The sequence below is a fragment of the Pseudarthrobacter sp. NPDC055928 genome, assembly GCF_042270935.1.
Lineage (GTDB): Bacteria > Actinomycetota > Actinomycetes > Actinomycetales > Micrococcaceae > Arthrobacter.
In genome coordinates, this window is the sequence record NZ_JBHJZH010000007.1 from 114,378 (window position 1) to 171,057 (window position 56,680).

The 56,680-nt window shown below is 62.8% G+C and carries 55 protein-coding genes (2 of these 55 only partly in view); 26 read left to right on the forward strand and 29 right to left on the reverse strand.

Going from position 1 to position 56,680, the window contains the following annotated elements; genetic code table 11:
• On the forward strand, positions 1 to 1,040 hold the 3' portion of the coding sequence (locus ACFC25_RS11090; RefSeq protein WP_376045196.1) for a flavin monoamine oxidase family protein. 310 nt of this gene lie to the left of the window's left edge; the window shows 1,040 of its 1,350 coding nt (coding positions 311–1,350); its start codon lies off the left edge, out of view; the stop codon is at positions 1,038 to 1,040.
• Between the two features lie 118 nt (positions 1,041 to 1,158).
• Positions 1,159 to 2,034 (forward strand): NmrA/HSCARG family protein, encoded by an 876-nt coding sequence (locus ACFC25_RS11095; protein ID WP_376045197.1) that lies wholly within the window; start codon positions 1,159 to 1,161, stop codon positions 2,032 to 2,034.
• Positions 2,035 to 2,062: 28 nt separating this feature from the next.
• Here the strand turns inward: ACFC25_RS11095 and ACFC25_RS11100 are convergent, their stop codons facing one another.
• The gene (locus tag ACFC25_RS11100) at positions 2,063 to 3,811 is read right to left on the reverse strand and encodes a sensor histidine kinase (protein WP_376045198.1); all 1,749 of its coding nucleotides are present in this window, start codon (positions 3,809 to 3,811) and stop codon (positions 2,063 to 2,065) included.
• Complete coding sequence (locus tag ACFC25_RS11105) at positions 3,808 to 4,449, reverse strand: response regulator transcription factor (RefSeq protein ID WP_337348387.1); 642 nt, start codon at positions 4,447 to 4,449, stop codon at positions 3,808 to 3,810. The genes ACFC25_RS11100 and ACFC25_RS11105 overlap by 4 nt, the downstream gene beginning before the upstream one ends.
• A gap of 161 nt (positions 4,450 to 4,610) precedes the next feature.
• Between ACFC25_RS11105 and ACFC25_RS11110 the strand changes: the two genes are divergently transcribed.
• On the forward strand, positions 4,611 to 4,985 hold the full coding sequence (locus ACFC25_RS11110) for a hypothetical protein (RefSeq protein ID WP_376045199.1): 375 nt from the start codon (positions 4,611 to 4,613) through the stop codon (positions 4,983 to 4,985).
• A gap of 106 nt (positions 4,986 to 5,091) precedes the next feature.
• On the opposite strand, the gene ACFC25_RS11115 is transcribed toward ACFC25_RS11110, so the two are convergent.
• Positions 5,092 to 5,670 carry a TetR/AcrR family transcriptional regulator gene (locus ACFC25_RS11115; protein ID WP_376045200.1) on the reverse strand — a complete coding sequence of 193 codons (579 nt, stop codon included), beginning with the start codon at positions 5,668 to 5,670 and terminating at the stop codon, positions 5,092 to 5,094.
• A 95-nt stretch (positions 5,671 to 5,765) separates the two neighbouring features.
• On the opposite strand from ACFC25_RS11115, the gene ACFC25_RS11120 reads away from it, so the two are divergent.
• Positions 5,766 to 6,599 (forward strand): alpha/beta fold hydrolase, encoded by an 834-nt coding sequence (locus tag ACFC25_RS11120; protein ID WP_376045201.1) that lies wholly within the window; start codon positions 5,766 to 5,768, stop codon positions 6,597 to 6,599.
• Positions 6,600 to 6,962: 363 nt separating this feature from the next.
• Positions 6,963 to 8,204 carry a S8 family peptidase gene (locus ACFC25_RS11125; RefSeq protein ID WP_376045202.1) on the forward strand — a complete coding sequence of 414 codons (1,242 nt, stop codon included), beginning with the start codon at positions 6,963 to 6,965 and terminating at the stop codon, positions 8,202 to 8,204.
• A gap of 134 nt (positions 8,205 to 8,338) precedes the next feature.
• On the opposite strand, the gene ACFC25_RS11130 is transcribed toward ACFC25_RS11125, so the two are convergent.
• Positions 8,339 to 9,928, reverse strand: coding sequence for an alkaline phosphatase D family protein (locus tag ACFC25_RS11130; RefSeq protein WP_376045203.1), 1,590 nt, complete (start codon positions 9,926 to 9,928; stop codon positions 8,339 to 8,341).
• A gap of 167 nt (positions 9,929 to 10,095) precedes the next feature.
• Between ACFC25_RS11130 and ACFC25_RS11135 the strand changes: the two genes are divergently transcribed.
• Together ACFC25_RS11135 and ACFC25_RS11140 are read left to right on the forward strand one after the other, a co-directional pair.
• On the forward strand, positions 10,096 to 10,623 hold the full coding sequence (locus ACFC25_RS11135) for an RNA polymerase sigma factor (RefSeq protein ID WP_376045204.1): 528 nt from the start codon (positions 10,096 to 10,098) through the stop codon (positions 10,621 to 10,623).
• Complete coding sequence (locus ACFC25_RS11140; RefSeq protein ID WP_376045205.1) at positions 10,620 to 11,816, forward strand: hypothetical protein; 1,197 nt, start codon at positions 10,620 to 10,622, stop codon at positions 11,814 to 11,816. Before ACFC25_RS11135 ends, ACFC25_RS11140 begins: the two co-directional genes overlap by 4 nt.
• Positions 11,817 to 11,879: 63 nt before the next feature.
• Here ACFC25_RS11140 and ACFC25_RS11145 read toward each other — a convergent pair whose 3' ends face one another.
• A complete protein-coding gene (locus ACFC25_RS11145) occupies positions 11,880 to 12,398 on the reverse strand; it encodes an ATP-binding protein (protein ID WP_376045206.1) in 519 nt (172 codons plus the stop codon).
• 140 nt (positions 12,399 to 12,538) lie between these two features.
• Here ACFC25_RS11145 and ACFC25_RS11150 point away from each other — a divergent pair, with 140 nt between their 5' ends.
• A complete protein-coding gene (locus tag ACFC25_RS11150) occupies positions 12,539 to 13,195 on the forward strand; it encodes a hypothetical protein (protein ID WP_337350140.1) in 657 nt (218 codons plus the stop codon).
• A 57-nt stretch (positions 13,196 to 13,252) separates the two neighbouring features.
• Here ACFC25_RS11150 and ACFC25_RS11155 read toward each other — a convergent pair whose 3' ends face one another.
• The 4 genes from ACFC25_RS11155 to ACFC25_RS11170 form a co-directional block, all read right to left on the reverse strand.
• Complete coding sequence (locus ACFC25_RS11155) at positions 13,253 to 13,657, reverse strand: type II toxin-antitoxin system VapC family toxin (RefSeq protein WP_376045207.1); 405 nt, start codon at positions 13,655 to 13,657, stop codon at positions 13,253 to 13,255.
• Complete coding sequence (locus ACFC25_RS11160; RefSeq protein ID WP_337348376.1) at positions 13,654 to 13,917, reverse strand: type II toxin-antitoxin system prevent-host-death family antitoxin; 264 nt, start codon at positions 13,915 to 13,917, stop codon at positions 13,654 to 13,656. Before ACFC25_RS11160 ends, ACFC25_RS11155 begins: the two co-directional genes overlap by 4 nt.
• Positions 13,918 to 13,985: 68 nt before the next feature.
• Positions 13,986 to 14,765, reverse strand: a complete 780-nt coding sequence (locus tag ACFC25_RS11165; protein ID WP_376045208.1) for an alpha/beta fold hydrolase — start codon at positions 14,763 to 14,765, stop codon at positions 13,986 to 13,988.
• A 5-nt stretch (positions 14,766 to 14,770) separates the two neighbouring features.
• On the reverse strand, positions 14,771 to 15,157 hold the full coding sequence (locus tag ACFC25_RS11170; protein ID WP_376045209.1) for a TfoX/Sxy family protein: 387 nt from the start codon (positions 15,155 to 15,157) through the stop codon (positions 14,771 to 14,773).
• Between the two features lie 314 nt (positions 15,158 to 15,471).
• On the opposite strand from ACFC25_RS11170, the gene ACFC25_RS11175 reads away from it, so the two are divergent.
• The 13 genes from ACFC25_RS11175 (at position 15,472) to ACFC25_RS11235 (ending at position 30,807) form a co-directional block, all read left to right on the forward strand.
• Positions 15,472 to 15,675 carry a cold-shock protein gene (locus ACFC25_RS11175; RefSeq protein WP_066274236.1) on the forward strand — a complete coding sequence of 68 codons (204 nt, stop codon included), beginning with the start codon at positions 15,472 to 15,474 and terminating at the stop codon, positions 15,673 to 15,675.
• Between the two features lie 576 nt (positions 15,676 to 16,251).
• Entirely contained in the window at positions 16,252 to 18,816 is a 2,565-nt protein-coding gene (locus tag ACFC25_RS11180; RefSeq protein WP_376045210.1) for a LuxR C-terminal-related transcriptional regulator, read from the forward strand.
• A 238-nt stretch (positions 18,817 to 19,054) separates the two neighbouring features.
• Positions 19,055 to 19,672, forward strand: coding sequence for a hypothetical protein (locus ACFC25_RS11185; protein ID WP_376045211.1), 618 nt, complete (start codon positions 19,055 to 19,057; stop codon positions 19,670 to 19,672).
• Between the two features lie 83 nt (positions 19,673 to 19,755).
• Positions 19,756 to 20,373 carry a hypothetical protein gene (locus tag ACFC25_RS11190; protein ID WP_337348371.1) on the forward strand — a complete coding sequence of 206 codons (618 nt, stop codon included), beginning with the start codon at positions 19,756 to 19,758 and terminating at the stop codon, positions 20,371 to 20,373.
• Positions 20,370 to 20,969 carry a SipW-dependent-type signal peptide-containing protein gene (locus ACFC25_RS11195; RefSeq protein ID WP_337350135.1) on the forward strand — a complete coding sequence of 200 codons (600 nt, stop codon included), beginning with the start codon at positions 20,370 to 20,372 and terminating at the stop codon, positions 20,967 to 20,969. Before ACFC25_RS11190 ends, ACFC25_RS11195 begins: the two co-directional genes overlap by 4 nt.
• 164 nt (positions 20,970 to 21,133) lie before the next feature.
• Positions 21,134 to 21,604, forward strand: coding sequence for a hypothetical protein (locus tag ACFC25_RS11200; protein ID WP_376045212.1), 471 nt, complete (start codon positions 21,134 to 21,136; stop codon positions 21,602 to 21,604).
• On the forward strand, positions 21,597 to 22,886 hold the full coding sequence (locus ACFC25_RS11205; RefSeq protein ID WP_337350133.1) for a hypothetical protein: 1,290 nt from the start codon (positions 21,597 to 21,599) through the stop codon (positions 22,884 to 22,886). Before ACFC25_RS11200 ends, ACFC25_RS11205 begins: the two co-directional genes overlap by 8 nt.
• An 11-nt stretch (positions 22,887 to 22,897) precedes the next feature.
• Complete coding sequence (locus tag ACFC25_RS11210) at positions 22,898 to 23,557, forward strand: hypothetical protein (RefSeq protein ID WP_376045213.1); 660 nt, start codon at positions 22,898 to 22,900, stop codon at positions 23,555 to 23,557.
• The gene (locus tag ACFC25_RS11215; protein ID WP_376045214.1) at positions 23,554 to 24,174 is read left to right on the forward strand and encodes a signal peptidase I; all 621 of its coding nucleotides are present in this window, start codon (positions 23,554 to 23,556) and stop codon (positions 24,172 to 24,174) included. The genes ACFC25_RS11210 and ACFC25_RS11215 overlap by 4 nt, the downstream gene beginning before the upstream one ends.
• A gap of 840 nt (positions 24,175 to 25,014) precedes the next feature.
• A complete protein-coding gene (locus ACFC25_RS11220; RefSeq protein ID WP_376045215.1) occupies positions 25,015 to 27,579 on the forward strand; it encodes a LuxR C-terminal-related transcriptional regulator in 2,565 nt (854 codons plus the stop codon).
• Between the two features lie 335 nt (positions 27,580 to 27,914).
• Positions 27,915 to 28,487 carry an Hpt domain-containing protein gene (locus ACFC25_RS11225; RefSeq protein ID WP_376045216.1) on the forward strand — a complete coding sequence of 191 codons (573 nt, stop codon included), beginning with the start codon at positions 27,915 to 27,917 and terminating at the stop codon, positions 28,485 to 28,487.
• A 100-nt stretch (positions 28,488 to 28,587) separates the two neighbouring features.
• A complete protein-coding gene (locus tag ACFC25_RS11230; RefSeq protein ID WP_376045217.1) occupies positions 28,588 to 29,646 on the forward strand; it encodes a hypothetical protein in 1,059 nt (352 codons plus the stop codon).
• A 345-nt stretch (positions 29,647 to 29,991) separates the two neighbouring features.
• The gene (locus ACFC25_RS11235) at positions 29,992 to 30,807 is read left to right on the forward strand and encodes a hypothetical protein (RefSeq protein WP_376045218.1); all 816 of its coding nucleotides are present in this window, start codon (positions 29,992 to 29,994) and stop codon (positions 30,805 to 30,807) included.
• A gap of 225 nt (positions 30,808 to 31,032) precedes the next feature.
• Here ACFC25_RS11235 and ACFC25_RS11240 read toward each other — a convergent pair whose 3' ends face one another.
• Genes ACFC25_RS11240 through ACFC25_RS11260 form a run of 5 tightly spaced genes read right to left on the reverse strand, consistent with a single transcriptional unit; the run spans position 31,033 to position 37,372 of the window.
• A complete protein-coding gene (locus tag ACFC25_RS11240; RefSeq protein WP_376045219.1) occupies positions 31,033 to 32,922 on the reverse strand; it encodes an ABC transporter permease subunit in 1,890 nt (629 codons plus the stop codon).
• Positions 32,922 to 34,448, reverse strand: a complete 1,527-nt coding sequence (locus tag ACFC25_RS11245) for an ABC transporter substrate-binding protein (RefSeq protein ID WP_376045220.1) — start codon at positions 34,446 to 34,448, stop codon at positions 32,922 to 32,924. Before ACFC25_RS11245 ends, ACFC25_RS11240 begins: the two co-directional genes overlap by 1 nt.
• A 40-nt stretch (positions 34,449 to 34,488) precedes the next feature.
• Positions 34,489 to 35,817 (reverse strand): MFS transporter, encoded by a 1,329-nt coding sequence (locus ACFC25_RS11250; RefSeq protein WP_376045221.1) that lies wholly within the window; start codon positions 35,815 to 35,817, stop codon positions 34,489 to 34,491.
• The gene (locus ACFC25_RS11255; protein WP_376045222.1) at positions 35,814 to 36,608 is read right to left on the reverse strand and encodes an ABC transporter ATP-binding protein; all 795 of its coding nucleotides are present in this window, start codon (positions 36,606 to 36,608) and stop codon (positions 35,814 to 35,816) included. The genes ACFC25_RS11250 and ACFC25_RS11255 overlap by 4 nt, the downstream gene beginning before the upstream one ends.
• A complete protein-coding gene (locus ACFC25_RS11260) occupies positions 36,605 to 37,372 on the reverse strand; it encodes an ATP-binding cassette domain-containing protein (protein WP_376045223.1) in 768 nt (255 codons plus the stop codon). The genes ACFC25_RS11255 and ACFC25_RS11260 overlap by 4 nt, the downstream gene beginning before the upstream one ends.
• A 153-nt stretch (positions 37,373 to 37,525) precedes the next feature.
• Between ACFC25_RS11260 and ACFC25_RS11265 the strand changes: the two genes are divergently transcribed.
• Positions 37,526 to 37,810 (forward strand): hypothetical protein, encoded by a 285-nt coding sequence (locus tag ACFC25_RS11265; RefSeq protein WP_376045224.1) that lies wholly within the window; start codon positions 37,526 to 37,528, stop codon positions 37,808 to 37,810.
• Positions 37,811 to 37,908: 98 nt separating this feature from the next.
• On the opposite strand, the gene ACFC25_RS11270 is transcribed toward ACFC25_RS11265, so the two are convergent.
• From ACFC25_RS11270 to ACFC25_RS11340, 15 genes are all read right to left on the reverse strand, one after another.
• Positions 37,909 to 38,553, reverse strand: a complete 645-nt coding sequence (locus tag ACFC25_RS11270; RefSeq protein ID WP_376045225.1) for an ATP-binding cassette domain-containing protein — start codon at positions 38,551 to 38,553, stop codon at positions 37,909 to 37,911.
• Positions 38,505 to 39,941, reverse strand: coding sequence for a hypothetical protein (locus ACFC25_RS11275; RefSeq protein WP_376045226.1), 1,437 nt, complete (start codon positions 39,939 to 39,941; stop codon positions 38,505 to 38,507). Before ACFC25_RS11275 ends, ACFC25_RS11270 begins: the two co-directional genes overlap by 49 nt.
• Before the next feature lie 99 nt (positions 39,942 to 40,040).
• Positions 40,041 to 40,448 carry a hypothetical protein gene (locus ACFC25_RS11280; protein WP_376045227.1) on the reverse strand — a complete coding sequence of 136 codons (408 nt, stop codon included), beginning with the start codon at positions 40,446 to 40,448 and terminating at the stop codon, positions 40,041 to 40,043.
• 36 nt (positions 40,449 to 40,484) lie between these two features.
• Positions 40,485 to 41,093, reverse strand: a complete 609-nt coding sequence (locus ACFC25_RS11285; protein WP_376045228.1) for a hypothetical protein — start codon at positions 41,091 to 41,093, stop codon at positions 40,485 to 40,487.
• A gap of 9 nt (positions 41,094 to 41,102) precedes the next feature.
• Positions 41,103 to 41,591 (reverse strand): hypothetical protein, encoded by a 489-nt coding sequence (locus tag ACFC25_RS11290; protein ID WP_376045229.1) that lies wholly within the window; start codon positions 41,589 to 41,591, stop codon positions 41,103 to 41,105.
• Positions 41,592 to 41,664: 73 nt separating this feature from the next.
• The gene (locus ACFC25_RS11295; protein WP_337348349.1) at positions 41,665 to 41,943 is read right to left on the reverse strand and encodes an uberolysin/carnocyclin family circular bacteriocin; all 279 of its coding nucleotides are present in this window, start codon (positions 41,941 to 41,943) and stop codon (positions 41,665 to 41,667) included.
• 217 nt (positions 41,944 to 42,160) lie between these two features.
• On the reverse strand, positions 42,161 to 42,640 hold the full coding sequence (locus ACFC25_RS11300) for a hypothetical protein (RefSeq protein ID WP_376045230.1): 480 nt from the start codon (positions 42,638 to 42,640) through the stop codon (positions 42,161 to 42,163).
• Positions 42,641 to 42,703: 63 nt separating this feature from the next.
• Positions 42,704 to 43,981 (reverse strand): MFS transporter, encoded by a 1,278-nt coding sequence (locus ACFC25_RS11305; RefSeq protein WP_376045231.1) that lies wholly within the window; start codon positions 43,979 to 43,981, stop codon positions 42,704 to 42,706.
• On the reverse strand, positions 43,978 to 45,339 hold the full coding sequence (locus ACFC25_RS11310; protein ID WP_376045232.1) for an acetyl-CoA carboxylase biotin carboxylase subunit family protein: 1,362 nt from the start codon (positions 45,337 to 45,339) through the stop codon (positions 43,978 to 43,980). Before ACFC25_RS11310 ends, ACFC25_RS11305 begins: the two co-directional genes overlap by 4 nt.
• Positions 45,336 to 46,205 (reverse strand): branched-chain amino acid transaminase, encoded by an 870-nt coding sequence (locus ACFC25_RS11315; protein ID WP_376045233.1) that lies wholly within the window; start codon positions 46,203 to 46,205, stop codon positions 45,336 to 45,338. Before ACFC25_RS11315 ends, ACFC25_RS11310 begins: the two co-directional genes overlap by 4 nt.
• Positions 46,202 to 47,443, reverse strand: a complete 1,242-nt coding sequence (locus tag ACFC25_RS11320) for an ATP-grasp domain-containing protein (protein WP_376045234.1) — start codon at positions 47,441 to 47,443, stop codon at positions 46,202 to 46,204. The genes ACFC25_RS11315 and ACFC25_RS11320 overlap by 4 nt, the downstream gene beginning before the upstream one ends.
• A gap of 53 nt (positions 47,444 to 47,496) precedes the next feature.
• Positions 47,497 to 48,780: a DUF6421 family protein gene (locus tag ACFC25_RS11325; RefSeq protein WP_376045235.1), complete on the reverse strand. Its 1,284-nt coding sequence runs from the start codon at positions 48,778 to 48,780 to the stop codon at positions 47,497 to 47,499.
• Positions 48,781 to 48,834: 54 nt separating this feature from the next.
• A complete protein-coding gene (locus ACFC25_RS11330) occupies positions 48,835 to 49,347 on the reverse strand; it encodes a hypothetical protein (RefSeq protein ID WP_337350109.1) in 513 nt (170 codons plus the stop codon).
• A 283-nt stretch (positions 49,348 to 49,630) separates the two neighbouring features.
• Positions 49,631 to 51,379, reverse strand: coding sequence for a cytochrome c oxidase subunit I (ctaD, locus tag ACFC25_RS11335; RefSeq protein WP_376045262.1), 1,749 nt, complete (start codon positions 51,377 to 51,379; stop codon positions 49,631 to 49,633).
• 99 nt (positions 51,380 to 51,478) lie between these two features.
• A complete protein-coding gene (locus ACFC25_RS11340; protein WP_376045236.1) occupies positions 51,479 to 52,213 on the reverse strand; it encodes a FadR/GntR family transcriptional regulator in 735 nt (244 codons plus the stop codon).
• 191 nt (positions 52,214 to 52,404) lie between these two features.
• Here ACFC25_RS11340 and ACFC25_RS11345 point away from each other — a divergent pair, with 191 nt between their 5' ends.
• From ACFC25_RS11345 to ACFC25_RS11360, 4 genes are all read left to right on the forward strand, one after another.
• A complete protein-coding gene (locus tag ACFC25_RS11345; RefSeq protein WP_376045237.1) occupies positions 52,405 to 52,944 on the forward strand; it encodes a gluconokinase in 540 nt (179 codons plus the stop codon).
• Between the two features lie 85 nt (positions 52,945 to 53,029).
• Positions 53,030 to 54,433 (forward strand): GntP family permease, encoded by a 1,404-nt coding sequence (locus ACFC25_RS11350; RefSeq protein ID WP_337346740.1) that lies wholly within the window; start codon positions 53,030 to 53,032, stop codon positions 54,431 to 54,433.
• Positions 54,434 to 54,605: 172 nt separating this feature from the next.
• Positions 54,606 to 55,424 carry an SDR family NAD(P)-dependent oxidoreductase gene (locus tag ACFC25_RS11355; RefSeq protein WP_337346739.1) on the forward strand — a complete coding sequence of 273 codons (819 nt, stop codon included), beginning with the start codon at positions 54,606 to 54,608 and terminating at the stop codon, positions 55,422 to 55,424.
• Between the two features lie 188 nt (positions 55,425 to 55,612).
• Positions 55,613 to 56,680 carry the 5' portion of an amino acid permease gene (locus tag ACFC25_RS11360; protein ID WP_376045238.1) on the forward strand. 381 nt of this gene lie beyond the right edge of the window, so only the first 1,068 of its 1,449 coding nucleotides appear in the window; it begins with the start codon at positions 55,613 to 55,615; its stop codon lies off the right edge, out of view.

Consider the following 56,680-nt stretch of genomic DNA (forward strand, 5'->3'; position numbering starts at 1 on the left):
GCCTCCCGCCCGAGTCGGCGATGGAGGTCGGCCGGCTCTGGGAGAACCTGGAGATCCTCGCCTCGACGGTCGCGATTGAGGCACCGTGGGAAACTGATGGCGCCGAGGACCTGGACCGGCAGACGCTGGACGCATGGCTGGTCGCCAACACCGAAGACAGCATTGCGCTGAGGTTCTTCCGCCTGGTGGTGCCTGTCCTGTTCTCCGCCGAGTCTCCGGAGCTTTCACTCCTGCACTTCCTCTTCTACGTCAAGTCCGGCACCAGCCTTGAGGCGCTGATGACGATAACAGGGGGTGCCCAGGAGAGCCGCGTCGTCGGCGGCACGCACCAAATCTCCGAGCGGATGTCCGCCGAACTGGGCGACGCGGTCCGGCTCAATGCCGTGGTCCGGACCATCCGCCAGGATGGGACGGGCGTAGTTGTCGAATACGACGGCGGCAGCGTCACGGCCCAGCGCGTCGTCGTCGCCATACCGCAAACGCTGGCCGGCCGGCTGCGCTACGTCCCGCCGCTGCCCGCGCTGCGCGACGGACTCACCCAGCAGATGCCGGCCGGATCTGTCATCAAGCTCCAGGTCGGTTACGACGCCCCGTTTTGGCGCGAGGACGGACTGAGCGGAACGGTACTCAGCCTTGACGACGCGTTCAACATCGTTCTGGACAACAGCCCGGACGACGGCTCCTGCGGGGTGCTGGTCGGCTTCCTCGAGGGCGCCCACGCCCGCACCGCGAGCCTGATGAGCGCAGCGGAGCGCCGCGAGCTCGTTATCACTGCGCTCGTGAAGTACTTCGGCCCGACGGCGGCGCAACCGTTCGACGTCGTCGAGCAGGACTGGAGCGCTGAAGAGTTCACCCGCGGCTGCTACGGTGGGCGGCTCGGCGCGGGCGCCTGGACCCAGTACGGTCCGGCCCTCGCTGCGCACGTGGGCCGGATCCACTGGGCGGGCTCAGAAACCTCCACGGTCTGGAACGGCTACATGGACGGTGCCATCCGCTCCGGCCGTCGAGCCGCCGACGAGATCCTCAGGGAGCTCTCGTGACCAGCGTCTTCAGCCGTCCGGACAGCTTCTGGCCACACGCCTGATGAGCTGCTGCCCGAGGCGCGGACTACTCCTGCCGTCCCAGGTCAAACCCTCGGCCCAAGTGGGATACTAAGCCATGGCTTCTTCCTCTGGCGGGAGTACTCCCGGTGTGGTTGCGGTGATCGGCGCGACGGGCCGGCAGGGGTCGGCTGTGGTCCGGCATCTCCTCAACGACGGATGGCAGGTGCGTGCCCTGACCAGGACTCCGTCCAGCGACGCTGCGCAGGCGCTGCTCGAGCTCGGGGCCGAGGTCCAGCAGGCGGACACCGAGGATCCAGGTTCTCTACGGCCGGCGTTCCGGGAGGCCTACGGGCTCTTCAACGTCCAGAATCCGCAGACAATCGGAGCTGAGGCTGAAGTGCGGCAGGGGCGCAACGTGGCGGAGGCAGCAGCTAAAGCCGGCGTACGCCACGTGGTCTACGGGGCGGCAGGAGTCAGCGCCCAACCGACAGGCGTTGGCTCCTGGGATTCGAAGCTGGTCATCGCCCAGCGCTTCCGCGAACTCGGGCTGCCGCTCACCGTGCTGCGGCCCATGGCGTTCATGGAACTGATGACGGACAAAGGTTACTATCCGCAGTTTTCCACCTGGCATCTGATGCCAAAGCTGATGGGCCCGTCCCGGCCGGTGGGCTGGCTATGCGTTGACGATCTGGGTGCCATCGCCGCCCGGATGTTCGCCGACCCGGAACGGTGGAGCGGTGCAGTGCTGGGACTGGCATCAGACGTGCGGTCAATAGACGAGTGCCGCAGTATGTGGCAGGAACGGACTGGGCGAAGACCGCGTGGGTTACCGATGCCGGAGAAGCTCTTCGAACGGTTCGTGGGGAAGGACCTCACCACAATGTGGCGGTGGCTGCGGACAGGGCAGTTCGACATGAGCACCGAAGCAACCCGTGAGATCCTGCCCGAAGCCCGGACCATTAGGGAATGGCTGGCGGAACAGGCCAGATAGCAGGGGGGCAGGACGCCGGCCGCATCGGTCACGGCGAGATTGGCAGCACGGCATGCACCCGCCCGCCCCGGGGGGTGCTTTCGGCGGAGAGCGTGCCGCCCAGCTCGGCCGCACGCTCGCCCATGGAGGCAATTCCGACGCCGGCCTGCCAGGGCGCACCGGTGCTCCCGTCATCGGTGACCTCGATCTCCAGGGCCTCCTCGCGGACTGTGAGGCTGACCGTCGCGTTAGTCGACGTGGAGTGCCTGGCCACGTTAGTCAGCGCCTCGACGACGATGCGGTAGACCGCCACCTCGACGGCCGCGGGCAGCGCCTCCAGCCGATCTGCGCGCAGATCGACCTGCAGTGGTGTCCCGTCAGGAGTCCGCAGGGCCAGTGCCTGCTGCCGCAGGGCGGTGACGAGACCGAGCTCGTCGAGCGCCGGTGGACGCATCGCGTAGACCAGCCCCCGGATGTCCTCGAGCGCGGTCACTGTCTCCTGGCGCAGGGTCCGCAGCAGGTCCTCTGCTCCGGAAGGGTCGGTGCGCAGGGTATTGCGCAAGGCGTCTGACGTGAACGCTATCCCGGAGAGCCGGGCGCCGAGGCCGTCGTGGAGGTCGCGGCGCAACCGACGGCGTTCCTCCTCGATTGCGGTGATGGCCTGGCCGCGTGACTCCCTCAGTTCGTCGGCCAGCGCCCGGGCGCGCAGGGTCTGGGCCAGCAGCGGCGCGACCAGGCTGAGCACGTGGCTGTCACCCGCGGACAGCGTCAGGTCACCGGGCCGCAGCCCCACCGCGAGCTCCCCGGACCGGTCCGGGCCCAGGGCCAGCGGGAGGGTCCTGGTGTGGGTGACCTCTGCCCCGGACTCGGCGACAGTTTTCCCGTCCAGGCGGAGCGCAGAGTACGGGAGTACCAATGCCTCGCGAATGGCCCGCAGTGCGAGCACCGGGTCATCGCCGATGTGGCCGACCACCCGGGTAGCCGCCCCCAGCGGGTCCGGCCGCGCCCCGAAGAGGAGCTCGTCGACAACGGCCCGCAGCACCACCTGCAGCGGATGAAACGTTGTCGCCGCGAGGGCGCCGATGATCGCCAGCGTGCCCGGAGGCGGGACGCGGCCGCCCAGGACCTCGACCAGCGACTCGACGGTCATGAAGAGGGCCACGTAGCCCACCACCGCGGTAACGAAAACCACGAATCGCACCATCAGGCCCCTGACATCGACCACCTCGGGCCGGCGGACCCCGATGTACAGCGCGGGCGCGACAGTGCTCATGGCGAGGTAGGCGATCACCTCTCCCACGGTGCCGAGTTGCAGGAACGGGGTGATGAACATGGTTATCACCACCAGCGACCCCGCGAGCGCCATCCACTTGAGGGCCCACCGGTCGCCGTCCGTGGCACGTTCGATCTTCCACCAGGTGTGCGCGATCAGGGCACAGGCGATCACCAGGACCATCGCGGTGCCAACCGCGTCGCTCTCTGCCCAAACCACCGCCAGGACGCCCGAACCTCCGATCACTACCAGCGAGACGAAGTCCACCGGGTGTCGCCAAGTGATGGCCGGGTACGCGGTCAGCGCGAGCGGCGCCAGCAACGCGCCGCCGATGGTGAAGGCCAGGCGCGGCGCGTAGCCTCCCCCCGTCGCTTCCAGAACGGCCCCCGAAATGATGGCGAGTCCTGCGAACACCATGAGTACGGCGCTCGGCCGGACCCGCCGCACGCCGAGCAACGCCAACCCGCTGACGGCCGTGCTCAAACCAAGGGCGGCCAGCGCGAGCAGCGCAGGAGAGGCGGTCACGTGCCGAGGCCGCCTTCACGGGCGCGGATGATCGCGGCGGCCCGGTCAAGCACCTCGAGCTTGGCGAAGATGCTGGTCAGGTGGTTGCTGACCGTCTTGGGGGAGAGGAACAGCGCCTCGGCGATCGCCGTCGTACGCCGTCCTGACGCCAGCAGGTCGAGGATCTCGCGCTCGCGGGCGGTGAGTTCCGGGAAGGGGGTGGCCCTTGGTACGGGTGGTGCAGTGAAGTAGCCCAGTATGCGTGCCGCCACGCCCGGTCCGAAGATCGCCTGCCCGGTGACCACCGCGCGGATGGCGGCCACGATCTCCTCCTGCCCGGCTCCCTTGAGCAGGTAGCCACGGGCTCCAGCCTGCATCGCGGTGAAGACGGTCGCATCGTCGTCGTACATAGTCAGCATGAGCACCGCCGTCTCCGGCACCGCGGCACGGATCCGGCGGGTGGCCTCCACGCCGTCGAGACCGGGCATCCGGACGTCCATGAGTACGACGTCGGGCCGCAGGAGTTGGGCCTCCCGTACGGCGGTCTCGCCGTCGCCTGCCTCGCCGGCCACCTCGAGTCCCTCCAGGGTTTCGATCAGCGCCCGCAGCCCGCCGCGGACGACAGGATGGTCGTCCGCGATCAGCACCCTGAGGTTCATGAACCCATTATGGGCGCGTACGCTCCCGGTTGATCCGGGAACTTCCTCCCTTTCGCCGGGGATCCGCGGGAAAATGGACGGGGAGGCCGTCCCTCGTGGACGGAAGCGGCGCGGGCCGACAGTGGAGTTGTCCGCTTCATCCACCCACCCGAGGAGCAACCATGAAAACCACATCGAAACGGCAGAAGGTCGGCCTCCTGCTGGCCGGCTTCTACAGCGCGCTGAACGTCGTCGGCGTACTTTTTCCCCCTCCGGAAGGCCAGGTTGGCCCGCCGATCGGCATCCTCATCGTCGACTGCGGGCTCGGCCTGGTTGGCCTGGTCGCCGTGATCATCACGTGGCGTACCGGCAACCGCGCCGCGCTCCGCGTCGCGGCCGGCGCGATCATCATCATGACCCTCACCGCACTGCCGGCGTTCTTCGTCGACGTGCCAGCAGTTATCAAGCTGCTGGCTGGCGTAGCCGTGCTGCTCACGATCGCGGCCGTCGTGCTCATGTTCTCGCCGGGGCGCCGCTCGACGCCGGTCCTGGACTGAGTCTGATCGCAGTCGCCATGGTCCTTATCGCCTTCGTGCCCGGCCATTGCTCCGGTCGCGAAGGCGGGATCGGCGCTGTGGTTGCAATTCGCCGGACGGGGGCGCGCTACGCGGCGCTTGGGGTTTCCCCGCCCAACGCTGCGTCGATCAGTACTCCGGCTGCATGTCGCGCCTGTCCGGCAGCATCGGGGGTGCCGGCGATGGCGGCCGTCGTTTGCGCGCCCTCTGCAAGGATTGAGAGTTGGGGCGCCAGGTAGGCTGGCGCACCTGCCTCCTCTGAGAGTTTGCCGACATACTCTTGGAACGATTCCTTATGCTTCCGCGCATAATCGGCGACTTCGGGGCTTATGGCCCCGAGCTCGGCGAAGCTGTTGATGAAACCGCAGCCGCGGAACGAGTCCTGGGCGAACCATTGCGCAAGGTAGTCGAAGATGGCTAGGAGCCGCGCACGCGGAGTGGCGGCCTGGCGGACGGTCGCTTCCAGCCCTTCCGTCCAGGACTGGTGCCGGCGCTCCAGCACAGCCATGACGATACTGCTCTTGGACGGGAATTCCTGGTACAGCCTCTTGAGCGAGACACCCGCCGCAGCACGAAGTTCGTCCATGCCTACAGCCTGGATTCCCTTCGCGTTATAGAGCTCGTCGGCGGTCTTGACGATGCGGGTGCGGACCTCCGAAATATCCATCTACCCATTCTACTTGAAATGAGAACGATCGTTCTATATGATTCTAATCAGCCAGAGAACGACCGTTCTCCGGTTCGAGGAAAGGGAACATGATCATGGGCTTCATCAAAGTCGGCACTGAGAACAGCACGGACATCGAGCTCTACTACGAGGACCACGGCGCGGGCCAGCCTGTCGTCCTGATTCATGGCTATCCCCTTGACGGCGGCTCGTGGGAGAAACAAACCGCTGCCCTCTTGAACGCCGGCTACCGCGTCATCACGTACGACCGCCGGGGGTTCGGCAAATCCAGCAAGCCGACCACGGGCTACGACTACGACACCTTCGCAGCCGACCTCAACACCGTCCTAGAAACCCTGGACCTGCGCGACGCCGTCCTCGTCGGCTTCTCGATGGGCACCGGCGAAGTAGGGCGTTACATCGGTACATACGGGGAGGCGCGCGTAGCCAAGGCAGCGTTCCTTGCATCCCTTGAACCGTTCCTCCTGCAGACCGAAGACAACCCTGCCGGTGTCCCGTCCTCGGTGTTCGACGGCATTCGCAACGCCGCCATTGAGGACCGCTACACCTGGTTCACCAACTTCTACAACGACTTCTTCAACACCGATAACTTCCTCGGGAACCGCCTCAGCGAGGAAGCGCTGCGCAATGCATGGAACGTCGCCGCTGGCTCGTCCTGGTACGCGTCCTTCGCCGTCGTCGACTCATGGCTGACAGACTTCCGCTCCGACATCGAGCAGGTCACCGTGCCGGCCCTGATCGTCCACGGGACGGACGACCGCATCCTGCCGATCGACGCGACCGGCCGTGAATTCGCCAAGCGCCTTCCGTCCGCCGAGTACGTGGAAATCGAAGATGCACCGCACGGCATGCTCTGGACGCACGGCGCCGAAATCAACGAGGTCTTGCTGCGCTTCCTGGCCAAGTAGCAGCTCGCCGTTTTCGAAAATAGGCCATACGGGAAGGCCCGGCCACCCTGCCATAGGGTGGCCGGGCTTCTTGATGCGGGGGCAGTCCGGTCAGGATCCTCGGTGATGGCCACTACGTCGGAGCTGGCGTTTCAGCTTCGATGAGTTCCTTCATCCGGCGGAGGGTGCCTTCGATCATCGTGGGATCCATCGAGGATTCCATCGCCGGGACGTCCAGGTAGATGGTCATTCTGGTGCTCGCCTGCTCCCGGAAAGTTCGACGGCGGCACTCACCCCCGCAGTTCGGTCACCCTTCTGATTAGGTAGGGCGATCTGCCTGTTGCCCCTATCCGGCCGGGCATCTGGTGGAGCAAGATAACCCCCATGAAAAGAACAGTCCTGGCAGGGTTCGCGGCGGCAATGATGGCCTTCGGTGCAATCAACTCGGCGGTAGCTGGTAACGCGGCACCGGCCGACCCGTCACACGTCGTTGGCCAGATCATGGTCAAATTCCGCGACCACCGCGCGGCGGCGGACACCCTGCGGCAGCACGGACTGAGCGAAGGGCCCGGAATCGGCAGCACAGGCGCCCATCTGATCAAGGCTCCCGCCGGCCAAGAGCTTCAACTCATCGAAGCCCTGAACCGCAATCCCGCCGTTGAGTACGCCGAGCCGGACCACGTGGTCACTCCGGCCACAGCTGACCAGTACTTCAGCCGCCAGTACGCCCTGCAAAATACTGGACAGTCCTTCACCAACACCGCCGGCACACTGACCGTAGCCGCAGGCAAGGCAGACGCCGACGTGGACGCCGTCGAAGCCTGGACGTTCACGAAGGGGGCCGGGATAAGGGTCGCCGTGCTCGATTCAGGAGTCGCCAACGACAACCCCGACATCACACCGAAGGTTAGCGCCCGGGCCAACTTCACCACCGGTGAAACCGGCGACGACAACTACGGCCATGGCACCCATGTGGCCGGCATCGTCGCCGCCGCTCACAACACACAGGGCGTGGCCGGTACTTGCCCGGAGTGCACCATCCTGGACGGCAAAGTGTTGAACGACAGCGGGATCGGATCCAGCTCAGGGCTTGCAAGCGGCATCAACTGGGCGGTCAGCAATGGTGCCAAGGTGATCAACATGAGCCTCGGAGTGCGGGCGTCACGCACTCTCGAAACAGCCGTCAACAACGCATGGAGCAAAGGCGTGGTGCTGGTTGCCGCAGCCGGTAACGGAGGCAACCAGACCAAGATCTACCCGGGTGCCTACCCGAACGTCATCGCCGTCGCCGCTACCGACAACAAAGACGCCAAGGCATCCTTCTCAACATATGGCGCCAGTTGGGTGGACATCGCAGCACCTGGCGTCAACGTCTACTCCACGTTCCCCAACCACGAGTTCGTCCTTGAATCGCAATACAACCGGTCACGGGGTTACGACGTCGGCAACGGCACCTCGATGTCCTCACCGATCGTTGCCGCCACTGCCGCCCTTGTGTGGAGCAGGAATTCTGGCGCAACCAGTGAGGCGGTCCGGGGCAAGGTTGAATTAACGGCCGACGCCGTTTCCGGCACCGGAACGTACTGGAAGTATGGCCGCGTGAACGCATACAACGCAGTCAAGTAGTCGCGGGGTGGTGGATGGCCAGCTCGCCTGCCTGATCGCTGGAGCCCGCCATGGCTGACTGAACAATAGCGGCGGGGCGGGAGGCAGATGCTGGCCGCCCCGCCGTCGTCGTTCGCTGTTCCGGGGGGCGGAGCCTACCCTCGTGCCACCAGCCCCGGAACCCCGTCCTGGATGGCGAAAGACGCTTTCGTGCTGACGGGGGATCCCGGGGTCGTGACGTAGTCCAGCACCCGGAAATCAGCAGTCAAAGCGTCCTTAGTGATGCGCGTGTTCACGTATCCGCGGTTGTCGTTGTAGAACTTCAGGTGCGGGTTCCAGGCCATGACCGGGTCGGTGGTGGAGCCAGTGCCGTTGCCGGTGGAGGTGATGGAGGTGCAGACGAGTTCCGAGCCGACCACGGGGGAGGCAGGGTCCTTGTAGTCGACCTTGAGGTCGTTGGCCCAGTTGCGGTGCACGTCGCCGGTGAGAACCACGGTGTTGCGGACGCCCGCGTCCACCCAGCCCTGGGTGATGCGGCGGCGAGATGCGGCGTAGCCGTCCCACCCGTCCATGGAGACGTCGTCGATCTCCGGCGCCTGGGCCCGATCCCGTTCGGCGAAGAACACCTGCTGACCCAGAATGTCCCAGCGCTGGGTCGAATTCTTGAACCCGTCCAGCAGCCACTTCTCCTGCTCCGCGCCGGTGATGGTGCGGTCCTCGGCCAGGCGTTCGGCCACGTTCTTCTGCCAGCCGTCGCCGGCGAGCTGGTCGTCGCGGTACTGCCGGGTGTCCATCATGTGGAAGTTGGCCAGCTGGCCCCACTGGATGGTGCGGTAGATCTTCATGTCGAACCCGGCCGGCACGGACGAGGCTCGCAGCGGCATGTTTTCGTAGTACGCCTGGAACGCGGCGGCGCGGCGCTGCCGGAACCGCTCGGTGGTGTCGTTCAGCTGCGCGGCGTCCGTGTTCTCCGGGATCTCGTCCGCCCAGTTGTTGTCCACCTCGTGGTCATCCCATACCACCAGCCACGGCGCGATCGCGTGCGCGGCCTGCAGGTCGGCGTCGGACTTGTACTGCGCGTGCCGCTGCCGGTAGCCGGCCAGGCTGGAAGTCTCGGGGCCCTGGTGGTCGCGCGGGTTACCGCCGCCGATCACGTAACTGCCCTTCTTGTACTCGTACAGGTAATCGCCCAGGTGCAGCACGAGGTCGGGGTGGTCCTCAGCGAGACGGGTGTAGGCGGTGAAATAGCCGTGCTCGTACTGCGCGCAACTGGCGAACGCCATGGCCAGCGCCGCCGGCGTCTCGTGCGGCGCCGGGCTGGTGAGCGTGCGGCCCACCGCGCTGACGTGACGACCGGTGCGGAACCGATAGAAGTATTCGCGCCCCGGCCGGAGGCCCTTCAGCTCCACGTGCACTGAGTGCGCGCTTTCGATCCTGGCGGTTTCGACGCCGCGGGCTACTACGGTGCGCATGCGCACGTCCTCGGCCACTTCCCATTCGACGGCGACGCTGCGGGACGGCATGCCGCCCAGGCCGTCCTCGGTCAAGGGGTCCAGCGCCAGCCGGGTCCAAATCACAAAGCCGTCCGGCCACGGCTCGCCGGAAGCGATGCCGAGCATGAACGGATCGGTGCGGAGACCGGCGTCGTCCGCTGTTGAAACGGCGACGGCGGCACCCGGCAGGCCGGCGACCAGCCCGGCCCCGAGGCCGGCGGAAATCAGGGATCTGCGTGAAATGTTGTCCATGGCTTCGAACATACGGAGCCCTGTTGGACGGGGTCTGAGGCCTTTGTGAATGGGTGGTGAACTGCGTGACAAGACCTGTCGACTCGCCCATGCGGCATGACGAGCTTCGGACCGAGGAAATCACAGGGCCCCGTTACACTTGCCGGGCTGCCGGACATTAACCGGGTATGAGCTTACAAACGCATTTGGGGGAGCGCGTGGAACTGGAGAGACAAAAGCGGTTCATGGCGGCCCACGCGGCCTGCCATGATCGCATCTACCGCTACTTCCGCCGCCGCACGGAGAGCCCTTCCACCGCTGAGGACCTGTGCGCGGAAGTCTTTAGGATCGCCTGGGAGAAATCGGGCGAGAAGGAAGAACTCTCAGCCATGTTCCTCTTCGGGGTGGCACAGAACGTTCTGCGCAATCACCTAAGGTCCGCCGTCCGATCGGCCAATCTCATGCTGTCGCTCCAGCTGGAACGAACGGAGCAGGCCCGCGACACCGACGGTTCCGTCCGGGATGCGCTGGGTCGCCTCAAACCCGACGAGCGGGAGGTCCTGTTGCTCACGTACTGGGATGGACTTACCTCCAACGAATTGTCCGATCTGCTCAACACCACCGCGACAGCCATCAGGATGCGCCTCCACCGGGCACGGAAAGCACTCGGCCGCCTGCTTCAGGCTGAACGAGAGTCAGAGGAGTACATACGATGAAGGACCTTTCTGCTGCCGACGAGCAGCGCATCCTCTCCGCCGACCCCGCAGCGGACGTCACCGAGCCCGAACTGGCACGCAGCCGTTCCCGAAGCCTGGCGTTCATGGAATCCGACGTGACCCATATCTTCGCCGGAGATTCGGGAAATTACCGCAGGCCGCCCGCAAGGCGTTGGCGGACGGCCGGGGCCTTCCTGGCAGCAGCCGCAGTGGCCGCAGCCGTCCTCACGGCTAACTTCCTGCAAACGGCCCCGGTGGAAACACCGGCCGCCACCGAATCCGTCTCACCTCCCTCGCCGGTTCCCACCAACGCGCCGGAGCCAACGCCTCCTGCGGGACCGTTTCACCGCCTCTTCGTCGCGGCAGACGAAGTGCTTGTCCTGGAGGCACTGCCCAATGCGGCCCGTAAACTCGGGGCAGGGCTCGGCGTCGAACCCGTCAACGTGCGTCAGGTGCTGAAAGGCGATCTGACCCCGGGTGAAACCACAGTTGACGTGGCACCAGCAGAGCGCGCGATCAATGGTTCGCTTCATTGGCGGGATAGCCAGGAGGAAGCACCCTTTACCTATCTGGGGTTCTTCGCCAAGGATGCCGACGGCGGGCTGCATCTGATGGAGGCACCTCATACGCTGCTGCAGATCCAGAACATCAGGACGGCCGCCACTGTGGATCCCGTCACCGACGAGCCGGTGGAGATTGGTGACGACCTGCGGGCGCGTATCAATGTGGCCCCCGTCGGGGACGTGCCCGTGGCCACCCACCCCGGCGGTTCCTGGGCTGCATCTGCCCCCGATACCATCTGGGGCACGCAGGCTGCAGACGGAACGAGGGACGGCGAGGTACGCGGATATGTTTCTCCCTCGGAGGCCTGTTTCACCTTTGCGAACAGTACTCAGAAGGTCTTCCTGCGCTGGCCGGAGGGGTTCACCGCGAAGGTCACACCGCTGATGGTCGACGCTGAGGGCCGCGTTTCCTACTACGGGACAACGCTGGCCAACAAGGCGGTCATCCTCAACGAATGGGGCTTCATCAACATGGCGGACCTTGATACGCGTCCACTGGTTAAAGGGCAGCTGACCGCCGAGACCGCGTCGTGCGGGGGTGAGACCCTTCCCGTTTTCGACGTTTGGCCGGAACGGGAAGGAGGCAGCCCGTTCCAGAAGGGCCGCGGTGTAGCGCTGCCCACGCCCTGATCCCAGGCGCCCCGGATGATGGTGTCAGCACCGAATCTTTGACAGGGCTCGCCATCGAGCTATTCAGTTCCTCAGGGCCTCTGCGATCTGCTGGGCTACCTCGGAGGGCGTGAGGTGGGTGGTGTCGATGACCTCAGCTTCAGCGTGGAGCCAGGTTCGGGCAGCTTCGGCATACGGTTCCAGATAGCCGAGTCGGAATGGGGAAGGGATGGGATGGTCCGCAGCTATCCGGGCGTAAAGGGTGTCCTGGTCGGCATGGATCACGAAATGCCGTACCGGAATGCCATGTTGAGCTAGGCCGCCGCTAATTTCGCGCCAGTACTCTTCTACCAAAACGGTCATGGGCATCACCAACGTGCCGCCAGTGTAGTCAAGTACGCGCTTGGCGGTCTCCACGACGAGGGGTCGCCATGGCGGCCAGTGCTGGAAGTTGTCCGTGGCGGGCAGGCCGGGAGAGATGTCCATGAGAGTTTCACCAACCTTTTCGGCGTCGAACACTCTCGAATCGGGAATGAGCTGCTGAACAAGGGCACTCGTTGTCGTTTTGCCGGCACCGTGGGTGCCGTTGAGCCATACGATCATGGCACCAAACGCTAACACCGAGCAGCCCAACACAAAGGGCTGTTCACTACTCCTGGGTCCCTCACGTCTACCGCCAGGCCTCGCTATGGACTGCCTTATTTGGGAGGCCTAACCTGAGAGAAGCGGACAAAGGAGTCGTCATGAAACGCTTGCTTATCGGACTTGCCACGGCGGCCATGGTGGCCCTGAGTGCAGCACCGGCCGGGGCCGCTCCCAACATTTACCACACCATTTCGTCGACGAATGCCTCTGCGGCGGTGGTCGAAACTGTCGGCTGCGAGCGGACGGAGATCTTCGTCTCCTCCATGTCGGGGATGTTCGCTGCCCAGCCCGGTCCCGTGAACAAGCAGGGCCTGACCAGCGTTTTCGTGCGCATCTCCGACGTCTGCGCGGCACCCGGCCGCGGGGTGGTGCTGTTCCAGGCTGACGGCCAGAACTTCGCACCCCTGGAGGCTGATCCGAGACTGACTAGCGCCTCCATCAACACGCAACTGGCTGGTACCGACGGCGACGGCAACCCCGTCACCATCAGCCTCTCGGCGACGTGGACCGGCACCGGCCCGCTTGAGCACAGCACCCTCAGCTCCCACGAGAACATCCCGGGTCTGGGCAACGTCAACTCTGTGGACAACAACCTCAGGCGCGCCGCCACGGCAACTGTGTCGGTCACGGTCAACGGACTGACGGTTTCGGGTACGGACAGCAACGCAGTGCTGGAACAAGTGAAGGCGCGCTGCATCGAAATCGCCCGGCCTGGTGTGGAGGAGTTCTTCCCCTGCTTTGGGTTCCCGGGGTAGCGGATACCGCACGAAAGCACGGAGCAATCCGTGGAGGGAGAGTGAACTAACTGCCGGTTACGGCCGGGAGCCCGCACCTGGCGACAGGACGTTCAGGCCCGCATCAACAGCGGCGGCCAAGAGTTCTGCATCGTAGGCCACGAGAAGATCAGCCTGCAGGCGGATTGCGCATGCCAGATGAATGGCGTCGGCGCTTCGCAGCCTGCCAGGCAGGGCAGCCGCATACATCAGATCGGACCGTGCGAGGTCAACAAGATTGATGCCGCCGAGTGCCGCATTGACCAGCTCGCCTGGCAAACCACGCCGGTGCGCTGCGCAATGGAGCTCCGTGTAGAGCAGCATTGAAGCCACCAGCCTGTCGTTCCGAGATCCAGCTGCCGATAAGTACTCCGCCGTGGCTGCTGATTCGCTTTCCTCCACCGCCACCTTGAGGACGGCCGAGGTATCCACGTAAATGATCAACGGTCGCCACGAAGGTCGTCTAGAATCTCCGCCGTGCTCGATTCTGAGGTAACGCGCGGCAGGGTGCGGAAGTCGACAGGCCCCATTGCCGGGCGGACCTGGCCTGCCAGGAGCAGACGTTCAAAGGGCGAGGCCGACGGCGGGATCAGCGTTGCAGTGATCTCGCCATTGTTAGTGACATCGATTGTTTCGCCGTTTTTTACGCGTTCGAGGATCTTGCTGCTCTGGTTACGGAGCTCCCGGTGCGGAATGGTTGTCATGATTGCCTCCGTAGCAATCGTAGCAACCGGAGCGGCCGGAATGTAAGTATCAGCATGTCCGCAGCATCTCAAGCCGCAGCCGGGCTCGATCCTTCCGCAGCCCCCCAGTGCCGCCGGAGCAAATCAGCCAGGCGCTCGGGCTCGATCCGGTGGGGTGGGTCGAAGTGGTGGCGCTTGGGGAACACCTCCAGATGGAAGTCCGGAAAGAACACCCTTGCCAGCCGGCTGGCAATCTCGCCGTAGTCGTCCGGGTTGCTCAGGCCGCCCAGGGCGAGGAACACGGGCCGCGGAAAGGCGGCCAAGCGTTCCCTTTCCAAGTCATAGCTCTTGAAGGTCCGCAGGAAGGCCCGGATGCCGGCAGGCCGTTTGGCCATCCACGGCGGCGGGGGACCCTCCGGCGGTGGCGGCAGGACGACGTCGGGCCTGACTCCCAGCCGCATGAAAGCGGACAGGAACTGCTCCGGCGGAAGTGCCTCCAGTTGCTCGTACTTCTTCCAGAGCTCCGCGTGGGCTGGGCTCCAGTCCCAGCTCCCGGCCCAGGCGGGCTCAAGCAGCGCCAGGCTGAGCAGCCTGTCAGCGTGCTTGGCGGCGAACGCCAGCGCCGCCGCGCCGCCACCGGAGTACCCCACCAGATGGAATGTCTCCCACCCGAGGGCATCGGCCTCGCGCAGGACGCCGTTAACCTCTGTGTCCAGGGTCCAATCCGCCGGAGGCTCGTCGCCTGCATAGAGCTCGAGGTCCTTGGCGACAGCCTGGACATCGGGCCCCAGCGCTTTGATCAAGGCGTTGTACGCCGGCTCTGCGGGGATGACAGCACCCGGAAGCAGGATGACCCGGATCGGTTGCATCGCAGTTACTTCCCGGCGGCCTTGGGCTTGCGCGCTTTCGGTTCCTTGGGCGGCAGGGTAGCGACATGGTCGAACGCCTTCCCCACCCAGGCGCGGACCCGCGCGTCGTCGCCGTCGCCCTCTGCATTCCACACTTCCGGCAACCCGCTGTAGCCGGCCATGGGCCGCTCGGCCGGCCCGAACGGGACCGTCCGCTCCGTGCTTTCCAGCTCCACCCTGTCCGCCTCGTCGAGCTTCACGCCGATGACGGGGCCGAACAGCCCGGCGAACATGTTGCCGTTCACGAACGCCCCCAGGTTGCCGAACATCGGCTTCACCACCACGTCCGGATGGTCCGGAACCGCCGCCCGGAACCGTTCCTTGTCGGCATCGGACGCTTTGGGCATCTCCATGATTCTTCTCCCCGGGGTAGTGGTGCGCTGGATCTGTTGGCAGGATATGCCCGCGCTGCCGCTGCGTACAGGGCCCGACGGCGGTGCCTGGCCCGGGTGCCGGAGGCTCGGCACCTGCCGTGGATGGGCGGGTGGTAAATGCTGTCCGGAAACTCCTGTACAGTTGATTTTGTTGTTGTGTTTATGCAGTTGGTAGTTCAGGCAGTACGCGCGGTCGAAAGTCCGCGTTCTTCTGAAGTAGCGGTTTTGAACACCCCACACCGGAGGACCCGAAAGTCGGGACTTTTCCTCCACCTTCACGAAGGACAAAAATAATGGCTACTGGTACCGTCAAATGGTTTAACGCTGAAAAGGGCTTCGGCTTCATTTCCCCCGATGACTCCTCACAGGACGTTTTCGCACACTACTCTGCGATCGCTTCCTCCGGCTTCCGCTCACTCGAAGAGAACCAGAAGGTCTCCTTCGAAACCGAGCAGGGCCCCAAGGGTCCCCAGGCCGTAAACATCCAGTCCCTCTAATTCTTTAGAGAAACTGGGGCCTTAGGGTTTCATATTTCAAAAGCAGGGCCGGTCATTGACCGGCCCTGCTTTTTTGTTCGCCCACCGGCTTTGCGTCTGTGTCCTCCAGGGTGCTCTCACTCACCGCCCCTACGCACCGGCTCGAAGATGTATTCGACCCAATAATACTTTATTCGAATACATATCCACATAAGCACACTTGACTCTGGAGGGCGCCAGCCCACCCCCGTAGCTTGGAAACAACCAGCCGCAACATCCAAGGGGGACATGGACAGACATCCGGCGGGCGCTCTCGACCCAGCCTGATCCGGTACCTAGGGCCCAATACCTAGAAGCCAGGACCCGCCCCCTGGATTCGGCATTTTCGGCCCCAGAAATCGGGTTTTCGCACACAGATTTGGGGGTCAAGCCACCCAAGGCCGACAAACGACACCTAGCCTCCACTTTGGAGGGCAAGCATTTCCCATGCAGGCATGGGCTGGCAGCGAGGTTGGCGGACGCCATTGGGTCATGCACCTATGACGGTGACCTGATCCTTTTCAGCTGGGATGAGGGGACCACAGAAGGTTGGATCACGTGTTCGAACAGGAAGTGCAACGGACGCTGGACTACGTGGCACGCGGCATCGGCGTTCGGATCGACGGTGCACCTGGAAGCGGTCGAACAACCATTCTTCAAGAGGTCGTAAAAAGGCTGGAAAAGACCGGAGGTACGGTCTACATGTTCGCCGGGCTTCGCACCCATCGGAACATCGCTTTCGCGGGCGTCCACGGTCTTGGACTTGATATCCGATTGGGTATCCGGGGCGTGTTGGGGGCCGCAGATGCACTGACCGCATACCTGTCGAAGCCAGGTCAGCACGTCCTCATGGTCGACGACATCGAGTACGTCGATAACGAGTCGCTGGCCGTCATTGAGGCCGTCCTCCTGAGGACGAAAAGGCCCTTGGTGGTCACCGTGGACGATTCCAAACTGTACTCAAAGGCTCAACTGCGGGTCCTGAGCCGTGGCCCAGGAGCCCAAGTACAGCTCAATCCGCTGCGCTATGGGCAAGTCAACGAACTGATCCGTCACACTCTCGGTGCCGCAGCAGATGCGGACGCCACTGCACGGATCCTCACCAAATCAGCCGGAAACCCGAGGCTAGTGGTCCGCATTGCTGAAACCGCCTCGCTGAGCAACCTGATGGCGCTCAGGGACGGTCAGTGGCAACTGACCGGAGATTCCCTGTGGAACGATCATCTGCGCGGCACCGTTGAAGCTCTTCTCGAGGGCCTCAATGCAGCCGAGCTCACGGCACTTCAAACGATGGCGATAGTGGGAACCTCGCCTATCGAGGTCCTGCAGAAAGTGATCCACTCGAATGTCCTGGAGACATTGGAGCGGCGTGGATTCGTCTCAGTCATGGAGGACCATCACGGCTGCACCTCCGCAGCGATCAGCCCGCCCGTGCTTGCAGACTATTTCCGCGCGTCTGGGCTCAGTGGCGGCCGGCAGGTCCTGCGGAACAGAATCGCACGGGCCCTGCGCACCTTGCCTCCACATCCACTCGGCGACCAAAGCGCTGCTGACTCGTTCAGGAGCGCCCTGAACGCATTGCATGGTGAGCGAAGTACCAACGACGCCGCAAGCACGCGTCACTTCCATGAGCAGATCCAGGTCAGGGAGCAGGCCCTATACCGGCTGTGGGAGGCCGAAAAATCCGTTTCGAGCGCGGTTGCCTTCCTGAGGGTGCACTGGGGTGCGCCGATTGACGAACTGCGGATTGAACGCGTCTTCAGCCAAACCAGGACGGCTGACGGAGATCCGGGCGACCTCCTGTTCCTCGCTGTGACCAACGCCTTATGGACGATTTACTCCGGCCAGGGGGTGGCCGCGGCAGTCAGCACGCTAAGGCGCTTCGGGACGGAGCACCCCGGCTGGGAGGCTGACGCGGAAGCGTCGGCGCTCTTCCTCACGGCATCCTATGACCGGATGCCCCGCGACCTCGATGCAGCAATGGCCAGGTTGAAACTCACGCCCGGCGAAGGGGGAGTGGCCAATATTGCGTGGGGAATGCTGGACCTCTACAGATTCAATCCATCGGGGGCACTCGAGGCCATCAACTCAGTGAAGGGATTTGCAGTCTTTCCCCGCATGGAACCGTTCATCCGTGGAACCGCCTTGTTCGTCTCCGGGCGAATCGAGGAAGCTCTCACCTTTGCCTTGGAATGGCGTTCGGAATCACGCCGCAACCTCGACCAATTCGGGGTGGTTGCGAGCAGCTACATTGCTGCCCAGGCTCTCGTCTACTGCGGCTACTTCGACGAGGCTGAGTACCTGATGGGGAGTGTATTCGCTATGGGCCGCCCTGGCTTCCTCGTCGACTCGCTGCACGATGCAATGCTGCGTCTGGCCGGACTGCGTTCGGCAACAACGGCTAATCTCCCGAGGACAACCTTGGCCGCGCAATCGCGACGGCGGGCCCCGCAAGTAGGTCCGCTCCCCGGGATCGGAAGAGGCGTCTATGACCTTATCGCCGAGCGCCCCATCCAACCCGAAGGCTTCGACAGGCGGGCAGCCAGGCTCATAGAGAGGCAACTGGACCATGGCTATGTATTGGAAGCGGCATTCAGCGCGCTCTTCTCCACCTGTCTTCTTCCCGGCCGCAGGGTTCTCGAACTGCTGCGGCGCATAATGCGGGTAAGTGGCACTGCCTCCTATGACCAGTTGGTATCAATAGCCGGCGCCGTAGTCGAGGGAGACCACCAACTACTGGGTCTGCTGTTGAAGCACTATGAACCCGATGCACACACGTATCAAGTGGGAATGCTTCTGCGCGGAGCCTCCAAACGCCACCTCCTGCTTGGTGATAGCCGCGCTGCGGAGGCAATGGACCAGGCGTTCGCAGCATTTACGGCACGCTTTCCCCCTAACAGCGAGATTCTGGCCTTCAACGTTCCCGGTCATTTGCAGCTGACGGTTCGCGAAATTGAGATCTCGGCCTTGGCAGGCCATCGCACGAACACCGAGATCGCCGAGCATCTCGGCATTAGCACCCGGACAGTTGAGAACCACATTTCAAATGCGCTGCGGAAAACAGGGGCCACATCCCGGAGCGCGCTTTTTGACCTTGTGCGAAATTCGTACGCAGCCAAATAGGCCCTCAGGCCATGAAGCGGCGCCCATATGTACGGGACTTTTGAAAGTCACCACCTAATCTGCGCTAAAGACCACTCAAAAAGACCCAAACCGCCACCTAGGGCCCCAAAACCGGCCATAGTCTCCTTTTTGGTTGCACACGGCGCTTGTTTTGGGGGAGCGCTTCCGTCCCTTGCCGATGCACTGCCTTGGACCCAGCCGGCCAACGAACCGGCCCCTCGTGAAAGGAACCTTTCTTATGAAAAAGACCAGCACCGGACGCAAGCGCGCCTTCCTCACTGGAGGCGCCCTGCTGGGCGTGACAGCACTGCTGACTGCCGCTGCGTTCACCGACTTCGCCAACCTCAACATCGGCAACGGCACCGATGACTCCGGTCTTGGCGGCAACAACCGCTTCAACATCCAGGTGATTGGCACCGACGACAAGGGCCTGCCCGTAGCGGGAACGTGGCAGGAGGCCAATACGGCGGCTGGCGTGAACATCAAGGTTCCGGGCGCGGACCTCATCACGCCGGGAGACACCGTCTCGGTGGACATTCCGTTCCGCAACGAAAGCCCGGCCCTTAGCGCAGCGATCAACTTCTCGCTGAAGGATCGTGCGGGCAAAACGTCAAGTCCCGCTTTGGCAGCAGCGCTTCGCTACACCATCACCCTTAACGGTGTTGCGATCGCAACCAATGTGACTCAGTCTGCCGTCTCGGCCCTGAACCTGGGCACTTTCATCCACGGTGCTGACGCCGTCCTCGGCGTCAGCATCAGCCTCCCGGACCAGGGCAGTGCTGAGGCCAACAACGCCCTGCAGGGACAGGTCTCCTATGTACAGGCCCACTTCGACGCCACGTCCGTAAAGCCGTAGTCGATGCGGGGCTGGCGGGATCTTTGGGGGACCCGCCAGCCCCGGTCTCTATCACGGAACACCCGGACCATGAAGGACACAGTATGAGGAATCATCGCCGCGGACGACTGCGGTTATTGCTTGCAACCGGATCCCTGGTTGCGGCGGGGGCCCTGATCACCGCGGCCTCCTTCACCGACTATGCCGATGTTGATGTGGCATTCGACGGTTCCCGCAACACTTTTGACATTGTGACGGCAGGGAAGACCGATCCTTCATGGCTGCCTACGCAGGCGGACTGGGAACAGGCAAATCCCCGTGCGCTGCGTATTGCCCTGACTCAGGACGGGAGCGGCTACACCATGGCTCCAGGAAGCGTCCTGGACCTGAGGATCGCAGCCAAGAACAACAGCCCGCGGCTCTCGGGAATCCTGAGCCTGAACCTGGTGGATCCGCTCCCGCGTGGCGCGGAAACCAACCCGCAGACGGGCACCTACGTCGAGCTATTCGACCAACTCGTGTTCACCGTGGCGGATCAGGGTGTCGTGCTTCTCGACCACGTTCCCGCAGACCGGCTCAGCACGCTCACCTGGCCGAAGCCTTTGGCTGCCGGCGAATACAAGCTTTTGGACGTCCGCATTGAACTGCCCCAGACCGTCGATAACCGTTGGCAGATGGCCTCAACCGATGTCCAGTTCAACTTTGAGGCGGTGACCCCATGAGGCACGGAACACTAAGGGGCAGCGGACGGAAGCGTCTCGCCCTGGCCTCCGGCGCGCTGGTCCTGGCCATCGGCGCGGGGGCAACCGCAGCGGCCTTCACTGACGTTGCCCGGCTTAATCTCGGAACCGGTGCCCCCGGTTCTGGTATCGGCAATCCCCAGCGGTTCGACATCGCAGTGAAGGACAGTACCGGCGTACTGCGAGACGCCGAGACACCGCAAGCCGCAGTTGTACTTCCGCTATCGGCTGGGACCGCCTTCTCCGAGACCACGCCGGTGCAATTCGACGTAACTGTCGCGAACCGGCAACCAGGGATCACCGGAGACTTGGCCGTCTCCCTCTACGATCCCGATCCCGTGAATCAGGATCTTTTCGGCCGGCTGCTGTTCACGGTCTATCTTGACGGAGCGGCCACGCCAGCAGTAGCCAATGCTTCAGCGGACCAAGTCAACCAGGCGGGCTTGGTTTTCCGGGGCGTCGCTCCCGGCCAGGAGCACCGCATCAGCCTGTCGGCAATTCTTCCAGCCAACAGCGGCACCCAAGTGATCGGTAAATCCACGCAGCTCGGCGTCCTCACCAATGGAGAAAGCAAATGATCGCGCTTCGCAGCGGCCGCGCGTTGGTCATCCTCTTGACAGCATTATTCATGGCGCTGGTTCAGGCGGCTGGTGCATCGGCAACACCAGCCGACCTCATCGAATCAACGCCCACTTCCGTGGCGATTGATGCTCCTGCACCAGGGGAGACACAGAGTTGGAATATGTCGGTGAGGAATGTTGTGGACTCACCTTTGCCCCTCGGGCTGGAGATCAGCGGACAGTCTGATGTCCTTTTCTCGGGCCCAACGCCGATCGAGCTCACGGTGAAAACCTCCGACGGCGCCACCGTGGTTGATCGGGTACCGATAGGAGAGGTTCTCGGCCGGTCGCTGGCGTTGCCGGAGCTCCAGGGCGGGGCCTCCTACAACCTCACCGGCACTGTCACCCTGCCGCGGGCGGCCGGCAACGCCTACCAAGGCGCAGGCGGCATCCTGAAGTTCCGATTCGTCTCGATGGCCGATCGGCCTGTCGTCGCTCCCGTCGACCCGGTACCGGAGAAGCCGGCTGCCGGTCCTGGTCTCGCTTACACCGGCCTGAACAACTTGCTTCCTGTGGCTGCCACGGCAGCGGTCCTGCTTGCTGTCGGCGCTGGTTTCCTCCTCATTCGTCGAAAGAACCCCGCTCATGAGTAAGCCACCAATGATTCCGCGCCGGACCTACCTGGCTGCTGCAGGCCTGCTGGGGCTGGCAGCGTCTGTCGGTGCTGCACAGCTGCCAACAGCAACCAGTGCAGCGTACAAAGACCGCACGCATGCCCGTTCCGCGGCAATTCCTGTGAACGCAGGGCCTCCGTTGATGGCAGGTATCGCGAACGCACGCATGGTCGACACCGGGCTGGGCGTCGGAAATGACGGAAATGTGTATGTCTGGGGCCTCACGTACTACGAAATCAACGGTGATGTCCCCACCTCTGGATGGCAGAAACCGCCACAGAAAGTGGCGGGCATCCCGGAAGGCGCCGCGCGTCAGGTGACCGGTCAGATCTACAACGCCAACGCGCTTGATAAGGACGGCACTGTATGGGGCTGGGGATCAATTAACAATCGGGACGGTACAGACGCCGCGAAGCCCAACGGGAACGCCAAGCAAGTCCGTATCAACAGCGCTTGGAACGGTGCGGGCGTGGTTCTGGATAAGATCACCAAGATCTCGTCCACGGAGTACGCCGGCGCCGGCATTCGCAGCGATGGCACCATATGGCACTGGGGCTTTCCAACCGGGTATGGCGGAAACGCCGCGGCCGGCGCAAGCCAACTGATCGGACTTCCCGACCCCTCTGTTCCGGGCAACCGCCCTGCCTACCTGAAGGGCGCCTACACCAACTTCTTCGTGATCCTGGAGAACGGGGACGTGTACTACTGGGGTGGTGGCGGCGGGAATAGCCTGCCGTCACTCATGCCCAACGTCGATGCCAGTCCGCGCCTCGTCAGTGCACTCGCCCCCTGGTTCCGCCGCAACGTCTCGTCAGGTGCGCCGTTTATCGTGGCGGTCGACGGCGGTATCGGCATGGGTGCGGCGCTCCTGTCCAATGGCCAGGTAGTCAGTTGGGGATCGGACTACACACGAACCGGCAGGGGATCGACCCCGACGCCTCGTGAACCCGGGCTGGTCCCGGCTCTCTCCAACATCACATCTATGCAGTTCGGGTTCACTGGCGTTGCCATGATGAACAACGTCGGAGAGCTCTGGGGCTACGGAGCAAGCGATGACTATGGTCGGTTTCCGCAGGCCCCTATCCGAATCGATACCAATGTGGTCCAGTACGGATCGGGCCAGGGCTTCTACCTCTGGCAGAAATCTGACGGGACGTTCTGGGGCAGGGGCTACAACCCGCAGGGATCAATCGGATTGCCCACTGGACAAATCAACACAACCCGCCAGGTCTCGTGGAACCTCGGAATGGTGGCGAAATGAGGAAGCTGACAATGACTCGAATCCAGCAGCGATGGGCCGTTCCGCATACGGGTCGAATCAGGCTGGTCCTCACCGCAGGAGTTCTCCTTGCAGCCACCATGGCCGGCACCAGTGCAGCCATGACTGACTTCGCACGGCTGAACATTATCGGCGACAGCCTGATCGAGTCCCCGGAGTTTGATATCGGGGTCGTGCGGGACAACGGCACTGTGGAACAGGCTGACACCGCTGCTGGCTTTGATTGGGCTGTGGCGGGAGCGGCTGCCCTGGTACCTGGCAAGTCAGTGGCAACCACCATCCCTGTCTTCAACAACACGTCGAACCTCAAAGCGGACACTACTTTCAAGATTGTTCTTCGGAACGGCGACGGGACAGTTGCAGCGGGAATTCCGAACATCCTGCCCTTCCTGCGTTTCACCGCAACGGATGAGGGTGGCAAGGCCATCTTCTCCAATGTCCCGTGGGATCAGGCGAAAGGGGCCCTCGGGGTCCTGGAGCCCCGATGGGGTGCGGTCCTTAACCAGGGCGAGAGATACACTCGCGCGGCAGATGGGGCTGAGAAGAAACTGAACCTGACCATTACGTATCTGGATGCTCCCGGCGTCGAGAACTACAACGGTGGGCAGGCTGCTATCGCGGTGCACTTCGACGCAACATCGGTGGCTCCGTGAGCCTCCCGCCTGAATTCTGGCAGGAGGACTTGGAAGACGATGCTACTGAAAAAGCCAGTCGGCCCCAACTGCATCCTGCGGTGCGGATCTACGCCTTCCTCCGTTCCGGGATCTTGTCCCTGGGTGCCGTGGTCGGCGTCGCATGTATCGCTGCTTTCGCGGTGTCGCTTCTCTTCGGTGTGCGTCCGCTTGTGGTCGTCTCGGGATCGATGGAACCCACAATCCCCGTTGGCTCAGTGGTCTTCTCTGCCCAGGTCCCCGCAGGTGAACTCAAGGAGGGTTCGATTGCGACGGTCGAACGGCCGCGTAACCTTGGGCTGGTTACACACCGCGTGGTCAAGTCCGTCGAGCCAGCGTCCGGGGTCTATGAACTGACACTCAAGGGCGACGCCAACGCCCAGGAAGATCCCGAATCCTACACGGTGCAAACCGCCGGCAAATATGTGTGGCACATCGTCGGCCTCGGCTACCTTGCCAGCTTCCTTCAGTCCCAAGACGGAATGATCTTTGCCCTTGCTGCCGGCTTGCTTGTCCTCGCCCTGTTCGTTCTTGATCCGGTGCGATCGAAGGGTGGACAAAAGGCTCGCGACGGAGCGACCCATGGAAAGCATTCCTGACTGGATTGCCAGATCGCGGAGTTCCCTCGGCCACGGGAGGCGACGCATGGCCACTTCCGTCGCAGATCGGTCTTCGATTGCGTTGGTCCAATACGCGGACAGGTCGTTGGCATCGTGCGGTGACACCATCTTCTTCACGGCGTGGATTCTGAACAACTCGGAAGAGACGCTCGCAGATGTGTCCCTGATGCACGGTTTCCTGACCGACGCAGTCTCGGCGAAACTGTCGTACGCAACTGCGCCGGTCTCCGAGGACTTGCGAATCCCTTCCTTGTCGCCCGGGAAGAGCGCGAAGTTTGGTTTCACCTATGTGGTTACGTATACGGATGTAGCCGAGGGAGGGAAAATTGTGAGTGCCATGCAAGTCAGGGCGAGGTCTAATTCCGGGAATCACCGCGATGAATGCGATGCAACTGTCCGTTTCAAGTTTTGAATAGCCGAAATTTCACTAAGGAATCCTAAGCAACCTTCTAACCGCAAGGAATAATGGCTCGGATCTACGCAGGGAATGACCAGGATTCCCCGGTCCAGCAGCTTGCGAGCACCTAATTGCAGGATTGCACCACTCATTTCCGGTGAAATGACCACTCAGCCGTCTTTTTTGGCCATAGCGTTTTTGCTGAGGACCCCAGTGTCCTTGAAGGAGTGCCCCGCTATTTCCCCCCGGAACGTGGGGCACGGGCTAAACCTGTCGACTGAGACCCGACAGGCATGCGGCCGGTCACCTGCTGGTGGCCGGCCGCACCTTGTCCGGTCACATAGGCATTGCAAACGGCCAGACCCTTGCATCGCCGTGCCTCTGGGCTTCAAGGTGGCATCACGTGAAATGAGGAGTTCCAGGTGTTCAAGGAAGAAACCCGCCGTGCGCTTGAATACGCGGCCCGAGGCATCAGTGTGCGCATCGTAGGGGGAGTAGGAAGCGGCCGCTCCACCGTGGCCCAAACGATCATCACAGAACTTGAAAAGACCGGTGCTGAGGTCTACCCACTCTTCGGCGCACGGCTCCTTCAAAAGAGTCCATTGGCGGGTGTCGGGCACCTTGGATTGGATATGCGCGCCCGGCTCAACGGACCTCTGGGCATAGCGGATGTACTGTCGGAGCGACTTGCCCAGCGGGGCACAAAAGTCATTGTTGTTGACGATATCGATTTGCTCGACAATGAATCACTCGCGATCGTAGACATCGTTCAAAAGCGGACCCAGCGGCCGTTGGTGATGACTATGGGCGACTCCAGCCTTTATTCGCGTTCGGACGTGTTTACTCCCGACCGCTGGCCCGAGGCGCAGATCCGGCTAAACCCCCTGCGCTACGACCAAGTGGACAAACTTGTCACAGATACCCTGGCAGCGCCGCCTGATGTCGATTCCACTGCGCACATCCTGATGAAGTCTGCCGGCAACCCGCGGCTTGTGGTCCGGCTCGTCCAGAGCGCAGTCCTGAGCAGGCTCCTCGTCCTCTCTGATGGAAAATGGCGGATGGCCGGTCATACGCTCTGGAACGAGCATCTCAACAGCACTGTGGAGTCCTTCCTCTACGGCCTCGGACCGGATGAACTTACGGCGTTGCACACCCTGTCACTGTTGGGAACCAGGCCCATGGAGTGCCTGCAGCAGACCATGGACCCTGACGTTCTGGACAGCCTCGAGCGGCGTGGTCTGATTGCGGTCATGGAAAACGCCAACAAAGACGTCTGTGTGGCTGTAAGTCCTCCTGTCATTGTCGATTACTTCTTGGATCACCACGTTCTTTCCTCGCGCAGGGTGCTTGTCGACCGTATTGCGCGGGTGGTGGACTCCCCATTGCAGCGAGCCCCAGCAAGTGGCCAACTAGCCCCACAGCTTGCCGGGATGGTCGATGAGCTGAGACGGGAAGCCGGCACCGGAGGTGCAGCTGCAGCGCAGCATTTCCAGGACCAGCTTCAAGTGCTCGAGGAAGCCCATTATGGGGTGTGGAAGGCCGATAAAACCCTGTCCAACGCAGCTGAGTTCCTTAAGTTCTACTGGGGCGGACCGATAGACCCCGAACGCATCGAGGAAGTATTCAACAACACCGAGACAGTGGGTTCTGACCCGGCTGAGTGCTTCTTCTTCACGATGACACGTGCCCTCTGGGCCATCGCTTCTGGCGCTGGCCTTTCGGCCGCCACTGGAATGATCTGCGAGTTCGGAAGAACACACCCTGATTGGCAGGCTGAAGCAGAAGGGTTCGCAGCGTTTCTGAACGCGTCCTATGACCGTATGCCGCCCAATCTGGACGAGATATTGAGCGGACTGACGAGCAGCCAACATACGAGCGGCGTCTTGCCCGTCATCCGCGGGATGCTGGAGCTCTACCGTTTTGACGCCCAGGCAGCCCTCGTCGCCCTTGATTCGGCGGAAGGATTTGACCTGGTGGCCAACGTTGAGCCGTTCGTTCGCGGACTTGCCCTCCTGGTTGCCGGGCGTTCGGATGAAGCACTGAACTTTTCCCTGGTGCAGCGCGCCACCGCCCAGCAGTCATTGAACCAGTTCGGATTCGTGGCGAGCAGCTACGTCGCCGCGCTCGCACTGACGCGGAGAGGGTTCAGCGTGGAGGCTCATTACATGATGAGCAGCGTTTTCGCGTTGGGACGTCCCGGCTTCTTGGTCAACTCGCTTCATGATGCAATGCTGAGAATCGCCGGGCTTCAGGCGCCAACAGGCGCAGGACGGAAAGTCGTTTCCTTGGGAGCACAGGCACGCAAGGACGTCGCCGACGTCGGGCCTCTGCCCGGAATCGGGAAGGGCGTCTACGAGCTCTTTTCGCAGCAATACGACGACGCTGCCACTTTCGATGAAAAGGCCGTCACCCTTCTCGAACAACAACTTGACCACGGCTACGTCACGGAGGCTGTCTACTCGGCCCTTTTCATGCTGTGCCTGCTTCCCGGGCGACGCGTCCTGGACAAGTTGCAAAGCCTGCTCAGCGGCCCCGGGGTCACCTCACATGACCAACTCCTGGCCATTGCAGCTGCAGCCATCGACGGCGACTACCAACTGCTGGGGATCCTCCTTGACCAATACGAACCCGACTCCGACCTCTTCTCGGTCGGCATGCTGCTCAAAGGTTCATTCAAACGTCGGCTCCTCGAACGGGACCACGATGCCGCCGGAATGATCCAGCAGATATCCCGGGCTTTCGAGGTTCGCTTCCCCTTGCCCGGACAACACCTGACACTCAGTACATCAGTGGATGAGCCGCAGCCGCTCTCGCCCCGCGAGACGGAGATTGCGGTCCTCGCGGGCAGTCAAACCAACCCCGAGATCGCCAGTCGGCTGGGGATCAGCACCAGAACGGTCGAAAACCACATCTCCAAGGCGCTGAGGAAGTCCGGGACGTTCTCGCGCAAAGACCTTTACGAATTCGTCCGCAGCTCGCGGGGCTGACCAAGCGCCGGGGAGATCCGGTTGTTGCGGCCTGCACTCAGGTCGCCGGGCAAGGACCACTCAATTCCGGTGCAAATCCCACATGTTTCAAGGCTTGCAGACACCCAGTGCCGACTTCGGGACCCTATTCTCGCCAAGACGCCAAGTTCCTCGAACGTGCACATGGGAGACCCTTATGACCAAACTCTTCGGCGGATTGTTCCGCCTCTTTCGTTCTTGGGGTACAGGTCCGTACATGACTTTGGACTGCCGGGACGCCAACCACGCTGCATGCGAGACGTGCAGCTGTAGTTGCCACGGCGGATCTGTTACGCCCAGACCAGATGGGCATACCCATGCCCACATTTGACGGGAACGAAGTTCCCCTGGTTTCCCGTGACGTTCTCGACGCCCTCGAGCAGGAGCTTGAGGACCCCGAGGCGTATGCAACGTACGTCCGTCTCAACCACGGGCTGTGGCCTGCCCGGCATCAACGATTGGTGGAGGCCATCCGAGCAGGGGATGCCACCGGCGCCATGGACGCGGTGCTAAGCCTCAAGTCAGCCAGCCAAATGATCGGAGCCATGCAACTTGCGGAACTGGCCCTGACGGCAGAGCGCGCGCTGCGGGACGGACGACTCCGTGAGGCAGAAGAGCTCCTGCAAGATCTCGAGGTATGTGGAACGGCCACGATGAAACAGATTAGCCGCGAATACTCCCTTGGGGCATCCAATCACTTAGACGACATCGACTGGACAGAATTGGCAGGCAAGACGGTTGAGATCCAGTCTCCGAATGGCGTCACTGACTACGGCGAGGTCGACGCCGTTACCGTGGACGGTTGCATTCTGTGGTTGAAGCTGCACGGCCCACTGCCGCGCCGGATCGTGGAGAAGGCGGCCGGCGTCCGAGTTCGCATCATCCGATGAGCCCCCGGAAAATTCAGGCCCCAGGGGCTATAGAGCGTTTCGCCGAAGACTGAGATCTGTCTGGAAATGGTTAAACCTTTCGGAACACACTTTCTCATCCATGCTGATTTCAGGGGTACTTTTTGCCTGCTTCCTCCTCTGGGGCGACTGGCTGCAATGGAACAACCTGGCCGCTTCCGATACGAGGCCTGCTTCATTCCTTCGCCCCCGGGCCATCTCCGACACCATCGGAATCCTTTCGGGCCTGAGCGCCGTCGCGATCGGCGTTCAGGTACTGGCGCGAACGTACCAGACGGACCCTGAGAACTCCGTGGAGGAGATCGCGCGGCGGGAATTGTTGGGGTACATCGTGCTGACAGGTGCTTTTGCCAGCGTGATCACGGGCACGTATGCAGCTGTTACCCAAATTGTCTCCGGTTTTCCGGACTTAGCATCACTCATCGCCGTATTGGCGTTTGTTGCCAGCAACTGTGTGGTCACCGTAGATGCCGCGGCACGAATTCGCCTTCAAGGCAAGGTCGCCGTCGAACAGCAGATCATTCGTGCACGCCGGAACCTTTCGCATTTCCGGCGGCAGCGGCTGCCTCAGGCAAATCGGAAAAACAAATGTCGAGTTGCGTGGGTGGCCTGGCAACTATTCAGTTGTGCGGCGCCGGGGATGGTGCTCACCGCGATCGCAGTTCGAAGGCCCCTATCAGCGGGCCCTATATTGGCCATTGCCGGGATGGTCGTCGCGGCTACGGCCATCGTATTCGCAGCATTCATTTGGCTCACTCGCGAATTCCGGAAACCTGACGTTTCGGACAGGATCAGCGCCGCCCTGATGGCCCTGATGGGGATCACCGCTGTCTTATTGCTGAGTCTGACCGTCGCGGTGGAATCCGCGGTGGGTGGTGCAGCTGTGCTCGCTGTTAGCACCACGCCGATAGTGGCCGGGTGGATCAGTCTGCGGACGCGTTTCGCACCCAGACAGCATGCCAGCCCACAAAGGGCTTGGCTCCTCAGCTCGGACTGGTGGCCAGGGGCCTTGGTCCGCGTTGTGCTCTCGGGGATTCTGCGACGGTCTCTTCTGCGAACCACTAAAACCCTGCGGAGCCTCAAGAAGGAACTGAGGGAGCACGACAGGAACGTTCATTGTCAGACCCCGCCGCTACCGTAGCGCTCATGCCAGGCCGCAGGGGATCGCGACCGCGGATCCCCAGATCATTCAAAGGAAGGAAAAGACATTACCCAGTTCCAGAACTACGTATGGTGGTTTTCCGTCTTCGTCGGAATCGCCCTGATGCCTGCATGGATTATCAGTGTCATCTTCCTCCGTGCGAGCGTCGGGCCGATGGAGTACCAACTTACGAAAGCTGAGAGACGGTTTACGTGGTTGCCCGGGTGGATTCCGGGAGTCGTTTCCCGGCCTCTGCCGGAAGTCATCGAGACCGGTCCTCGCTGGATCGCATTGGAGCGAACCTACGGAGCATCCTTGCGCCTGGCATCCCGGTGGAATGACTCGGTGACTGCATTCCCGATGATTACTGCAATGGGCATCTTTCTGTGCGGAAGTATCCAAGTGACGTTCGCCCTGGCCATGGAAATCAACGGAACTTCAGGCAACGTCGAGCTCGGCTCTTGGTTCTTCGTTTGCCTCGGAATCTTCATTTTGGCGTACATTCCACTGGTGGCGACGTATGGCGCGCACGACAAACGGTGGCGAGCGAGGGCGCCATTTGAATGGCTCTACATCAAGCAAAGCCTGTGGCTCCTGCACCACCTGCAGAAGGCTTCCAAGAAACGCGAATACCGTGCCACACTCAATTCCCTCGACGACCTTGAAAGACTGCTGGTCAACAGGTTCCTGCCACTGCGTGCCTCTACGCCGCCCAGTTTGAGGCTGGCCAATAATTGGTGGCAGGCGAGGATGCGGCCGTTGATATCGGAAAAGGCCAGCTTTTACGGAAGTCCCCACAACATGCAGACTCCGGAAGCCATCCAAAAATGGATTGAGAAATCCGCAGAGCTGGTTTCCACCCCTATCAACGCGCGGCCTGCCCATGGATTGTTACGGGGAATTCCTTGGATGCCGCAAGGTGAAAGGACCGAGCTGGCCGAGTCGGCGCTCCCCGAGCCACACTCCATGAGCCGTATTCTTGGGATTCTCATCTTGATTGCGGCGCTGATGTTCGCTTTCGCTGTACTGTACGAGTCGGTCCAGGGAAGGGCTCCGACACTTCAGGGAACGGAGCAAGCAGTAAAAATTGTCAGCGCAGTCACGGCCTTCGTGGTGCCTGTTGCATCCCTCTACGTCACTTGGAAGCAGCGGAAGAACTAGCCCACTGCGGGCCTGACAAGCAAAGCCCCTGACATCTCGAACAGTTAGCCTGCGTTTCCGTGTTCCGGGCAGTCCGGATCCGTCGGTTTGGGGTACCGCGGATGGTAACGCCACGGTGGGCAGGTGCAGCCCGGGTACCGGTTGGTTTTTCGCTCCCAATGGCTTAGTGCCCCGACCGCAACGGCGTCGTTCTGATTCTCGGTGTCGTAGTGGGACATTGCGGGGTTACTTCCTACAGGCCGGCGGCTCTTCCCGGCCACGCAGTAACGAGCCGCGGCCTTCTGAATGCACAATATTGCTCCCAGCCGCCCCTAGGTGGTTCCCCGGACCAGATTGAGTGGCCGAAACCTCTGAATTAGGTGGTAGCAGGCACGGTGCTGTGCCCTCAGGGCTTTTCGTACGGGTCCAGTTCATGCTGGACAAGGAGACTGCCAGAATCGAGGCGAGGATCAGCGCAGATGCGGGCGCGGCGACGGCCCAGGGCGCACGTTCAACGTAGTTAATTCCCTCGGCTAGGACAAGACCCCATTCTGGGGTGGGCTGGTGTGCGCCCAATCCAAGGAAACCCAGCGACGCAAGCGCCAACGCCGTTCCGGGTATCCGAAGCATTGCATGCCGAAACACTGGCCCCAGGACGGCCGGCAGGACATAGCGCCAAAGGACCCGGCCCCGCCCGACGCCTAAGACCGGAAGGATCCCTACGTACGGCTTGGCCCTGGCCTCTTGCACCAAGGCCGCCGTATGCGCCGCCAAAGGTGCCCAGCTCACCAGGGTGACTGCCAGGGCCGCACCATGTGCCGACGGACCGGTGATTACTGCGACAACCAGGCCGGCGAGAATCGGCGGGGCGGCATTTGTAACCTCCAGGGGTCCTGTTGCCGCGAGCGGGAAGAGCCCAATGAGAACTCCGATGGCCAGGCAGGTGAGGACCACCAGCAGCGATGTTCCTAAGGTGGACAGTGCGCCGTGTCCTACCCGGGCGAGGAGATCCCGTCCGCTGGCGTCCGCGCCAAACGGCAACGCCAGGCTCGGGCCAGCAAGCCTTGCATGGTTCGACGTGAAGGGATCCCGCAGTAGTCCGGCGCCTACGATGAGGAGCAGCGCCCCGGCCGCAACGAGCGGCACAGCCGCATCCCGTCGTCGTGAATTCCGGGGAGCTTCCGGGACGGGCATCGTCCCGGACCGGAGGGAAGCTCCTATCAGCAGCTGCCGCACTATGGCAGCGATGGAGCCGAAAACAACTGCCAGAAGCAGGAGAGCCAGCACTCCTGCCTGCAGCGCCGGGATGTCCTGGGCGCTTGCCGCCCCCAAAACGGCACGGCCAAGCCCTGGTATTGCGAACACCTTTTCCACGGCCACCGCGCCGCCTGTGAGGCCGATAAGGACAAGGCCAATCTGGCTCATGACGGAGGGCGTTGCGCGGCGAAGTACGGCGGTGGTGAGCTTGCCCCGCCCGGCGCCTGCCATGGCCCAGGTGCCCACCCATTTTTCGGCGAACGCCAAGGTGATGGCATCGGACAGCAGGCGACCGATCAGTCCACCTGCCGGAAGGCCCAGGGAAAGTGCAGGAAGCACCGCATAGTGCAGCCCTTCCCAGCCGTAAGGCGGGAACCATTTCAACCAGATGGCACCAACCACGAGCAGCATGGCGGCCAGCAGGAACTCCGGGAGTGCGGTCAGCGCCGCGGCAACCGCGCCGGCTCCATTCCCAGGAGTGCCGCTGAGGCCTCGGAACACCGAAGGAATGCACAGCAGCACCGCGACAACGCCCGCCACCAGAACAGCGCAGGTCATCAGGGTCAGGGAAACACCGAGGCTCTGGAGTGTTCCGGGACCGACCGGGGTGTTAGTAATCCAAGACGTTCCCAGGTTGCCTTGCATGAGCCCTCCGGCCCACGTCAGGAGAATGTGCAGTGGTCCCTGGTCGAGCCCCAGCTCCGCGCGGATCATTCCCAGCGTTTCTTCCGTCGCTTCCCGGTCCGCGTAGCGTGCGCGCAGGATGGTGTATTCGGGGCCCTGCCCTGAAAGCCACGGGAGGAGCCCGATCAGGGCGAGAACTGCGACAAGTGCCAGGGCCCGCGAGAACGCGGTCTTGATCAACGCGGAGCGGGGCATTACTTCGAGATTCCTGTCTTGCTGGTGATCAAAGCGCGTTCGCGCGGGTCCCGTTCGACGTCGCGGATCCTGGCGGACTCGCCCTGGATGACCCGTTCGTGCAACAGCGGCACCGCTGCATCATTGGCAAGGATCAGCGCCTCGGCCGCTGCGATGGCAGCCCGCCGCTCAGGTCCGGCGGGGACGGCCGCCGCCTTTGTCAGCGCCGCATCGACGTCGGCATCGCAGAATTGGGAGATGTTGAAGGAACCTTTGCACGCGAAATCGCTGAACATGTAGGCCACAGGGTCACCTGAGTCCAGCACCGTGGCGCGGGAGAGGATGAAGGCGTCGAACTTGCCGGCGATGGCGTCCGCTTCGATGTGCTGGTATTCGCGAACGTCCTGTTCAACGATGAAGCCTGCGGCCTCGAGCTGTTGTTCAAGCTGGACGGCGACTTCGGGGAGTTCGGCCCGGTCGGTGAAGGTGCCCAGCTTGATGCGGATACCGTTGGCGGGGCCGGCCGAGGCTCGCTTCTTCAGCGCCTCGGCATAGGAAGCGTTTTTGCGTTCTTCGGCTGCCCAGGGGAGGGCCGGTCCGAGGAGTCCTTCAGCAAGGTCCGCCCGGCCTTCATAGACACGCTCGATGATTTGGGCACGCTCAATGGCCTCGCGTGCGGCAGCCCTGACCGCGGGATCAGCGAACGGTCCGGCTTCGGAATTCAAGTACAGGGTGTTCGTCCGCGGCATCGGCACCTCATGGATGAGCTGTGCGTCAATTTGCGCCACCTGTCCCACGGGGATGGCTTCGACGACGTCGGCGTTACCCGTCCTGAGTGCTGCCGCGCGGGCTGTGCCATCGGGGACATATTGGACATCGACGCCGCTGCTTGCCGCCTTCTCTCCCCAATAGCCGTCGAAGCGGTTGAGGGTCGCGGAGGTGGTCCCGTCCGCGGCCGCGAGGACGTATGGCCCGGTCCCGGCATTAAGGGGGCTCACTACGCCTCCGGGCTTATAGGCGGAGGCGGCAAGGATGGCCAGCTGGGGGCTCGAGAGCCGCTGCGGGATGAGCGGGTCTTCATTTTGGGTCGTGACGACCACGGCGTTCCCGCCGTCCGTCCTGACCGTCAGCTGGACGCCGTCGAGGATTCTGGGCTTGGGACTCGCGTTGGCCGCCGCCGTCAGGGAAGCTGCAACCTGCTCGGCCGTCAGGGACGTTCCATCGTGGAACTTTACGCCCGAACGAAGCTCAAACCGCCAGTTCTTGCTGTCCAACTGGTTCCAGGCCGTCGACAAGGAAGGCTGCGCGTCGCCGAGGGAGTCGAGCACAATCAAGGTTTCCGCGGTCTTCCAGCGCGAAAGCTTGAAAGCATCGTCACTGAGGGGAGTGAGCCCCGAACGCGGCGGCTGCAGCATTGCCACCTTGATGCGAGCATCTGCATTTGCTGCCGGCTGGGCATTGCCTGGAGCGAAGCATCCGCTTAGGCCAGCCGCCATCACGGACGCAAGGAGTATGGTGGCGGCTGTTTTTGGGCGTGAAAGGGCCATGTTGATTGCCTGTCTTTCTTGGTAGTGGCGGTGGTTGACGCTAGGTGCGCTGAAGGTCTTGCGGGCAGGCTGGTAGAACCGGTGGTGCTGCCGGCGGAAGGAAGCGGCCAATTGTCAGTGCCGACGTCGCAGCCAAGAGAGCCAGCAGCAGCCACGGAATGGCTGCGGCCAGTGAGGACGCGGAGGCGTGTTCATAGAGCGGACCCAGGACCTTGTTCCCCGCGAGGGCCGCTAGTCCTCCGCAGCTGGAGAGCAATCCGTAGAACGCGCCAGTGGGACGCCCGGCAGCGAAATCGAGCACCAGGCCCATGGCCACGGGAGCCACGCACATGTGGCCGAGCGACAGGGCCGTGACCATGACTCCGGCGGGCAGGAAGGGCACCGACTCTGGTGGAGGGACAACGGCCATGATGGAAAGTGAGGCAAAGCCCGCAGCCTGCAGGGCAAATCCCGTGGTGAGCGCGCATCTGGCCCCGGTCCGGCGCATGAGCCGCGCGATGGGCCACTGAAGCGTAATGGTCAACACCGAGGCATAGGCAAAGATTGCTGCAAGGGCCGAAGTGCCTGTTCCACTGCGTTCCAGTTCGACCGGCAGCCCGAAATAGAGCTGGTTGTATGCCAGGAGATTGACGCTGAAGAACGCCGCGAAAGCCAGGAACCGTTTCTCCCGTAGGCAGGACCAAACGTCCGACGCCGGTACCGCCTCCCGCTGTTGCACGGACGTGCGCGGCAAGAAGCGGTGAAAAATGACTGACATGGCTGCAAAGACGCCGGCTCCGGCCAGCAGGGCGGCGTCAAAACCGACGCCGAGAAGGAGCGCGCCAAGAAGCGGACCTGCCACGGCTCCGATTTCGCCGCAGATGACCAGGAGGGCAAACAGGTTTGGTTTGTGGCTGGTGGAGTTGTTGGTGTTGCGTTCTGCCCGCGCAACCAGGCTTTCGAGCGCCGGTGAGAACAGGGCGCCGCCTATGCCGGACACCACCGCACCGACCAGAAACAGCGGGAAATCTGACGCCGTGGCCAGCAGAAGGTAGCCGATGATCCTCACCCAGCAACCGATGATCATTCCGCGCCGTGCTCCCCACCGGTCGGCCATCGCGCCGCCGAGCAGGAACAGGCCTTGCTGCGCGAAAGTCCGGGCGCCGAGGACGACCCCGATCGCCAGCGCTCCCATACCGAAGTCTTCGCGCATGGAGACAGCAAGGAATGGAATCACCGAGTAGAAGCCGAGGTTGAAGATGAGCTGGGTGACCAGCAGGAGCTGAGGGGCGGGTTCCTTGGCGGAGGAGGCCGCGAGGAGGGGTTTCCCGGGGAGGCGATCCGCCGCGGAGGTTTTGCCGACGACGCCGGACGCCGCCGTCGTCGTCATTTGTTGCCTGCTTTGCTACCACGGCGGGGGATCGACGCGATGAGCTCCCGCGTAGCCGGGTGCCGTGCATCGCGGAATAGTTCCGCCGTGGGGCCCTGCTCAACTATCCTTCCCCCTGAGAGGACCACCGTCCGCGAACAGAGCAGGGACACGGCGCCGAGATCGTGGGAAACGAACAAAAGGCCCAGCCCATCGCGGTTAACCAATTGTCCGAGAACAGCCAGAACCGTGTTCCTCAATGGCAGGTCAAGGCCGCTGACGGGCTCGTCCGCAAGGAGGATGCTCGGCGACGGCACCAATGCCCGGGCGATGGCCACCCGCTGATTTTGGCCGCCGGATAATTGCCCAGGCTTGCGGCGGAGCACTCCAGGTTCCAGTTCAACCCGCTCCAGCGCACGGTTGATCATGGTGTGGTGATCCCCGGCAATGCCAAGCTGCTTCAAAGGCTCTAGCAGCAGGCGGCGAACGTCCATGCTTGGATCAAGGCTGCTTGCAGGGTTCTGAGGCACATATTGCACCAGCCTCCGGTACCACCTCAACGAACTGGCGGAGCCAGGAGCGACGGGTCTTTCATTGAAGACCACAGTGCCGGAGGCTGGCCTCTCCAAGGCAAGCAAGGAACGCAAGAGTGTCGATTTACCGGCACCGGAACTGCCCACCAAGCCGATGCTGTCGCCGGCAGAGACCGTAAGGGAAAGGTCGTGGAGGGCCGGCAGTGTCCGGCGCCGGCCGAGGAATCCATGGCCGCGATAATGGTGCGTGAGGCTGCGGGCGCTGAGTGTCGCGCTCATGCGCTCGCGCCGTGCCCTGCCCAGGCAGCTTCTACGAGCTGGGTGGTGTAGGAATGTTCCGGCTGTGCCAGCAGGATTTCCATGGGTGCTTCTTCCACGATCCGTCCGGCCCGTATGACCAGGACCCGAGTGCACAAGGTTTCGGCAGCGGCGAGATCGTGCGTGATGAACAAGATCGCTTGTGCTGCAGCTGAGGGCCCTGCAAGCACGTCAAGGACCTTGGCCTGTGACACGACGTCCAGGGCCGTAGTGGGCTCATCGGCGACCAGGACCGAGCCGCGGCATGCCAAAGCCAAGGCGATGCAGACGCGTTGCAACTGGCCTCCGGACAATTCGCCGCTGTAGCTGGACAGGATGCGTTCAGGGTCCTCGATGCCCACTGAAGTGAGTAGCTCAATTGCCCTTTCGTGCGTCGACTGGGATGAGAGCCCGGCCTTCTTCAGGGGGATTGCGAGCTGGCTGCCCAACCGCACCAAGGGGTTGAGTGCGGCGAGGGGATTTTGATGGATCGCTGAGAGCCCGCTGGCTTCTGTTGGCTTTCGGCGCAGTGGGAGGTATCGGCCGTCTATTCTCAGCGAGCCGGACACGTACATGTTTCGCGGGAGCTGTCCCAGTAGGGCAGAGGCAGTGAGGGACTTGCCAGAACCCGAGGCACCCAACAGGGCGACCTTTTCGCCGGGTTCGATCGCAAAACTGACCCCATTGACCAAAGGCAGTCCATGCAAGGACACCGTCAGATTCTCTACCAGCAGTGCGGGGGTCATAGTCAGGACTTTCAGGAGGGTCGATGGGGATCAGTTCATGATATCAATAATCATTCGCATTAGATCGCGTTCCGGGTGGGGAAGGATAATCTCATCTGCCCCACCCCAGCCGGGTATCCACAGCAAGGAGTAAGCAATGAAGATGAAATCACCATGATGTTCCATCGTGAGTCGCTTGAAGGACTGAAAGCCAAGCTTGACGCCGTCGACTCTGAGATCGCCTCGCACCCGCTGTCATCTGACCGGGTGAAGGCCGCGCAGGCTATCGTCGAGGCGCGGGAGAACAAGGACACCGAGGAGGTGTCCCGAGAGCTGGCAGACCAGAATCTGCCCAGCTTGGAAGAACTCGGGAAGATTCAGGTCAATGGCACTGTCAGCTGGTGGAAACTGCACCGCAAGAGGAACAACCTCGTGAAAAAGATCGACCGCTCGAAGTGATAGCCGAACCGGCAACGGCTCGCAGGCACCCGCTCTCTGGATACAACGGAGCGGGTGCCTGCGTGCTGCGGAGGGTCCACGATGCCGTCGAAACACACTCAGATATCCATTTCGGCCCGCCTGAAAATGAAGGAATGGTCTAAGGACAATCCCTCCGGGACGGTGTGGGAAACGAGGACTATTACCTTGGACCCTGCCCACTCGTTCAGTTCGCCTATGAGGGCCTCAATACCTTGGGCGTCCATGCCGTTGAAAGGCTCGTCGATGGCAACAACAGGGGTATCCGCGACTGTGCACATGAGAAGCCAGAGCTTGCGAAGGTTTCCCGTGGACAAGGACGCCGCGGGCTGTTCAGACCAGTCATGCAGCCCGTATTTTTCGACCCGGTCCCGGCTGGCCTTCGGGTCTGTCCGCCGGCTGCGGGCGGCGAAGGTCAAATGGTCCTGGACGGTCATGGAAGGGTACACCGCCGGCGTCGTTCGGCACACGCTGCGCAGGCGCCTTGCTTGGGGAGAAGCGGCGTCGACCCCGCACAGCCGAACGCTGCCTTGCCAGGGCTGCAGGAAGCCGCTGAGAAGTTCAAGCAGCGTTGATTTACCACTGCCGTTACTGCCCGCCACCCGGTACAGCCCGGGCGCGTTCATGGAGAGACTGAGCCCGTGCAGGATCGGGGCATCCTGCCGATAGCCGGCCATTACGCCGTCGAGCTCGATCGAAGCTTCAATAGGTGCGTGCGCAGGCATGCGGCGGCTCCCAGAGTTAAGAGGATGGAGTAGCCCAACAACAGCAGGGTGCCGTATTCGGGGCTGAGGACAAGGATGAGCGAGCACGGAGAAACCAGCAGCAGCGTGAAAAGTGCGTCCATTACGTCATTGGATTTCGTGCCGTCGGTGCTGATGGGTGGCCGGGAGAGCGTCTCTGCGATGATTCCTGAGGCCGTGACGACGATTCCCACAAGGACGGTGCCCGGAGCCGGAACGCCAAACATCAGGAATGCGCAGCAAAAGATGAAGACGCCAATAATTCCTCCGAGGAGGAAATACACCCGGATGACGGAGGCGACAACGCTTCCGGCCGAGTTGCCGTTCTCCCAGGCAAAACGAAAATGATAGAGCTTCGCAGTGGGTCCGATCCGGTGGAGCATCGGTTCGGTGATCCCCAAGCTGAGCAGCACCGTCATGCCAACGAGGGATCGTTGCAGGTCCTGGCTGTTGAGGGATGTGGCCAGTGGCAGGACGCCGCCTGCTCCAAGAAGGAAACCTACGACGGCGATCCACGCCAAAATGATGCTGCCGACTACGGAACCTTGCTTGCTGCACAAGAGGTCCAACAACAGGAATCTTGTGAGAGTGCCTGATTGGCTGCGGTGCATACTCAGCTGGGCGGCCAGGAGTACCCTTCTGTAGCCGAGGGCGCGCCACTTCCGGATGCTGCCCAGTAGGACCAACCCGGCAGCGGCGCAGGCGAGCAGTGACATCAGCGGCAGGTAGTCCGGGACTATCCCGACGGAAATGGCGGATGGCCCGGGCCGGGAACCCAGTACCCCGGTGACAGCTCCAAGAACGAGGCCCAGCAACAGCATCAACCCGCAGGCCGGCCAACGTACACTCATTCGCCGTGCCGGGGCCGAAGCGAAGTGAAGAACCGAGTACAAGCACGCTGCGGACGACAGGGTAAGGACGCTGACTGCAGCCGCGACAATATTTGAGTAGTTCGCCGTTGGCTCGAAGAAGACGGTGAGGAACAACGCTGCCGCGTAGTAGAGCACGGCCATCCGCCGGAACAGTGGTATCACGCCATACCTGACAACTACTTGCCGGAAGGGAAGTTCCAAGGACCTGAACAGCTCAAGGTGCGGTGTGCCCGAGACCGCCAGTCTGCGGCTGGAGACAATTTCGCTAAACACCATCGCGGCTGTGGAGTAAAGGATCGCGAGGAGCCCCCAAACGAGTACACCGGCCGAGTCATCACGGAACGGGCCATCGCGGAGAACTGACATTGCCGACACAAATGCGAGGCTGCCGACCACAACCAAGGCTATCGAACCGAAGGCAACAAGGACCCTGAAACTGTCCAGTGTGAGCGACAGACGCAGGGCATTGACTATCTCGAACACGCGGAAGTCGCGCAACGTCCTATAATCGGCGAACCACTCAGAGGCAGCGGGGCCAGACGCGCCCCCAGGGCGACTGCCGACGTCAGCAGCGTTAAGTTTCGCGCTCACCAGGGTCTAGAACTTGCTCTGCGGGTTCTTCTTCTGGACGGAGTCCATGAAGGCCAGAATGCTGACGACCGCCATGCCGAGCCCGCAGGCGACGGCAATGACCGACGTCGTATCTTGAAACGGGACCGCCAGCTCCGGGCTGAGCGCCACCGCGTTGGTCAAACCTGCGACGGCGAACACAGTGGCTTTGAGGACGAGCCACCGCAAGGCGGGGGTGAAGATGGCAGCCAACGGCATAACAACGCCAAGGAATGCGAGGATGAGGACAATGGTGGCCTTCAGAGCCGCGGGGTCGATGTTCTTGAGCCCGGTGGGAGGCGGCGCGGCCCACAACAGCGCCACAGAAATACTGGAGCAGGCGGCAACCACGAAACCTAGGATGCTGAGTAAGTGGCGGTAGTACTGGCTAATCATGAGGCTTTCAGTCCTGGAGAGTTGGGTTTGAAGGCGCTAGCCGAGGGCAAGGATCGTTGAGAGCCCGAGAGCCGAAATCACAACGAGGCACTTCCTCCCAGGCCGGAAGCTTTTCCAATGGCGGTAGAAGAGTCCCAGCGCGAGTATTGCCATAGACGGGAAATAGAACCAATATCCGGGGACGTCCCGCGGCTGGACGATGCCCAGCGCCAGGCTGAACAGGTTGACCGGAACGGTGGCGAGCACAGGGATCACAAAAAAGACGCCGACCTTGAAACCGCCACCGATGACCGCTTTGGCCGGGACCAGCCGTTTGTCGAGGAAACCGGCAAGTGAGAAGTAGAGGCACATGATCACGGCGTACACCAGGAAAAACAGGACGGTACCCACGGTCATCGAGAGGCTGAGCAGGCGATCGTCACCCAGCCCGGCCTTCACCTCCACTGGCACTTCTGCCGTGAGGTGTTGACGTACCAGGGGGAGCCGCAGGCCTATCAACACCATGAGGACGACATACGCCCCGATCCACAGCACCCGCGACGTTGAACTTACCTGGCTCCCTGCGTACGGCTCCGATCCTGTTTTCGGGGCCTGGGGTACCGGGATGACGGTCTCGGATCGCGCAGCATTCTCCTCGTTGTTCATTGGATTCCCTTAGGTTTTCAGGTGGATCAAGACGCTCTCGATGGCCGCGCCGATGACTATCAGGGCGACGGCGATGAGCAAGGAGCCCAGGGAGCGTGCGATGGAGTCGACGAACGAGCCCACGCTCACGGGCTTGTTCTTCATCAGGCGACCCGCCAGCCCTGCGGCTGGCTGGAGTCCGGCAGTCGTCGCCAACACCAGGCCGAAGAATTCGAACGGGACGTACCAAATCACGTCGGCGAAGAGGGCCGCCCCGCCAACGGAATTCAACCCAAGGGACAGGGTGGCCCCGACGTACAGGGCCAGGATCCCCGCTCCGATTATGGTGGTGAGCCCTAGCGTCACAACGCCCGAGTAAAGCACCAACGCAGCGCCGATATTCCGCGCCAGGATCTGGAAGAAATCCCTACCGTAAAGCGGACTGCTGCCCGGTCCCTTGGCGTCACGGATCCAAGACACATCGACCGCGACGTAACCGACGACGGCTATGGCAGCCATGATCAAACCCGTGCTTGAGAGCAGCCCTTTCGGAATGCTCCCAAGCACGCGCGCCATTCCAGGAAGCATTGATTTAGGCGACAGCCTGTGCCCGGCCGACGCGGAAAAGGATTGCCCGGGCTGTCGCGATCAGTGCGCCCGTGATCCCGGCACCGAAGACAGCGCCGATTGCGACCAGCGCCCAGCCTCCGACCTCGATGGCCCTAACGATCTGGGATGCCGCCGCAGCTGAGATGCCCAGTGATCCCGCGATCCAAGAGACGGCGAGGCTGGCGCCAAAGATGCCAGCGACGGCGAGGGCCATTGCCGTCGCGGCCTGCAGCCCTGTCTTTTTCGTGATTGTTGATGCCACTTTCAACTCCTGTTTGTCGACGTAACCGACCAGCCGCGCAGCTGGTCCTGAAAGGTGTAGGCCGTGAATCAGCGCCCACGCCTCTCATCGTCCTGCTGAACGTGGTTGCTAGGTGGCGGATCGGTCGAAAGCCGTGTGGGAAGGGCTAAAAATGGGGCCGGAACTGCCGAATCTGGGTGTTGGGTCGACAGGACCGTGCAACGGTCCCTAAGTGCCGTCAGGGCACTGGCAACAGGATCGGCGGCGTAGTGACAGGCCCTCCGCACTGTTCGGTTCCGCCCACCCTCGTCCAGACAAGCTCTTGCTCCCGCTCTGCCAGCACTCTGCCGTCTGCGGCGTGGGCCCGCACAGTGACCTTTGCCGGATCGCCAGAGCTCACAGTGAAAACCCAGGTGTCCTGATCTTCCCGGCGGCTGTGGAACGGCGGATAGGTGACGGTTGGCTGCGGCTCGGGGGAGAACTCCGTGACCACGGTCTTCATGGGGACCGGCGTGCCCGCCGTAGGCCCCGGTTCCGAACATCGCGTCTCGTCGCACAGCTTTACATCGCTGACGGCCGCGATGTTTCCTTCGACGTGCACCGTCAGGGTTCTGACATAGCCGATGGCGGGGCACGCAACCACGGTGCAGCCAGTGGCCGGCACAACCCCGACTGCCAGCGCAGCAAGCAAACCCAGGATCCCCCAATCCGATTTCATGCTGCGAGTCTACGCCCGGCCGTTTCCGCGCGGCCCGGTCTGGCACAATGGCCTGAACCATGCCTAGTCCACGGTAACAAGGTCCGGGGTGCCGGCTCTCCGGAAACTCCTGTGCCGCAGAATGAAGAACATCGCAGCTGCAAGACCCAGGAATCCCGTCCCCAGCTGTAGCCAGCCGCCAAGCCCCTGGTTGACCACTGTGAATGTCAGGATCAACGGCGCCGCCATGACGCCGAGGGACGTACCGAAGGAGAATACTCCCTGGTAGGCGCCGAGCCTGCGCTGATCCGCCAAGGCGTAGCTGAGGGTCCAGCCGGCGGCGGAAAATACCACCTCCGCCACGGACAACGTGGCCACGCCCAGCAGCAGCGCAATGATGGCGAGTACGGTGTTGGACGACCCGGAGGCGCTGAACAGAACCGTGGCCAAGGCCAGTGCCCCTCCGGACAGCAGGCACGCCCGGACGGCGGCCCCGTAGCCGGACGCCATGGCGGCAAACCGCATCTGCAGCGACACCACCAGGACAGTGTTCAGGATGACGGCCGCAGAGATCATGAAGGTGGGCATAGACGTCCCGGTGGTGATCCACATTGGTAGGAGGAAATCCAGGACGAGGTAGAGGACAGACATCAAACCCGCCAATAATGCGAAAGTCAGGTACTTGCCATCGCGGGCAACCATGCTCACGGGGAAGTGACTTCTTGCGGCAGGGGCTGCGGGGCGATCGGCGCCGACCCGAAGGAGAAAGCCGCCGGCGAGGGCCTCGAGGGCGGCCATCGCGGCAAAAGCTGCCATATACCAGGGAGCCGTGGAGGCAAGGAGAACGGGTACCGCCGCAGCCGCCCCCAGTGAAATGCCAATGTTGCCCACCGTGCGCATAAGAGCCCTTGTCAGGACGGAGTAATCACCTGGAACGGCAATCCCGGCGAGCGTGGCGTTGCTGGAACTCGATACACGATCAGCAAACGTCGCGACGCTGAGGAGAACAACAAAAACCGATCCATGCGGGAAAGCGGCCAGCCCGGTGAGGGCCGCGGCTGCAAGAAACGAGGACACAGCGGCTACCGTCCGCGGATGCCACCGGTCCGACAGGAAGCCGCCCAGGAGGGACCCCATGAGCCCGAGGCCGCCGGCAATAGTGAAGGCCCATGCCGTTTCGCCGGCGCTCAGTTTCACCTGGGTAGTGGCGAACAGTACAGACACCGCCACCAGCAGCCCGCGCGCCAGCGCCTTGAAAAAGGCACTGTACGTCATGGACGCGAGCGTCCTGCGGTTGGCCGTGCCGAGCTGGGGATCGCCAAGCCATGCCATCCCGACAATTTCCAGGAACCTGGGTTTCATCCGTCCAGCCCCACGTAGGTCCGGTCGCCGGCTGCGGACTCCGGGAAGTGTTTCCGCTGCCACTGGCGCAACTCCGCCACATCCTGCGTAACCGGCACCACTACGGACGCCTCGTGGAACCACTCCTGCAGGGCACGGATGCTGGCCTCCAGCTCGGCGTCTGTGCGGGACACCACCAGCGCCTCGGCCGACCTGATGTGAGTTCCATGGCCTTCGCCCTGGGCAACCACCGATCCCGGCGGTGAAAAGACGCGGGCGAACTCAACGTCCGGTTGCGCCTCGATGTTCAGATAGCTCGGACTCGACAGGACCGTGCCCGGCACGTTCAGCAGCTGCGTGGTGCCAACAGCCGAGGGCGAGGAAACGGTGGCGCAATCAGGCCGTTCCCCCAAGCAGCACCTCAAAGCCGCTTCAACGATGTTGAAGGAGTACTTGGCCAGCAGCTGTTCGTAGGTGAAGGCACCGCCCCGGCGGATGCCGCATTCACCGAAAATGGCTGTGCCGTCGCCTGGCCGGTAGAAGAACTCCATGTGGAATGCCCCGTTCAACGCCCCAAGGGCAGCGAGGGCATCGTGGACGAAGGGCGTCAACCGCTCCACATGGACCCGGTGCATACCATGGTCCAGTTTCTGCATTGTCATCGCCCGGCCGCCGTCGAGGGAATCAAGGCATGGCTCGCCGTAACGGCTGAAGGACAGGAACTCGATTTTCCCGTCGAAGATGATTCCGTCCGCTATCCACTCTTCGCCAGTGACAAACTCCTCGACGACGTAGTTCAGGTCTTCGGCCCGGGTGCCGCGGATCCGGCCGACCGCTTCCGAGAACTCCCCGGCGCTGGCGACTTTCGCCGTATGCATGGTCCCTGCACTGGCTACTGGCTTGAGGACGTGTGGCCCGGACCAGTCCAGGGACGCCGGGTCAAAAGCCAGGATGTCGTGGACATGGACAGCTCTGGCGGTCCTCACCGTGCTCCCGCTGAGTGACATCTTCTGCACGGCCTTGTCGCGGAACTGGATCACCGATCCGTTCGTCGTCATTCTGGGCGTACCGGCGAGCTCTGCCAGCCGGTCAGCCGCACCGATGGAGAACTCGTCGGTGGTGTACACGCCGCTGAACGATTCCAGGTCAAGCCCCGCAAGGCTGATGGCAGACAGGCATTGGTCGATCACCGACTGGTCCTCCACCAGCAGAGGCGAAACCTCTGCCCGGTGGGAGCGGAAGGAAGCTTTCCACGCCTTGCTGGAGCAGATGACCACAACGTCCAGGCCCATCCGGGCAGCGGCATCGATGGCCGGCCAGTCAAGCCCCACCATGAGGACACGCTGAGTTGGGCCGCTTCCAGAATTTGCCTCGCTCATACCGGCTCCTTCACCCGGCTCAGCGACAGGTACCAGTCGCGAATGCGCCCGGCAATCACTGGTGGGGAATACGTTGTTTGGTTGATCCGGGCCACCGGCAGGATCTCGTAGGCAGTTCCGCAGACAAACACCTCAGTGGCTGTGTCCAGCTCCGCGACCTGGATGTCGCGGATGTGCGTTTTCAGGCCCAACTCCGCCGCGCCGTCGAGAATCGTTTGCCGGGTGATCCCCGCCAGGAAGGAGTCACAGTCCGGCGTGTGCAGTTCGCCGTCGATGACCAGGAAGATGTTGGCCCCCGTGAGATCGGCTACAAATCCCCGGTGGCTGAGGAAGAGGGCGTCATCGAATCCTGCCTGGCTTGCTTCCGACGCGGCCAGCGTGCCGATCGTGTAGAGGTTTGCGCACTTTGCGTTGGTGGGCGCAGACTCAGGCGAGGGCCGCCGCCACCGCGAGACCTGGACGGAAATGCCGTTTTCAACCTGCCGGGCGGAGAACGGCGAAGGCCATTCCCACGCGGCGATGGCGAGATGGACGCTTGACCGTTCGCCCCGGACGCCCACGGATTCCTCACCGCGCCAGACCACCGGGCGGACGTAGGCATCCCGAAGGCCGTTACGGCTCACCACAGCAGCGACGGCGTCCTGCATTTCCGGAATGGTGTACGGAAGGTTGTAGCCCAGGATGTTCGCTGACGCAGCCAACCGGGCCAGGTGCTGCTCACATTTGAACGGCACGCCGTCGTAGACCCGGATTCCCTCGAAGGCCGAGCTTGCATAGTGCAGGCTGTGGCTCATCACGCTGATGGCGGCTTTGTCGGCCTGGACCAATCGTCCGTCAAACCATATGTTGTCCGCTTCAGCGATCACTGGAAAACCACCTTGATCCGGTCGTCGAGCTGCCGGTGGAAGACTTCAAGATCGTCAATGTCGTCATGGCGGGACAACACAAACCCCGGGTAGCCGCTGAATTCGGGATAGGGCTTGACCAAGTGTCCGCGCTGCATGGTGGAAACTACGAGGTCGACTCTGGGGTCGGTACCGATCTCGGACAGGCCTTCGACCTCTTGGAAGACCCCGGACCCCTGGCACTGCACGATGTAGTTGCCGGCGGCCGCCAAGGTCCGGATTTCTGGCACATTCATCACTTCTGGTTCGCGGCCCACTGCTGCCGCGAGGACTTCTCCGAAGTAGTCCACACCGGTCGATGCCTGCACGATGTAGTGCGAGACGCCGGACCCGCCCACCCGTCCGCCGATCTCGAGGATGTACGGCTGTCCGCCCGGACCGAGCCTGAGCTCTGTGTGCGTGGGTCCCCAGCCAATTCCGAGGTGCCTGTGGGCGGAAACTACTTCGTTGCGCACGAGCTCAAGGAGTTCTTCGTCCAGCCGGGCGGGAGCCTGATAGACGCTTTCTTCAAAGTAGGGCCCGGCGGGTTGTCCCTTGAACCCGATGGCGAGAATCTGCGTCTCGCCCGCGTAGCTCAGCGACTCTACGGCCAACTCCACGCCGTCGAGGAATTCCTCCACAACCAGGCGTTGCGCGGTGATGCCGAGTTGTTCGCGGAGCGGCCGGGCTGCCTCCTGGCAACTGGCGATGGCCTCCGGCAGCAACTCATGCCGGTCAACCCTGATCACCCCTGCGCTGGAGTACCCGTCCACCGGTTTCACAACCGCCGGAAACCGCAGACTGGCACTTGCTTCGAGGAGTCCGTCCTCCGCAGTTCCGGCGGCGAAGCGCGGAACGTTCAACCCGCCGTCGTCGAGCGCTGACCGGAAGGTTCCTTTGTCGCGCAGAATGTCCGCGGTTGCCGGGGAGATGCCTGGCAGTCCGCAGGCTTCCGCCAGGCGGGCTGCGAGGGCCACGGAATCCTCGTGGCAGGCGAGTACTCCATCGATGGCGTGCTCGGCAATAACCGTGGCCAAGAAGCCGACAAGGCGGTCAAGGTCCTGCGTGTAGTCGGCCCAGACGACGTCAGTGACGCACGGCGGCAGTTGGTCGCGGCTGACCGATTTCTCCGCGTCGAGCGGCACCAGGACAACGTCAAAACCGGCAGCTGTTGCGCTGTTAAACAGCCACGCGAGGCTCGTACGCTGGTGCAGGGCCAAGACCTTTGGCCGTTTTGTCGACCCGGGGTTAGCTCCCTCAACAGTCATCGGGATCACAGGACGGGATTGGAGAAGTCGAGAGGTGCCTGCTCAGCGAGGTGGCTGCTCCTGGAGCGCAGGATGTCCTGATATGGCAGGAACCTGTACCTGCGGCCGTCCCCGCCGGGGGCCAGGTACTCATAGACAAAGGCTTTGGCCGCTGCTTTGTATTCGTCCGGCGTATCCGCACTGTTTTCAACGGCTTCGATCTCACTCACCAACCGCGGGAGCAGTGCGAGCACAGCCTCACGGTCGATTGCCAGGCGGCCATCGGAGACCTGAAGGGCTCCGGCGGCATGGAACCAGGAATACAGGAAGACGCCCGTTGCCGCGTCAAAATTCGATTCCGCTTCCTTTTCCAGCGGGTAGCGGAACAGCCGTTCGACAAGAATCATGGCGAGCAGTTCGTTCGCATAAGGCATTGATGTCGAGTGAGCCAAGAGGATTGCTTTGGCATCAACCTTGATCTCTTCAAGGACCCCGATGAACCAATTCATCTTCAGCAGTGTGTAATCGCCAATAGGCCATTTGCCGCTGAAGTGTGCCCTGTCGTGCAGGTACCCCCAGAGGCTGCGGGCTTCGTAGCACCCGTAGGGGTCCATGCCCTCGGAATCGAGGATGACGGATTCGGGCGTCATCACCTCGCGGGCAGCTGCCACCCCGATTTCCTCATGGATGGCTTGGAACTTGCTGAAGAAGAACACGGCATAGTTCTGCTCCTTGATCTTTTCTGCCGCGGCAATATTTTCCGGGAAGAAGACAAGGCAGTTGCCGCGGGTAAAACCTTCGCTCCCTGCGAGGAGAATGACCTCCTGCACCACATTGTTCGGGTGGGGATATTCCTCGGCTATCGACGTCACAAAGGTGGGCTCGTGGCGCTGCGCGTAGAAGTAGTCCAACCGGTGGCCGCAGGGCTGTTCGCTGTTGGTGGCGTAAACAGCCCCCAGGAAGAACATCTCAGCATTGTTCGGGACCACGGTGAAGGTGTCCCGGCTGCGGTCAAAGGCGGGTTTGGCGTCGAGGCCAGCGTCAATCCAGGCGTCGATGTCCTCGCGGAGGGCACGTGCCTGCTGGTCCCTTCCCATTTCGAAAAGGAATGTACTTGCCACGTCCGCGATCTCCCGAAGGAGCGTTACATCGCTGTCAGCGGGCCGTTCGATGCGTCCGTCAAGTTCCTGCCGGCGCCGGAACCTGTCCACGAGGGGGGACAGCACACGCCGCAGATAGTCGGCTCGGCCTTTGTTCGCGTCTTCGACAAAACTCCCGAGAGTCTTGGGGGTTGTTGTTGTCGGGTTCATTTTTTCTTCCTCAGTTCCAAGTCTTTTCCAGCAGTCTCTGATGCGGTGCGATGGCTAGGGCGCGGCATGCAGCGTAAAGGCCATGGGCACCGGCCCGAAGTCACGAATCACGGACATTCCATGGCGCCGGGCGGAGACATCGGTGGTTATGCACGCATCTGCCGATCCGCTCAGGCAGTCCAGTGCTGCCTGCGAGTTGCTGGTGCTTTCGATCCAGCGCACGCCTTCTGGCAGGAGGGAACTGGGCGCGCGGTGACTGGCGCAGGTCGATATGGCACTGCTGCCGACGGCGGCCAGAACCATGTTGTGCGTCGGCATAATGAAGCTGTCGACGATTTCCAGGGTCGAGAGGTTCCGGAACACAATGTCGTGAAACTTTGGATAGGCGGCGCACGCCATGATTGCTTCGTCTTTGCCATCGGTCTTTTCGATGGCGTCCTCAACGCTTGGATGCAGCACAACAGTTCCGGCGATGCCATTTCTGCGGAACCATTCATGTGCAGCGGCCTCGAGATTTGATCCCTCCGGACCGAGAGTTCGTACAGTTTTATAGTCCAGATTCCCCAATTTGGTCCCATTTCAATCAGCCGGAGCCCACGCGAAAAGTGCCACCAAATACTGTCACCTTTGGTGCCGAGATAATCGCGAGGTCCGGAAAGTCTTTGGCGGTGGATGGCGTTGCATCCATGCTTATCCAACGAGTGGACATATTGCATCGGGATCGACCCTACGGAAACAGGCCCGGGCTTGCAGTTTGTTACGGACCAGCCCACATCTGTATGACGCGCGGTTGCCAGCACTGAGCAGGGCCGGTCAGCGACCGGCCCTGCTCAGTGTCAGTGCCCCAGGGCTACTTGTCCGGGTTGGGATTACGGACGTCCTTTTCGCCGATATCGGCCGCCCCCAGGGCTGCAGCCGCGGGGCTATGGCTGGTGTCGTGCTCGCGCACACGAAGCTCCGGGTGATGCAGGTCAAGGGCCGGACGCTCGGAGCGGATCCTTGGCAGGGACGTGAAGTTGTGGCGTGGCGGCGGGCAGGACGTGGCCCACTCGAGCGAGGCGCCGAAGCCCCACGGATCGTCCACTTCGACCTTTTCGCTCGAGCGCGCCGTGATGTAGACGTTCCAGAAGAACGGGATCATCGAGGCGCCCAGGAGGTAGGACCCGAAGCTGGAAAACTGGTTCATCCACATGAAGTTGTCTTCGACCAGATAGTCCGCGTACCGGCGGGGCATGCCCATGACGCCCAGCCAGTGCTGAATGAGGAACGTCCCGTGGAACCCGAGGAACAGCATCCAGAAGTGGATCTTGCCGAGCCGCTCGTTGAGCATCTTGCCAGTCCACTTGGGCCACCAGAAGTAGAAGCCGGCGAACATCGCGAACACCACGGTGCCGAACACGACGTAGTGGAAGTGCGCCACCACGAAGTAGGAATCAGAGACGTGGAAGTCCAACGGCGGCGAGGCCAGGATGATGCCGGTCAGGCCACCGAAAAGGAAGGTGATCAGGAAGCCGAGACTCCACAGCATGGGCGTTTCAAAGGTCAGGGAACCGCGCCACATGGTGCCGATCCAGTTGAAGAACTTCACTCCGGTGGGCACCGCGATCAGCATGGTCATGAAGGCGAAGAACGGCAGGAGCACCGAACCGGTCACGTACATGTGGTGCGCCCACACGGTCATGGACAGGGCGGCGATGGCGATGGTGGCATAGACCAGGCCCTTGTAGCCGAAGATTGGTTTCCGGCTGAAGACCGGGAAAATCTCGGAGACGATGCCGAAGAACGGCAGGGCGATGATGTACACCTCGGGGTGGCCGAAGAACCAGAAGAGGTGCTGCCACAGGACGGCGCCGCCGTTCTCCGGGTCGTAGATGTGGGCGCCGAATTTGCGGTCCGCACCGAGGGCGAACAGTGCAGCGGCGAGCGGCGGAAAGGCCATGATCACCAGGATTGCCGTGACCAGCGTGTTCCAGGTGAAGATCGGCATCCGCCACATGGTCAGGCCCGGGGCACGCATGCAGATGATGGTGGTGATGAAGTTGACGGCACCGAGGATGGTGCCGAAACCGGACAGCGCAAGGCCAAAGACCCACAGGTCGCCTCCCACGCCCGGGGTGAACGTGGTGTTGTTCAACGGTGCGTAGGCGAACCAGCCGAATGCCGCCGCGCCCTGCGGGGTGATGAAGCCTGCGACGGCGATAGTGGAGCCGAAGAGGAAGAACCAGAAAGCCAGTGCGTTCAGCCGCGGGAACGCGACGTCAGGTGCACCAATCTGCAGGGGCATGATGACGTTGGCGAAGCCGGCGAACAGCGGGGTGGCGAACATCAGCAGCATCATGGTGCCGTGCATCGTGAACAGCTGGTTGTACTGCTCCTTGGTCTGCAGGATCTGCATGCCGGGCTCGAACAGCTCGGCCCGGATCAGCAGGGCCATCACCCCGGCCATCATGAAGAACACAAACGAGGCGATCAGGTACATGTACCCGATGATCTTGTGGTCTGTGGACGTGATCCATCTGACCACCATGCTGCCTTTGCGCCGCGGTACTGTTGCGGGCACGGAAGCGGCTGTCCTTTGTGAATGTCCGGCGATGGCCATTTTCCACCTCACAGAATTCCTGTATGGCGCGACAGGGTCCCTAGTTTGAGTCCCTAATTGCAGGCTACTCAGGAACGCGGCCTCCGGGAAGAGGACAGGCTAGTGCAGGCCCATCGCGTTCCGGACCTCGTCCAGGATGTGGTGCATGGCGGACTCAGCGGTGACGGCGTCCCCACCGGCCACCGCGGCAGCCACATCCTCATGCGCCTGCAGCGCTTCGTTCCGCGGCTTGAACGGCATGAGCCCCTGCTTGGTTCGGCTGGTCAAGACCTCGGCCACCATGCCTTCCAGCGCCGTGAACATCTCGTTGCCGCAGCTATGGAGCAGCATCCGATGGAACTCGATGTCCGCGGCCAGGAAGGCCTCGAGGTCGCCGGCCTCACCTAGCCGGCGAAGGTCGCCCGCCAACGAAAGCAGTTTGGCGCGCTCGGCGGCGCTCGCCCGGCGCGCGGCCCCGGCCGCGGCAATGGGTTCGACGGCGATGCGCAGCTCCGTGAGGCTGCTGTACTGCTCGGCGCTGTTGTCCGAGGCGAGGCGCCAGCGCACCAGCTTGGGGTCGTAGACGTTCCACAGTGCGCGCTCCTGCACCACGATGCCCACCCGGCGGCGGGAATACACGAGGTTCATGGATTCGAGGACCTTCATCGTGTCGCGGGCCACGGTGCGGGAGATCCCGTACTCCTGCTGGAGCAAGTCCAGCGTGAGCCGGCTTCCGGGCGGAAGGCTCCCGGACGCGATGGCTATGCCAACCGCCTCCAGAACGCGTTCATGCATCGCGGGGGAGGCCCCGCCGTCGTCCGCGGTTTCCGCGTCCTGTGGTGTCGCCGTCGACATCTGGCCTACCTTCCTCTGCGCCTGCGCGCCCTGCAATGGTACCGAGAAAGTCGTAAAGGTATGACTTGTGACACCAAAAGATAGTATCTGTGGGACGAAATGGTGATACCTTATCTCCAGCGCACCTCACTGTGAGATGCGCAACGAGCTTTCTTCACTAAGCCAACGGCGTCTTCTTCGGAGGTAAAAACATGCAGTATCCAGCCACGCACCTGGTGGTAATGGGCGTTGCCGGTTCCGGCAAGTCCACCATTGCGGCAGCTCTTTCCCGGCAGCTTGGCTGGGCCTGTGCCGAAGCGGACGAGTTCCACCCGCAGTCCAACATCGACAAGATGACCCAGGGCATTCCGCTGCAGGACGAGGACCGCTGGCCCTGGCTGCGGGAGATCCAGGACTGGATGACCACTCAGGCCACCGCCGGGAAAAGCACCGTGCTCACCTGCTCAGCGCTCAAACAGAGCTACCGACGGCTGCTCTCCGATGCGCAGGGCCGGGTCCTGTTCCTGCACTTGCACGGCGGGGCCGACCTGATCGGCCAGCGCATGCAGGGCCGCGAAGGCCACTTCATGCCGCCCACGCTCCTGCCCAGCCAACTGGCCACCCTGGAACCGCTGACCGACGGCGAACTCGCCGCTGGAAGCCTCCGGCTGGACATCTCCCTCTCCCCGGAGGAGATCGTCGCCGCCGTGATCGCAGCGCTCAAGCTGCCCGCACAGCCGGCGGCTAGCTGACCCCCTCAATTTTGATCGGTCCTTGAGCCCTGGGCTCGCCGGACCGCCGATTTCCCCCCAATAAATTCTGTTTCAAAGGAGAACCATGGTCATCGAAGGATGGACCCAAACGCTGGGCGCAGGCCCCCTGCTGCTCATTGCCGCGGCAGCGATTGTTGTGCTGCTGTTCCTGATCATCAAGCTGCGGATGCACGCGCTCGTCGCCCTGATCGTGATCAGCCTCGCCACAGCATTTGCCACCGGAATCCCCGCCAACCAGGTGGTACCGGTATTGATCAACGGGTTCGGCACCACCCTGGGCACCGTGGCGCTCCTCGTCGGCCTCGGCGCAATGCTCGGCCGCATCGTTGAAACGTCCGGCGGAGCGAAAGTCCTTGCCGAGTACCTGATTGGTGTCTTCGGCGAGAAGCGGGCCCCGTTCGCCCTGGGCCTCGCATCGCTGATCTTCGGTTTCCCCATCTTCTTCGACGCCGGCCTGGTAGTCATGCTGCCCGTCGTCTTCGCCGTCGCCCACCGCCTGGGCGGGGGAGTGCTGCGCTACGGCCTCCCGGCTGCCGGTGCGTTCTCCGTGATGCACATCTTCCTGCCGCCGCACCCGGGCCCGGTTTCCGCCGCAGCCTTCTTCGACGCCAACATCGGCCTGGTCATGATCGCCGGCCTTATCACCGCCATCCCCACCTGGTACGTCACCGCCTACCTGTTCGGCCTCTGGACCGGCAAGAAGCTGGTCCTGCCCGTTCCGGAAATCCTCGGCCACGCCACCGCTGAAGCCGAGTCCCACCCACCGCGTTTCCGCACCATCGTTGGCCTGCTGCTGCTGCCGCTCGTCCTGATCTTCCTCAACACCGGGCTGAACACCCTGGCCTCATCCGGCGCGCTGTCGGAAGGCGTCAAGAACGAGCAGTGGTTCCAGATCCTGCGCACCATCGGCGAAACCCCGGTGGCCCTGCTGATCGCCGTGCTCGTGGCTGTGTTTGTCCTGGGCGCCCGCCGTGGCAAGGATGCCGGCGCCATCGAGAAGTTGCTCGAATCCTCACTCGGCCCGGTCTGCTCGGTCATCCTGATCACCGGCGCCGGCGGCATGTTCGGCGGCGTTCTGCGCACATCGGGCATCGGCGCGGCCCTGGCGGACGTGCTGGGCAACCTGGGCATCCCGCTGATCCTTGCCGGCTTCCTGATCTCCGCCATCCTGCGCATCGCCCAGGGCTCGGCCACCGTGGCACTGACCACCACCGCAGGCCTGATCGCCCCGGCTGTGGCACTGGCCGGCCTGACCGGTATGCAGGTTGCCGCGCTGGTCATCGCCGTGGCCGCTGGCTCCGTGGTTGTCTCACACGTCAACGACTCCGGCTTCTGGCTGGTGGGCCGCTTCTTCGGCATGGACGTCAAAACCACGCTGAAGACCTGGACCGTGATGGAAACCCTGATCGGTGTGATGGGCTTCGCCATCGCGGCGGCCCTGTTCTTCCTCGCCGGGGTGGCTGGCTAACTTCCCCCGCTCCAGCCCAACTAAGTAGCAGCAGATGTCGTTCTGAGCCCTCAAAACGACATCTGCTGCTACTTACTTGGGGGGACAGGGGGAACACCGGCCGGCCCGCCGTCGTTGTGCCCAGAGGCAGCGTGTTCTACCCGAGCGCTGAATCCCGATCAAAGGACACCCCTTGACCCAACGCACTATCGTGATCACCGGCGCCAGCGACGGCATCGGCGCAGCAGCCGCGCGGACGCTGGCGGAGGCAGGGGACCGGGTTGTCGTCGTCGGCCGTTCCGAGGAAAAGACCCAGGCCCTCGCGAAGGAACTGAACGCGGACTACTTCGTCACCGACTTCGCCGAACTCGCCCAGGTCCGCACCCTCGCCGCGCAGCTCAGGGACGATTACGACCGGATCGACGTCCTGGCCAACAATGCCGGCGGCATCCGGAGCGGGCACCAGCTCACGGTGGACGGCAACGAATCCACCTTCCAGATCAATCACCTGGCACCGTTCCTGCTCACCACCGAGCTCATGGACGTCCTCACCGCCAGCAACGCCAAGGTCATCAACACCGCCAGCGGCGCCAACAACTTCGGCAAACTGGACCTCTTCGACCTCAACGCCGAGCACAGCTACTCCACGCACCGTGCCTACGGCACCGCCAAGCTCGCCAACATCCTCTTCACTTCAGAACTGCACCGCCGGTTCGGCGAGCAGGGAATCACGACGGCGGCATTCCACCCGGGCGTGGTCCGCACCAACTTCGCGGCAGACTCCTCCAGCCCGTGGCGGCACGCCTACAAGACCCTGCTCAACCGCTTTATGCTCAGTCCGGACCAGGGTGCCGACACCATGCTGTGGCTCATCAACGGCACCGCGGGCACTGACTGGGTCTCCGGCGCCTACTATGCCAAGCGCGCACTGGCCAAGGCCAACCCGCAGGCGTACGACGCCGGGCTGGCGCAGGGGCTGTGGGAGGCCAGCGAAGCGTTGGTGGCACCCTAGATCTCCAGGGGGCGGGTCACCCGAGGTAACAAGTGTGCAATATGAACAAGTTCGCATGATTTTAACGATCGTAATTCGGTGATTGTGCTAATTTCTCTCTGTTGACGTGCATATCTTCGTTACCCGGGACGGGACTGGAGTGCGCGCATCTGCCGCACACCTGCTGACCACCCCTCCTGGAGACGATCGTGGAATCCCCATCACCCCTCACGCTGGACGCTACGACGCCGACCGGGCTGGCACCTGTTCAACCCGGACTCCGCAGATCCATGGGCTCCCGGCACCTGGTGATGATCGCGATGGGCGGCGTTATCGGCTCCGGCCTGTTCCTCAGCTCGGGGTACACCATCTCCCAGGCCGGTCCGCTGGGCGCGGTGCTCGCCTACCTGGTGGGCGCGTTTGTGGTGTACCTCGTGATGGCCTGTCTGGGGGAGCTGGCCATCGCGTATCCGGTCTCCGGGGCATTCCACATCTACGCCGCGCGCTCCATCGGCCCAGCCACCGGCTTCGCCACGGCGTGGCTGTACTGGCTCTGCTGGGCCGTGGCCATCGGCTCCGAGTTCACTGCGTCCGGGCTCCTCATGCAACGCTGGTTCCCGGACGTTGACGTGTGGGTCTGGTGCCTGGTGTTCGCCGCCGTGCTGTTCGGCTTCAACGCTGTGTCCGCCAAGTTCTTCGGCGAGTCCGAGTTCTGGTTCGCCATCGTCAAGGTAGGCGCCATCATTGGCCTCATCGTCCTCGGCGGCGCCGCGTTGTTCGGTTTCCGCCCACTCAGCGACGGCGGCAGCCACCCCAGTCTGTTCGAGAACTTCGCCACTGAGGGCGGACTGTTCCCCAACGGCTTCACCGGCGTGCTGGTCACCGTGCTCGCCGTGTTCTACGCCTTCTCCGGCTCCGAGCTCATCGGCGTGGCGGCCGGCGAAACCAAGGACCCCGCCACCAGCATCCCCAAAGCCATGCGCACCACCGTGATACGCCTGCTGATCTTCTTCGTCGGGGCCATAGCCGTCATCGCCGCCACCATCCCGTACACCGAAGTGGGGCTGGACGAGAGCCCGTTCGTCACGGTCTTCTCCGCCGTCGGGATCCCTTTCGCCGCCGACATCATGAACTTTGTGATCATCACCGCGCTCCTGTCCGCCGGTAACAGCGGCCTCTTCTCCTGTGCCAGGATGCTCTACTCCCTGGCGGACGAGGGGCACGCACCCCGGGCCCTAAAGAAGCTGACCCGCCGCGGCATCCCGCTGATCGCACTC

Bases quoted from the DNA above. Each gene is read 5' to 3' on its own strand.
- ACFC25_RS11210 (WP_376045213.1), top strand. From the start codon at position 22,898: ATGACTCGAATCCAGCAGCGATGGGCCGTTCCGCATACGGGTCGAATC.
- ACFC25_RS11255 (WP_376045222.1), bottom strand. From the start codon at position 36,608: ATGAGCGCGACACTCAGCGCCCGCAGCCTCACGCACCATTATCGCGGC.
- ACFC25_RS11310 (WP_376045232.1), bottom strand. From the start codon at position 45,339: ATGAGCGAGGCAAATTCTGGAAGCGGCCCAACTCAGCGTGTCCTCATG.
- ACFC25_RS11175 (WP_066274236.1), top strand. From the start codon at position 15,472: ATGGCTACTGGTACCGTCAAATGGTTTAACGCTGAAAAGGGCTTCGGC.
- ACFC25_RS11340 (WP_376045236.1), bottom strand. From the start codon at position 52,213: ATGTCGACGGCGACACCACAGGACGCGGAAACCGCGGACGACGGCGGG.
- ACFC25_RS11225 (WP_376045216.1), top strand. From the start codon at position 27,915: ATGCCCACATTTGACGGGAACGAAGTTCCCCTGGTTTCCCGTGACGTT.
- ACFC25_RS11105 (WP_337348387.1), bottom strand. From the start codon at position 4,449: ATGAACCTCAGGGTGCTGATCGCGGACGACCATCCTGTCGTCCGCGGC.
- ACFC25_RS11200 (WP_376045212.1), top strand. From the start codon at position 21,134: ATGTCGGTGAGGAATGTTGTGGACTCACCTTTGCCCCTCGGGCTGGAG.
- ACFC25_RS11160 (WP_337348376.1), bottom strand. From the start codon at position 13,917: ATGACAACCATTCCGCACCGGGAGCTCCGTAACCAGAGCAGCAAGATC.
- ACFC25_RS11265 (WP_376045224.1), top strand. From the start codon at position 37,526: ATGATGTTCCATCGTGAGTCGCTTGAAGGACTGAAAGCCAAGCTTGAC.
- ACFC25_RS11190 (WP_337348371.1), top strand. From the start codon at position 19,756: ATGAGGAATCATCGCCGCGGACGACTGCGGTTATTGCTTGCAACCGGA.
- ACFC25_RS11135 (WP_376045204.1), top strand. From the start codon at position 10,096: ATGAGCTTACAAACGCATTTGGGGGAGCGCGTGGAACTGGAGAGACAA.
- ACFC25_RS11230 (WP_376045217.1), top strand. From the start codon at position 28,588: ATGCTGATTTCAGGGGTACTTTTTGCCTGCTTCCTCCTCTGGGGCGAC.
- ACFC25_RS11150 (WP_337350140.1), top strand. From the start codon at position 12,539: ATGAAACGCTTGCTTATCGGACTTGCCACGGCGGCCATGGTGGCCCTG.
- ACFC25_RS11110 (WP_376045199.1), top strand. From the start codon at position 4,611: ATGAAAACCACATCGAAACGGCAGAAGGTCGGCCTCCTGCTGGCCGGC.
- ACFC25_RS11260 (WP_376045223.1), bottom strand. From the start codon at position 37,372: ATGACCCCCGCACTGCTGGTAGAGAATCTGACGGTGTCCTTGCATGGA.
- ACFC25_RS11095 (WP_376045197.1), top strand. From the start codon at position 1,159: ATGGCTTCTTCCTCTGGCGGGAGTACTCCCGGTGTGGTTGCGGTGATC.
- ctaD (WP_376045262.1), bottom strand. From the start codon at position 51,379: ATGGCCATCGCCGGACATTCACAAAGGACAGCCGCTTCCGTGCCCGCA.
- ACFC25_RS11270 (WP_376045225.1), bottom strand. From the start codon at position 38,553: ATGCCTGCGCACGCACCTATTGAAGCTTCGATCGAGCTCGACGGCGTA.
- ACFC25_RS11205 (WP_337350133.1), top strand. From the start codon at position 21,597: ATGAGTAAGCCACCAATGATTCCGCGCCGGACCTACCTGGCTGCTGCA.
- ACFC25_RS11345 (WP_376045237.1), top strand. From the start codon at position 52,405: ATGCAGTATCCAGCCACGCACCTGGTGGTAATGGGCGTTGCCGGTTCC.
- ACFC25_RS11250 (WP_376045221.1), bottom strand. From the start codon at position 35,817: ATGACGACGACGGCGGCGTCCGGCGTCGTCGGCAAAACCTCCGCGGCG.
- ACFC25_RS11170 (WP_376045209.1), bottom strand. From the start codon at position 15,157: ATGGAGATGCCCAAAGCGTCCGATGCCGACAAGGAACGGTTCCGGGCG.
- ACFC25_RS11280 (WP_376045227.1), bottom strand. From the start codon at position 40,448: ATGATTAGCCAGTACTACCGCCACTTACTCAGCATCCTAGGTTTCGTG.
- ACFC25_RS11185 (WP_376045211.1), top strand. From the start codon at position 19,055: ATGAAAAAGACCAGCACCGGACGCAAGCGCGCCTTCCTCACTGGAGGC.
- ACFC25_RS11130 (WP_376045203.1), bottom strand. From the start codon at position 9,928: ATGGACAACATTTCACGCAGATCCCTGATTTCCGCCGGCCTCGGGGCC.
- ACFC25_RS11165 (WP_376045208.1), bottom strand. From the start codon at position 14,765: ATGCAACCGATCCGGGTCATCCTGCTTCCGGGTGCTGTCATCCCCGCA.
- ACFC25_RS11115 (WP_376045200.1), bottom strand. From the start codon at position 5,670: ATGGATATTTCGGAGGTCCGCACCCGCATCGTCAAGACCGCCGACGAG.
- ACFC25_RS11125 (WP_376045202.1), top strand. From the start codon at position 6,963: ATGAAAAGAACAGTCCTGGCAGGGTTCGCGGCGGCAATGATGGCCTTC.
- ACFC25_RS11285 (WP_376045228.1), bottom strand. From the start codon at position 41,093: ATGAACAACGAGGAGAATGCTGCGCGATCCGAGACCGTCATCCCGGTA.
- ACFC25_RS11290 (WP_376045229.1), bottom strand. From the start codon at position 41,591: ATGGCTGCCATAGCCGTCGTCGGTTACGTCGCGGTCGATGTGTCTTGG.
- ACFC25_RS11195 (WP_337350135.1), top strand. From the start codon at position 20,370: ATGAGGCACGGAACACTAAGGGGCAGCGGACGGAAGCGTCTCGCCCTG.
- ACFC25_RS11325 (WP_376045235.1), bottom strand. From the start codon at position 48,780: ATGAACCCGACAACAACAACCCCCAAGACTCTCGGGAGTTTTGTCGAA.
- ACFC25_RS11350 (WP_337346740.1), top strand. From the start codon at position 53,030: ATGGTCATCGAAGGATGGACCCAAACGCTGGGCGCAGGCCCCCTGCTG.
- ACFC25_RS11300 (WP_376045230.1), bottom strand. From the start codon at position 42,640: ATGAAATCGGATTGGGGGATCCTGGGTTTGCTTGCTGCGCTGGCAGTC.
- ACFC25_RS11145 (WP_376045206.1), bottom strand. From the start codon at position 12,398: ATGATCGTATGGCTCAACGGCACCCACGGTGCCGGCAAAACGACAACG.
- ACFC25_RS11140 (WP_376045205.1), top strand. From the start codon at position 10,620: ATGAAGGACCTTTCTGCTGCCGACGAGCAGCGCATCCTCTCCGCCGAC.
- ACFC25_RS11120 (WP_376045201.1), top strand. From the start codon at position 5,766: ATGGGCTTCATCAAAGTCGGCACTGAGAACAGCACGGACATCGAGCTC.
- ACFC25_RS11240 (WP_376045219.1), bottom strand. From the start codon at position 32,922: ATGCCCCGCTCCGCGTTGATCAAGACCGCGTTCTCGCGGGCCCTGGCA.
- ACFC25_RS11305 (WP_376045231.1), bottom strand. From the start codon at position 43,981: ATGAAACCCAGGTTCCTGGAAATTGTCGGGATGGCATGGCTTGGCGAT.
- ACFC25_RS11245 (WP_376045220.1), bottom strand. From the start codon at position 34,448: ATGGCCCTTTCACGCCCAAAAACAGCCGCCACCATACTCCTTGCGTCC.